General features: G+C 68.3%; 39 protein-coding genes, 1 tRNA gene and 2 pseudogenes. 21 read left to right on the plus strand and 21 right to left on the minus strand.

From position 1 onward, the window contains the following. Window positions 1-33: 33 nt before the first annotated feature. The 3 genes from FGF04_RS28890 to hutU all read right to left on the minus strand — a co-directional run bounded on the left by FGF04_RS28890 (window position 34) and on the right by hutU (window position 4,441). Complete coding sequence (locus FGF04_RS28890) at window positions 34-1,395, minus strand: formimidoylglutamate deiminase (protein ID WP_149514243.1); 1,362 nt, start codon at window positions 1,393-1,395, stop codon at window positions 34-36. Beyond that, entirely contained in the window at window positions 1,392-2,600 is a 1,209-nt protein-coding gene (locus tag FGF04_RS28895) for an allantoate amidohydrolase (protein ID WP_149514244.1), read from the minus strand. The genes FGF04_RS28890 and FGF04_RS28895 overlap by 4 nt, the downstream gene beginning before the upstream one ends. A 167-nt stretch (window positions 2,601-2,767) precedes the next feature. After that, complete coding sequence (gene hutU / locus FGF04_RS28900) at window positions 2,768-4,441, minus strand: urocanate hydratase (RefSeq protein WP_149514245.1); 1,674 nt, start codon at window positions 4,439-4,441, stop codon at window positions 2,768-2,770. Between the two features lie 115 nt (window positions 4,442-4,556). Here hutU and FGF04_RS28905 point away from each other — a divergent pair, with 115 nt between their 5' ends. The 5 genes from FGF04_RS28905 to FGF04_RS28925 all read left to right on the plus strand — a co-directional run bounded on the left by FGF04_RS28905 (window position 4,557) and on the right by FGF04_RS28925 (window position 8,602). After that, the gene (locus FGF04_RS28905; protein ID WP_149514246.1) at window positions 4,557-6,014 is read left to right on the plus strand and encodes a type III PLP-dependent enzyme domain-containing protein; all 1,458 of its coding nucleotides are present in this window, start codon (window positions 4,557-4,559) and stop codon (window positions 6,012-6,014) included. 281 nt (window positions 6,015-6,295) lie between these two features. Further along, window positions 6,296-6,694: a hypothetical protein gene (locus FGF04_RS28910; protein WP_107015662.1), complete on the plus strand. Its 399-nt coding sequence runs from the start codon at window positions 6,296-6,298 to the stop codon at window positions 6,692-6,694. A gap of 101 nt (window positions 6,695-6,795) precedes the next feature. Beyond that, complete coding sequence (locus FGF04_RS28915; protein WP_149514428.1) at window positions 6,796-7,671, plus strand: transcriptional regulator; 876 nt, start codon at window positions 6,796-6,798, stop codon at window positions 7,669-7,671. A gap of 38 nt (window positions 7,672-7,709) precedes the next feature. Then, on the plus strand, window positions 7,710-8,192 hold the full coding sequence (locus tag FGF04_RS28920; RefSeq protein ID WP_149514247.1) for a roadblock/LC7 domain-containing protein: 483 nt from the start codon (window positions 7,710-7,712) through the stop codon (window positions 8,190-8,192). A 35-nt stretch (window positions 8,193-8,227) separates the two neighbouring features. After that, entirely contained in the window at window positions 8,228-8,602 is a 375-nt protein-coding gene (locus FGF04_RS28925; protein WP_149514248.1) for a roadblock/LC7 domain-containing protein, read from the plus strand. Between the two features lie 7 nt (window positions 8,603-8,609). Here FGF04_RS28925 and FGF04_RS28930 read toward each other — a convergent pair whose 3' ends face one another. The 3 genes from FGF04_RS28930 to FGF04_RS28940 form a co-directional block, all read right to left on the minus strand. Beyond that, window positions 8,610-9,194 carry a hypothetical protein gene (locus tag FGF04_RS28930; protein WP_149514249.1) on the minus strand — a complete coding sequence of 195 codons (585 nt, stop codon included), beginning with the start codon at window positions 9,192-9,194 and terminating at the stop codon, window positions 8,610-8,612. Window positions 9,195-9,311: 117 nt separating this feature from the next. Then, a complete protein-coding gene (locus tag FGF04_RS28935) occupies window positions 9,312-10,289 on the minus strand; it encodes a MurR/RpiR family transcriptional regulator (protein WP_235882542.1) in 978 nt (325 codons plus the stop codon). Next, entirely contained in the window at window positions 10,286-11,905 is a 1,620-nt protein-coding gene (locus FGF04_RS28940; protein ID WP_149514250.1) for an aromatic amino acid ammonia-lyase, read from the minus strand. The genes FGF04_RS28935 and FGF04_RS28940 overlap by 4 nt, the downstream gene beginning before the upstream one ends. 230 nt (window positions 11,906-12,135) lie before the next feature. On the opposite strand from FGF04_RS28940, the gene FGF04_RS42135 reads away from it, so the two are divergent. From FGF04_RS42135 to FGF04_RS28965, 5 genes are read left to right on the plus strand one after another with little or no spacing between them, the layout of a single operon-like run. Next, window positions 12,136-13,242, plus strand: a complete 1,107-nt coding sequence (locus FGF04_RS42135; RefSeq protein WP_408055683.1) for a TniQ family protein — start codon at window positions 12,136-12,138, stop codon at window positions 13,240-13,242. Then, a complete protein-coding gene (locus FGF04_RS28950; protein ID WP_235882543.1) occupies window positions 13,218-13,991 on the plus strand; it encodes a TnsA-like heteromeric transposase endonuclease subunit in 774 nt (257 codons plus the stop codon). The genes FGF04_RS42135 and FGF04_RS28950 overlap by 25 nt, the downstream gene beginning before the upstream one ends. Further along, on the plus strand, window positions 13,988-16,144 hold the full coding sequence (locus FGF04_RS28955) for a DDE-type integrase/transposase/recombinase (protein WP_149514252.1): 2,157 nt from the start codon (window positions 13,988-13,990) through the stop codon (window positions 16,142-16,144). The genes FGF04_RS28950 and FGF04_RS28955 overlap by 4 nt, the downstream gene beginning before the upstream one ends. Beyond that, complete coding sequence (locus FGF04_RS28960; protein ID WP_235882544.1) at window positions 16,141-17,337, plus strand: TniB family NTP-binding protein; 1,197 nt, start codon at window positions 16,141-16,143, stop codon at window positions 17,335-17,337. The genes FGF04_RS28955 and FGF04_RS28960 overlap by 4 nt, the downstream gene beginning before the upstream one ends. Before the next feature lie 57 nt (window positions 17,338-17,394). Further along, window positions 17,395-18,489 (plus strand): TniQ family protein, encoded by a 1,095-nt coding sequence (locus tag FGF04_RS28965; protein ID WP_149514253.1) that lies wholly within the window; start codon window positions 17,395-17,397, stop codon window positions 18,487-18,489. 111 nt (window positions 18,490-18,600) lie between these two features. On the opposite strand, the gene FGF04_RS42140 is transcribed toward FGF04_RS28965, so the two are convergent. From FGF04_RS42140 to FGF04_RS28985, 4 genes are all read right to left on the minus strand, one after another. Beyond that, entirely contained in the window at window positions 18,601-19,512 is a 912-nt protein-coding gene (locus FGF04_RS42140) for a TniQ family protein (RefSeq protein ID WP_149514254.1), read from the minus strand. Between the two features lie 407 nt (window positions 19,513-19,919). Next, window positions 19,920-21,857, minus strand: a complete 1,938-nt coding sequence (locus FGF04_RS28975; protein WP_149514255.1) for an AAA family ATPase — start codon at window positions 21,855-21,857, stop codon at window positions 19,920-19,922. Further along, entirely contained in the window at window positions 21,854-22,423 is a 570-nt protein-coding gene (locus FGF04_RS28980; protein ID WP_149514256.1) for a hypothetical protein, read from the minus strand. Before FGF04_RS28980 ends, FGF04_RS28975 begins: the two co-directional genes overlap by 4 nt. Beyond that, window positions 22,420-23,802, minus strand: coding sequence for a hypothetical protein (locus FGF04_RS28985; RefSeq protein WP_149514257.1), 1,383 nt, complete (start codon window positions 23,800-23,802; stop codon window positions 22,420-22,422). Before FGF04_RS28985 ends, FGF04_RS28980 begins: the two co-directional genes overlap by 4 nt. A 352-nt stretch (window positions 23,803-24,154) precedes the next feature. Between FGF04_RS28985 and FGF04_RS28990 the strand changes: the two are divergent. Together FGF04_RS28990 and FGF04_RS28995 are read left to right on the plus strand one after the other, a co-directional pair. After that, window positions 24,155-24,540 (plus strand): annotated as a pseudogene (locus FGF04_RS28990) (transposase family protein). Between the two features lie 102 nt (window positions 24,541-24,642). Then, window positions 24,643-25,219, plus strand: a pseudogene (locus FGF04_RS28995) (helix-turn-helix domain-containing protein). On the opposite strand, the gene FGF04_RS42145 reads toward FGF04_RS28995, so the two are convergent. The 5 genes from FGF04_RS42145 to FGF04_RS42150 form a co-directional block, all read right to left on the minus strand. Next, window positions 25,214-25,957, minus strand: a complete 744-nt coding sequence (locus FGF04_RS42145) for a DUF6083 domain-containing protein (RefSeq protein WP_223146414.1) — start codon at window positions 25,955-25,957, stop codon at window positions 25,214-25,216. The pseudogene FGF04_RS28995 and the gene FGF04_RS42145 sit on opposite strands and share 6 nt — an antisense overlap. Window positions 25,958-26,116: 159 nt before the next feature. Beyond that, complete coding sequence (locus FGF04_RS29000; protein ID WP_149514258.1) at window positions 26,117-26,380, minus strand: helix-turn-helix transcriptional regulator; 264 nt, start codon at window positions 26,378-26,380, stop codon at window positions 26,117-26,119. A 1,242-nt stretch (window positions 26,381-27,622) separates the two neighbouring features. After that, window positions 27,623-29,731 carry a tetratricopeptide repeat protein gene (locus FGF04_RS29010; RefSeq protein WP_149514260.1) on the minus strand — a complete coding sequence of 703 codons (2,109 nt, stop codon included), beginning with the start codon at window positions 29,729-29,731 and terminating at the stop codon, window positions 27,623-27,625. Window positions 29,732-29,985: 254 nt separating this feature from the next. Further along, window positions 29,986-30,510: an ImmA/IrrE family metallo-endopeptidase gene (locus FGF04_RS29015; protein WP_235882545.1), complete on the minus strand. Its 525-nt coding sequence runs from the start codon at window positions 30,508-30,510 to the stop codon at window positions 29,986-29,988. Then, window positions 30,503-30,811, minus strand: coding sequence for a helix-turn-helix domain-containing protein (locus tag FGF04_RS42150; RefSeq protein WP_188114272.1), 309 nt, complete (start codon window positions 30,809-30,811; stop codon window positions 30,503-30,505). The genes FGF04_RS29015 and FGF04_RS42150 overlap by 8 nt, the downstream gene beginning before the upstream one ends. Window positions 30,812-30,896: 85 nt before the next feature. On the opposite strand from FGF04_RS42150, the gene FGF04_RS29025 reads away from it, so the two are divergent. From FGF04_RS29025 to FGF04_RS29040, 3 genes are all read left to right on the plus strand, one after another. After that, window positions 30,897-31,964, plus strand: coding sequence for a nucleotidyltransferase (locus FGF04_RS29025; protein ID WP_188114273.1), 1,068 nt, complete (start codon window positions 30,897-30,899; stop codon window positions 31,962-31,964). 471 nt (window positions 31,965-32,435) lie between these two features. Continuing rightward, window positions 32,436-32,942 carry a hypothetical protein gene (locus FGF04_RS29035; protein ID WP_149514264.1) on the plus strand — a complete coding sequence of 169 codons (507 nt, stop codon included), beginning with the start codon at window positions 32,436-32,438 and terminating at the stop codon, window positions 32,940-32,942. Window positions 32,943-33,222: 280 nt separating this feature from the next. Next, complete coding sequence (locus FGF04_RS29040; protein ID WP_188114288.1) at window positions 33,223-33,654, plus strand: hypothetical protein; 432 nt, start codon at window positions 33,223-33,225, stop codon at window positions 33,652-33,654. Between the two features lie 421 nt (window positions 33,655-34,075). On the opposite strand, the gene FGF04_RS29045 is transcribed toward FGF04_RS29040, so the two are convergent. Then, window positions 34,076-35,467, minus strand: a complete 1,392-nt coding sequence (locus FGF04_RS29045) for a cystathionine beta-synthase (RefSeq protein WP_149514266.1) — start codon at window positions 35,465-35,467, stop codon at window positions 34,076-34,078. Window positions 35,468-35,614: 147 nt separating this feature from the next. Between FGF04_RS29045 and FGF04_RS29050 the strand changes: the two genes are divergently transcribed. The 3 genes from FGF04_RS29050 to FGF04_RS29060 all read left to right on the plus strand — a co-directional run bounded on the left by FGF04_RS29050 (window position 35,615) and on the right by FGF04_RS29060 (window position 39,157). Then, complete coding sequence (locus FGF04_RS29050) at window positions 35,615-36,631, plus strand: SGNH/GDSL hydrolase family protein (RefSeq protein ID WP_188114274.1); 1,017 nt, start codon at window positions 35,615-35,617, stop codon at window positions 36,629-36,631. Between the two features lie 233 nt (window positions 36,632-36,864). Then, complete coding sequence (locus tag FGF04_RS29055) at window positions 36,865-38,085, plus strand: acetyl-CoA C-acetyltransferase (RefSeq protein WP_149514267.1); 1,221 nt, start codon at window positions 36,865-36,867, stop codon at window positions 38,083-38,085. 283 nt (window positions 38,086-38,368) lie between these two features. Further along, complete coding sequence (locus FGF04_RS29060) at window positions 38,369-39,157, plus strand: hypothetical protein (RefSeq protein ID WP_149514268.1); 789 nt, start codon at window positions 38,369-38,371, stop codon at window positions 39,155-39,157. A 51-nt stretch (window positions 39,158-39,208) separates the two neighbouring features. On the opposite strand, the gene FGF04_RS29065 is transcribed toward FGF04_RS29060, so the two are convergent. Next, window positions 39,209-39,520 carry a hypothetical protein gene (locus FGF04_RS29065; protein WP_149514269.1) on the minus strand — a complete coding sequence of 104 codons (312 nt, stop codon included), beginning with the start codon at window positions 39,518-39,520 and terminating at the stop codon, window positions 39,209-39,211. A 104-nt stretch (window positions 39,521-39,624) separates the two neighbouring features. On the opposite strand from FGF04_RS29065, the gene FGF04_RS29070 reads away from it, so the two are divergent. Beyond that, a complete protein-coding gene (locus tag FGF04_RS29070) occupies window positions 39,625-39,855 on the plus strand; it encodes a DUF4287 domain-containing protein (RefSeq protein WP_107015651.1) in 231 nt (76 codons plus the stop codon). Window positions 39,856-39,966: 111 nt separating this feature from the next. On the opposite strand, the gene FGF04_RS29075 is transcribed toward FGF04_RS29070, so the two are convergent. The 3 genes from FGF04_RS29075 to FGF04_RS29085 form a co-directional block, all read right to left on the minus strand. Continuing rightward, window positions 39,967-40,872, minus strand: a complete 906-nt coding sequence (locus tag FGF04_RS29075) for a Bax inhibitor-1/YccA family protein (protein ID WP_149514270.1) — start codon at window positions 40,870-40,872, stop codon at window positions 39,967-39,969. Window positions 40,873-41,079: 207 nt separating this feature from the next. Then, window positions 41,080-42,255, minus strand: a complete 1,176-nt coding sequence (locus FGF04_RS29080) for a 4-hydroxybenzoate 3-monooxygenase (protein ID WP_149514271.1) — start codon at window positions 42,253-42,255, stop codon at window positions 41,080-41,082. 178 nt (window positions 42,256-42,433) lie between these two features. Next, window positions 42,434-42,517, minus strand: a tRNA-Leu gene (locus FGF04_RS29085). Window positions 42,518-42,982: 465 nt separating this feature from the next. Here FGF04_RS29085 and FGF04_RS29095 point away from each other — a divergent pair. Beyond that, complete coding sequence (locus FGF04_RS29095; protein WP_149514272.1) at window positions 42,983-43,753, plus strand: ABC transporter ATP-binding protein; 771 nt, start codon at window positions 42,983-42,985, stop codon at window positions 43,751-43,753. 242 nt (window positions 43,754-43,995) lie between these two features. Further along, window positions 43,996-46,524 (plus strand): ABC transporter permease, encoded by a 2,529-nt coding sequence (locus tag FGF04_RS29100; protein WP_149514273.1) that lies wholly within the window; start codon window positions 43,996-43,998, stop codon window positions 46,522-46,524. A 92-nt stretch (window positions 46,525-46,616) separates the two neighbouring features. On the opposite strand, the gene FGF04_RS29105 is transcribed toward FGF04_RS29100, so the two are convergent. Beyond that, window positions 46,617-47,582, minus strand: a 966-nt coding sequence (locus FGF04_RS29105) for an SAM-dependent methyltransferase (protein WP_149514434.1), incomplete at its 5' end; no start/stop codon positions are given.

The raw sequence follows: 47,582 nt of genomic DNA on the forward strand, positions 1-47,582 counted from the left end.
GGGGGGCGGGAGCTGCCGTGGGGGCGGCGCGGCTCAGGCCCGCAGGGCCTCCACGGCGTCCGCGAGCGCGCGGGGCACGTCCGGGACCAGGGTGTGCGCCCCGTCCCGTACGACATGACGGCCGCCCACGACCGTGTGGCGCACGTCCGCCGCTGTCGCGGCGAATACGGCCGTCTCGGCGCCGAGCCGGGGCAGTGTCCCCGCTGTCCTGACCGAGTCGAGCGCGATCGTCGTGAAGTCCGCGAGCGCACCCGCTTCGAGCGTGCCCGCGTCGGCCCAGCCGAGGGCCGCGTGGCCGTCCGCGGAGGCGGCCCGCAGGAGCGCCGCCGCGGTCCAGTGACCCCGGGTGCGGCTGCGCAGGCGCTCGTTCAGCTCCATCGCGCGCGCCTCTTCGAGCAGGTCGACGACGGCGTGGCTGTCGGAGCCGAGGGACAGCGGCGAGCCCGCCTTCTGGAGCGCGACGGCCGGTCCGATGCCGTCGGCGAGGTCGCGTTCGGTGGTCGGGCACATGCAGGTGCCGGTCCCGGAGCGGCCGAGCAGCGCGATGTCCTCGTCGGTGAGGTGGGTGGCGTGCACGGCGGTGGTGCGCGGCCCGAGCACCCCGTGGTCGGCGAGCAGCCGGGCGGGCGTGCGGCCGTGCACGGCCAGGCAGGCGTCGTTTTCCGCCGTCTGCTCGGACAGATGTACGTGGAGCGGGGCCCGCCGCTCCTCGGCCCACCGCGCCACCGTCGCCAGCTGCCCGGCGGGCACGGCCCGTACGGAGTGGACGGCGGCCCCGATCCTCGCGTGGTCCCGGTCCTTGAGAACTGAACAGCGTGTGGCCCAGGCCTCCGCGGTGCCGTCGGAGAAGCGCAGCTGGTGCCGGTTCGGGGCCTGCCCGCCGCGCGCGTCGAGCAGGCCGGCGGCGAGGTAGGCGGTGTCGAGGAGGGTGATGCGGATGCCCGCCTCCGCGGCGGCCTCGACGAGCGCCTCGCCCATGGCGTTCGGGTCGGCGTACGGGGTGCCGCCGGGCGCGTGGTGCACGTAGTGGAACTCGCCGACGGCCGTGATGCCCGCCAGCGCCATCTCGGCGTACACCGCGCGGGCGAGGGCGTGGTACGTGTCCGGGGTGAGCCGGTCCGCGACGGAGTACATGATCTCGCGCCAGGTCCAGAAGGTGCCGGAGCCGACCTGGACGGTGCCGCGCAGGGCCCGGTGGAAGGCGTGGCTGTGGGTGTTGGCGAGGCCGGGGAGGGTCAGGCCGCGCAGGACCTCGGCGCCGGGCGGCGGGCTGTCGGCGCCCGTGCGGACGGCGGCGATGCGTCCGTCGCCTCCCACGTCGAGGGTGACGCCCGGCTCCACGTAGGAGTCGAGCCAGGCGTGCTCCAGCCAGTACGTCGTGCCTCGGGCGCTCACTTGCAGGCCAGCCCTTCCAGTACGTCGGCGAGTGCGGTCACCCCGGCCACGCAGTCGTCCTCGTCGGCGTGTTCGGCCGGTGAGTGCGACACGCCCGTGGGGTTGCGTACGAACAGCATGGCGGTCGGGACCGAGCCGGAGAGGATCCCGGCGTCGTGTCCCGCTCCGGTGCCCAGGACGGGCACGCTCAGGCCGGCGCCCGCTTCCTGTCCAAGGAGGCGGGCGATCTCGTCCCGCAGCGCGTGCTCGAACTCGACGACGGGGGTGAACGACTCGCGGACGACGTCGAGGTGGATGCCGTGGGCGTCGGCGTACTCCCGGGCGGCCTTCTCGATGCCGTGCACGACCGTGTCGAGGGTCGTCTGGTCGGCGGCGCGGGAGTCGAGCCAGCCGCGCACGAGGGAGGGGATGGCGTTGACGCCGTTCGGCTCGACCGAGATCTTGCCGAAGGTCGCCACCGCGCCCGCGAGCTGGGCCTCGCGACGGGCCGCGAGCACGGTCTCGGCGTACGACAGCATGGGGTCGCGGCGGTCCACGAGGCGGGTGGTGCCCGCGTGGTTGGCCTCGCCGCGGAAGTCGAACCGCCACCGCCCATGCGGCCAGATGGCGCTGGCGACGCCGACCCGGTCGCCGGTCAGGTCGAGGGCGCGGCCCTGCTCGACGTGCAGCTCGACGAACGCGCCGATGCGGGCCAGGCGTTCGGGATCGGGGCCGATGGCGTCCGGGTCGTGCCCGGCGGCCTCCATGGCCCGCGGGAGGGTGATGCCGTCGGCGTCGGTGAGCCGGTGCGCCCGCTCGACGGTGAGTTCCCCGGCGGCGAGCCGGGAGCCCACGCAGGCCAGCCCGAAGCGGGCGCCCTCCTCGTCGCCGAAGTTCACGACGGCGAGGGGCCTGGTGAACCGCGCGCCCCGGCCGCGCAGTTCGTCCAGCGCGGCGAAGGAGGACACCACGCCGAGGGGGCCGTCGAAGGCGCCGCCGTCGGGCACCGAGTCGAGGTGGGACCCGGTGACGACGGCGTCCCCCGCCGAGGGGTCGCCGAGCCAGGCCCACTGGTTCCCGTTCCGGTCCAGCTCCAGGGCGAGCCCGCGCGCCTCGGCCTGCTCCCGGAACCAGTCCCGGCAGTCGGCGTCGGCCCCGGTCCAGGCGAACCGCCGATACCCCCCGGACCCGGCATGCCGCCCGACGGGCTTCAGCTGCCGCCACATCTCAAGAAAGGAAGAGGTCCCTGAAGGCGGCCGGCCGTTCGAGTCCGGTCCCGGCCCACCCAGCCCGTCCGGCGTCTGAGGACGAGGCCGTTCAGGCCGATCGGGGGTCCGGGGGCGGAGCCCCTGGCCAGGTCCGGAGGCGGCGTCCCCGGAGGGCGACGACAGGCTCACTCCCCCTCCCGCATGGGAACCCGCACGCCCCGCTCGTCCGCGACCGACTCCGCGATGTCGTACCCGGCGTCGACGTGCCGGATGACGCCCATCCCGGGGTCGTTGGTCAGCACGCGCCGGATCTTCTCCCCGGCGAGCGCCGTGCCGTCGGCCACCGTCACCTGCCCGGCGTGGATGGAGCGCCCCATGCCCACGCCGCCGCCGTGGTGCAGGGAGACCCAGGACGCGCCGGAGGCCACGTTCACCATCGCGTTCAGCAGCGGCCAGTCGGCGATCGCGTCCGAGCCGTCGAGCATGGCCTCGGTCTCGCGGTACGGGGAGGCGACGGAGCCGCAGTCGAGGTGGTCGCGGCCGATGGCCAGGGGGGCCGCCAGCTCGCCCGAGGCGACCATGTCGTTGAAGCGCTCGCCCGCCCGGTCCCGCTCCCCGTAGCCGAGCCAGCAGATCCGCGCGGGCAGCCCCTGGAAGTGGACGCGTTCGCCGGCCAGCTTGATCCAGCGGTGGAGGGAGGCGTTCTGGACGGACTCGTTCTCCGGGAAGAGATCCAGGATCGCCTTGTCGGTCTTGTGGATGTCGGAGGCCTCGCCGGACAGGGCGGCCCAGCGGAAGGGGCCCCTGCCCTCGGAGAACAGCGGCCGGATGTAGGCGGGCACGAACCCGGGGAAGGCGAAGGCCCGCTCGTACCCGGCGAGTTGCGCCTCGCCCCGGATGGAGTTGCCGTAGTCGAAGACCTCGGCGCCGGCGTCCATGAAGCCGACCATGGCCTCCACGTGCCGGGCCATGGACTCACGGGCCCGGGTGGTGAAGCCGGCCGGGTCCTTGGCGGCGTACGCGGCCATGTCGTCGAAGTCGACACCGGAGGGCAGGTAGGCGAGCGGGTCGTGGGCCGAAGTCTGGTCGGTCACGATGTCGATCGGGGCGCCCTCGGCGAGCATCCGCGGGAGCAGGTCGGCGGCGTTGCCGAGCAGGCCGATCGAGAGCGGGCGGCGGGCGTCGCGGGCCTCGACGGCGAGCTGGAGGGCGTGCTCCGGGGAGTCGGCGCGCACGTCCAGGTACCGGTGCTCGATGCGGCGCTCGATGGCGCGCGGGTCGACGTCGATGCAGATCGCGACGCCGTCGTTCATCGTCACGGCGAGCGGCTGGGCGCCGCCCATGCCGCCGAGTCCGGCGGTCAGGGTGATGGTCCCGGCGAGCGTGCCGCCGAACTTCTTCGCGGCGACGGCGGAGAAGGTCTCGTAGGTGCCCTGGAGGATGCCCTGGGTGCCGATGTAGATCCACGAACCGGCGGTCATCTGGCCGTACATGGTGAGGCCGAGGGCCTCCAGGCGGCGGAACTCCTCCCAGTTGGCCCAGTCGCCGACCAGGTTGGAGTTGGCGATCAGGACGCGCGGGGCCCACTCGTGGGTCTGCATGACGCCGACCGGGCGGCCGGACTGGACGAGCATCGTCTCGTCCTGCTTGAGGGTGCGCAGCGTACGGACCATGGCGTCGAAGGAGCGCCAGTCGCGGGCCGCCTTGCCGGTGCCGCCGTAGACGACGAGCTTGTCGGGGTGCTCGGCGACCTCGGGGTCGAGGTTGTTCTGCAGCATCCGCAGGGCGGCCTCCTGCTGCCATCCCAGGGCGCTCAGTTCGGTACCTCGCGGTGCGCGGACGGGGCGTGGTCCTGACATGGTCTGCCTCCCGGCGAAGCGGCACAGTGGTTATTCACATCCTGTGCTTCTGAATAGAGCTAGTCAATACCCCCCGGAGCCGGTACGGGTGCCGTACGGATGTTTGGCTGGATACATGGCTGCATACGACACAGACACCGGGGACCGGGACATCACAGGTGGACGCGCACGCGCGGACGCCGGTGAGGACATGGGTGCGGAGGGGGCCCTGCGCCGGGACCGGGCCGTTCGCGCGGCCGTGGAGCAGGGACTGGTGGGCCCGGACACCCCCGTCGTCGCCCTCCTCGACACCGTCGGCATCCGCGCCTCCGTGGCGGCCCTGCGGGCGGCCTTCGACGCGGTGACCGCACCGGGCACGCCCGTCCTGCACGCGTTCGCGGTGAAGGCGACCCCGCTCGTGCCGGTGCTGCGGCTGCTGCACCGGGAGGGCGTCGGCACGGAGGTCGCGAGCCCGGGGGAGCTGGCCCTCGCCCGCGCGGCCGGGGTGCCGTCGGCCCGTACGGTCCTCGACTCGCCCGCGAAGACCCCCGCCGAGCTGCGGGAGGCCCTGGCGCTGGGCATCGCGCTGAACGCGGACAACCTCCAGGAGCTGGCGCGCCTGGACGCGCTGACGGGGTCGGCGCCGACCCGCTCGCCCATCGGGGTGCGGGTGAACCCGCAGGTGGGCGGGGGTTCGATCGGGGCGCTCTCCACGGCGACGGCCACCTCGAAGTTCGGGGTGGCGCTGCGGGACGAGGGCGCGCGCGAGTGGGTCGTGCGGGCCTACCTGGACCGGCCGTGGCTGACCCGGCTGCACACCCACTCCGGTTCGCAGGGGATGCCGCTGGAGCTGATGGCGCGCGGGGTGGCCGAGGCGTACGGGCTCGCGGAGGAGATCAACGCGCGGGCCGGGCGGCGGCAGGTCGACACGCTCGACATCGGCGGCGGACTGCCGGTGAACTTCGGCTCGGACGCGCACACGCCCACGTACGAGGAGTACGCGCGGCTCCTCGCGTCGACCGTGCCGGGGCTCTTCGACGGGCGGTACGGGCTGGTCACGGAGTTCGGGCGGTCGCTGCTCGCCAAGCACGGGACCGTGCTGGCGCGGGTCGAGTATGCCAAGTCGGCGGGCGGGCGGGCGATCGCGGTGACGCACGCGGGGGTGCAGGTGGCGGCCCGCACGGTGTACGCGCCGCAGTCGTGGCCGCTCAGGGTGGCCGCGTACGACGCCGGAGGGCGGCCGAAGACGGGGCCCGAGGTGGTGCAGGACGTGGCGGGGCCCGCCTGCTTCGCGGGCGACCTGCTGGCGGAGGGCCGGTCGATGCCGCTGCTCGAACAGGGCGAGTACGCGGCCGCGCTGGACACCGGCGCGTACTACTTCGCCCACCACTACGGCTACAACTCGCTGGCACGGCCCGGCATCTACGGCTTCGGCCCGGACGGTCCCGACGGTCAGGACGGCCCCGGCGGTCAGGGCGGCCCGGAGGGGTCCGGTGGGGTGCGGTTCGCGGTGGTCCGTACGGCGCAGACGTCCGAGGAGATCGTGGCGGAGTCGGGAGGGGCGCACGCCGACGCGCTGACCGGCGCGTTCTGAGACCCGTACGGACACACCGGCCGGCGCGCCCCGGGGCCCGCGCGCCGGCCGGAGCACCGACGCGCCGTCACCCCCTCCAACACCACCTCGACCACCCCGACCAGCACCATCGGAAGAACCGGAAAGACCGGAAGGCCTGACCGCCGGCGGGGCAATCGACCCACACTAGTCAGCAAGCGGCACGTTCCACTGGAAAATGCCCTATCTCTCACTCGTCGCGCACACGTTGCGTAGCTTCGGCGTCACTCAGCTGAACCACGGACGGGCGGGAGGGAAGCACCGTGCCCGGAATCGACGAGTGCCTGCTGGAGGCCATGAGACTCCCCGGAGCCCGGGGCGCCTCGGTGGTCGACTGGACCAGCGGACTGGCTCTGGGCACGGTCGGGGACTCACCGAACGGGGACCACGAGGCCACCGCGGCCGAGGCGGCGGAACTCGCCCGGCTCGCCGCCGAGCACAAGGCCTTCGCCCCCGAGGAAGGAGCCGACTGGTCCGGCGGGCAGCCGCCGGTGGAAGACCTGATCATCAGCAACAGGGACAGCTACCACGTCCTGCGTTTCGTCCGGACGACCTTCGACAGCAGTGTGTTCCTGCACCTGTGGCTGGGGCGCTCCGACGGCAACCTCGCGCTGGCCCGAATACGCCTGGGCGAGATGGCGGAACGGCTGGTGGTGGGGTGACCACGATGGAGGCGACCCCCCTGCCGGAGCTGGGAAGGCCCGACCTCGTCCCGCAGGCCCGGGAGGACCTGCGGGCAGGGGCGCCGCCCGGGCTCAGCCCCATGCTCAGCCGGCTGGCGCAGGAGCGCGCCACCGGCGTCCTGACCCGGGAGCGCGGGGTGCTGTACCTGGTCGAGGGCCAGGTGGTGCATGCCGAGAGCCCCGCGACACCGGGACTCGACGTGCTGCTCACCAGCCGCGGGGCGCTGGGGTCCGAGGGCTGGTGGGAGGCGGTCTCGCAGGCGGGGGCCGAGCGCCGGGTCGGGCGGTTCCTGGTGGACAGCGGCCGGCTGGCCGCAGGCGCCCTGGAGCTGTGCCACCTGGGGGCGCTGTACGACGCGGCGTTCTTCACGCTCGGCACCAGCAGCGGCCCGGCACGCTTCCGCTACGGGGTCGCGCACTGGATCGGCCCCGTGCGTCCGGTGAGCGTGGACGCGGTGGAGCGCGAGACGCTGCGGCGCCGTGCGCTGCTGCACCGCATCTGGCCGGACGCCGACACGGACACCGCGGAGCTGGTGCGCACCGACCGTGCCGTCGACGCGGTCCTCCCGCCGCGTCAGCGCACGGTCCTCGACCAGGTGGACGGGGTGCGGACGGTCGCGGACATCTCGCTGGTCCTCGGCCGTCCGGGATTCCACACCCTGGTCGACGTCCGCCGGCTGGCGGCCGCCGGGATCGTGACGACGCGCGCGCGAACGGTCGAGGTGCGGGAACCGCAGCCCGCCGCATCCGACCCTTCCACCACATCCACCCCTTCCACCACGTCCGCCCCTCCCACCGCACCCGACCCTTCCACCGCGGCCGTCTCCACCGCGCCCGACCCGGCCGCCACCGAGCGGGCGGCGCGGGCAGCGCAGGCCGCGGAGGCCGCGCAGGCGTCGGCGGAACCCGACGTGGCCCTGCTGCGCCGGCTCAGAGACGCACTGGAGGCCCTGTGATCCGCGCGCTCCGACAGCGTGCCGAGAGGAGACAACTGATGGCGGCCGAGGCCGAAGTCCGCGACGAACTGCACCGGCTACGGGCCCGGGTCCCCCAGCTCACCGGTGCGCTCGCGGCCAGCGTCGACGGTCTGGTGCTGGCCCAGGACACCCCGGGCGTGGAGCCGGAGGGGCTGGCCGCGCTCACCGCCGCCGCACTGGGGGTCGCCCTGCGCATGGCGGACGCGACCGACCGGGGCGACTTCCGTGAGCTGCTGCTGCGCGGCGAGCACGGCTACCTGGCGACCTACGCGGCGGGACCCTCCGCCGTGCTGACGCTGCTGGCCGGCGACCGGGCGAACGTCGGCCGGCTGCACCTCGAAGGGCGCCGCGCCGGCACCCGCATCGGCGAACTCGTCGAGGCGGCCGCCGAGGCGCAACCGGCCCCGGCGGCACGGCCCGCCCTGAAGCCGGCCGCACCCCGTACCAGAACCGCGCGCACCGCGCGCACCATCACCGAGCCGACCGGCGAAAGCCGTTGAGCACGGTTCACCGCACCGAAAGGACAGGCACGACCATGACCAACACCGAAACCGCGCTGAAAGAGGCACTGGCCTCCATCGAAGGCGCGACCGGCGCCGCTCTCGTCGACTACACCACCGGCATGGCGCTGGGCACGATCGGCGGCAGCAAGAGCTTCGACCTCACGGTCGCCGCGGCGGGCAACACCGACGTCGTGCGCGCCAAGATCCGCACCATGGAGCACCTGGGCCTCAAGGGCGAGATCGAGGACATCCTCATCACGCTGTCCGACCAGTACCACCTGATCCGGCTGATCAAGGGCCGCGGCGGCAACGGGCTCTTCCTCTACCTGGTGCTCGACGCCAAACGCGCCAACCTGGCGATGGCCCGCCACCAGCTGAAGCGGATCGAGAGCGACCTGGAGGTCTGAGAGGGGATCAGACCAGCACCCCGGCCCGGCGCCGCGCCCCACCGGGCGCGGCGTCGCCCGCGGCGATCCCGGTGGCGCGGTAGCCCTTGACCCGTGCGCCCGCCGGGACGCCCGCGCCCCGCCCGAGCCAGTCGACCCGGACCCACAGGAGCGACTCGGCGGACCGTTCGAGCCGGCCGATCCAGGCCGCCTTGAGACGCAGTCCCACCCCGGCGCCGGCCAGCAGCATCCCGCCGGCGGCGGGCACGGCGAAGGCCGAACCGAGCGCCGCGGCGAAGGCGAGCAGGATCCACCACCGGTGCCCGCGGCGCCAGTTGCGTACGGACACGGCGCGGTCCTGGAGCACGTCGTGCTTGCTCGCGCGGGCGGCGCCCCGGGCGAGCGCCGTGTAGCGCCTGCGCCGGGTCAGCAGGACGGCCGCCGCCGTGAGCAGGAAGAGCGCAGCGCCCGCCAGGACCCCGATCCGCCGCCCGGTGATCCCGGGCACCAGTACGCCGATGCCCGCCGCGACGACCCCGAGCCATCCCAGCGGTGCCGCTCCGGCCCGTACCACGACGGCCACCCGGGCCAGTCCCTGTCCTCCGCGCGCCACGATCCGCCTCCTCACCAGACGCCTGCAGTCGGCGGGCAGATTAATGGCCGAAGGTGAGACGAGCATGAGAGAACGCCGACGTTTTCCGGACGCCGTCGCTCCACGACACGGACGCCGCTATTCCACGAACAGCCCGCGGGCGGCGGCCCGCGCGTCGAACTCCTCCAGGCGCGCCTGGGCGTCGGGCAGCCCGTCGCACATCGCCTCCAGCAGGACGCGTCCCAGCAGCATCGGCGCGCAGGCCGTGTCGAAGACGAGGCCCGTCCCGACGGCGGCGGGCAGCAGCAGGTCGGACACCTTGGCGACCGGCGCGAACGCCGAGTCCGCGACGGTGACGACGGTGAGCCCGGCCTCCTTGGCGTAGGCGAGGGTGTCCACGACCTCGCGCGGGTGGCGCGGCAGCGCGAAGCACAGCAGCGTGCTCGCCCCGGCGCGCACCGCCGCGTCGATCCGGTCGTGCGCCATGGTGCCGCCCTCGTGCAGCAGCCGTACGTCGGGGTGGACCTTGGCGGCGAAGTACGCGAAGCCGTACGCCTGGGACGCGGCCGCCCGCAGCCCGAGCACCGGCAGGGGGCGCGAGGCGGCGAGGAGCCGGCCCGCCCGCTCGACGGGCCGCGGGTCCGCCAGCACGGCGGCGAGGTGGCGCAGGTTCTCGATCTCGGCCTCGACGGCCTGCTGGTACTCGTTGTACGAGGCGGTGTCCGCGGCGGGTTCGGCCGGGGCGACCTCGCGCAGGTGCTTGCGCAGCGCGGGGTAGCCGTCGAAGCCGAGGGCGACGGCGAAGCGGGTGACGGAGGGCTGGCTGACCCCGGCGAGTTCGGCGAGCTCCACGCTCGACAGGAACGGCACGTCGGCGGCCCGGCGCACCATGCTGTGGGCGATGCGCCGCTGGGTGGGGGTCAGCCGGTGCCCCTCGAAGAGCGACTGCAGCCGCCCGGCGGCGCTCTCTCCCCCACCCCTCCCGTTCCCCGTGCTCCCGTCCTCCGCCCTGCCGCTGTCCGCGCTCCCGCTGTCCGCGCCCACCGTGTCGTCCGCGTCCGTCTCCATGTCCCTGTCCATGCCCACCTTCACGCCCGTGCTCCCGTCCGCGCTCATGCCGTGCTCCCCCTCCAGATGTCCGTGAACGGGTCGAGCAGTGCGGCCGCCGCCGTCACGTCGTCCGTGAGCGGCCGGTCGGCCGCGTCCGCGTCGAGCACCGACTCGGCGATCTCCAGCGCCCTGCCGACCGGCAGCTCCGGATCGGGGCGCAGACCGCGCTGGCGCAGGGCCCGTACGGCGGCGACGAGTTCGCAGCCGACCACGAGACGGTACGCGTCGCAGGCGCGCAGGGTCTGCCGGGCGGCGAGCGAGGCGAAACTCGCCTGCTCCTCGACGCCCCGGGACAGGACGGCGTGGCCGAGGGAGGCGGGCGCGGAGAAGGCGCGCAGGTCACCGAGGGCGGCCCCGGCGGCGTACTCCAGGATCATCACGCCGGAGGAGGCGGGCTCGTGGTCGGCGAGGAAGGGGCGCAGCCGGGTGTAGGCGGGTTCGTTGAGGGTGGACAGGCGCGAGGTCGACAGCCGGGCCACCTGGGTGAGGGAGAGCCGGAAGTGGTCGAGGGCGAGCGCGAGCTGGGCCTGGTAGAAGCCACCGTGGTGGTAGGCGGCCATGTCGGCGGCGCAGATCAGCGGGTTCTCGGCGGCGGCGTTGATCTCGACGGTGAGGACCTCCTCCAGGGCGTCGGCCGCGTCGTGGGCGGGACCGTGGATCTGGGGCAGGCACCGGAAGCCGTACGGGTCCTGGATGCGGCCGAGCGGCGGGGTCGGGTGGKCGGCGGCGCCGATCAGCTGCCGCATCCGCCGGGCCACCTCGCTCGACCCGCGGTGCGGCCGGGCGGCGTGCACGGGCGCCGCGTACGCCTCGTGGGAGCCGTCGACCGCGATCAGGGACAGCGCGGCGACGACCTGGGTGGCCCCGACGAGGCCGCGCAGTTCGTGCAGGGCGAGCGCCGCCTGGCCGAGGGTGAGGGCGTTGCTGCTGATGAGCGCGAGGGCGTCGTTGTTGTCGAGCGGCTGCGGCTCGGGCGCCCGCMCGCCCGCCACAGGGCGCGTACCCGCGGGAAGACCGGCGCCCGCCGCAGGACCCGTACCCGCGGGAAGACCGGCACCCGCCGGCGGGCCGGTGTCCCCCGGGCGGCCCGTGCCGTCCCGCCACGGGTGCTCGCCCGCCAGGGCCAGTCCCACCTGCGCCAGGGCCGCGATGTCGCCGGTGCCGACCGAGCCGAACTCGTTCACGACGGGGTACGCGCCCGTCTCCAGTGCCTCGCACAGCGCCGTGACGACGGTGGGGCGCAGGCCCGCCCCGCCCGCGAGGAGCTGGTTGGCCCGTACGGCGAGCATCGCCCGCACCTCGCGCGCGGGCAGCTCCTGCCCGACGGCACCCGCGTGGCTGCGCAGCAGGCGCAGCCCGTGCTCGGCGGCGGCGTCGGTGGGCACGTCCTCGTTGCGGTTGGCGCCGACCCCGGTGGAGCGGCCGTAGACCCGGCCCGTGGCGGCGATCCGGCGGGCGGCGTCCCAGGACTCCTCGACCCGCTTCATCGCCTCGGAACCGGGCACGGGCCGGGCGGTGCCGTCGGCGAGGCGTACGACGTCGGCGACGCCCGTGCTGTAGCCGTCCAGCACCACGAGGCCCGTCGTCACCGCACCGGGCGCGAGCAGATCGCGAGACGGCATAGAGCGCGAACTCCCCTCGATCGCCCCGGCCGGCGCCCTCGCGTCGGCCGGTTATTCAGGTAGGGAGAACTCTGCATGACGATATGCAGCCAGGCAAGGGAGGCGGGTCCGGCGCAGGGGGCTGAGAGCCGACGCCGGAAATGAGAGTGTGGAGCCCAACGCGATAGTGCACTTGATAGCGTGGAGCCCTGAATGATAGTGACGCAGATCACTTCATGGAGGGAATGTCTATGCCTCCACGTCGATTGGCCCTGGTCACGGCTCCGCGATCGGGTGAGACGTTCGGGTCATGGCTGGATCGGATAGCGCGAGTCAATCAGTGTCCGCCGGCCGAGGTCGCCCAGCTGATGGGCCTTAACCTCCGGGGCGTCTCTGCGGAAGTCCGCCCTCCCGTCTTCGGAGTGCGGCCCGATGAGGCAGTCCGGCAGACCGTGCACGCGGCGACGGGTGTCTCCGGCAGCCTTGTGGACGGAATGCATCTGTCCGTTTTCGACGGTGGACCGTTGAACGTGGCTTCAGTGGTCTCAGCGGCCAAGGCACATCGACCGTCGACGGGACGGGAGTGGGTAGAGGCTTACGGCAGCCGTGCGTGTCCGTGCTGCTTACTGGTGTCGGGTGGGGTGTGGCAGCTGTGGTGGAAGCTGTCTTGCGCTGCGGTGTGTCCTGAACACCAAGTAGTGCTGGTGGATCGCTGCCCATCATGCGGGTGGGTTCTGCGCTGGGGCGGGAACCGGCCTCGAGTGGTTCCGGCCAAGTGGATCAGGCCGCCGACTTGTTGCGCAAACTCTGTTAATGGAAAGCCGTGTTCACAGTGGTTGCCCGTAGCTCGTGCAAGCCGGGCACGTAAATCGATGGTCGACACGCAGCAGCTATGGCTGGACATCGCGTATGGCCGCGCCCGCCCTACGCTGGGAGGCGTGGATGTGCCAGCAGAAGAATGGTTCGCGGCGTTCCGCGCATGCGTGATCTTGTTGCGGCTCGGGCTGCCAAGGGTATTAGGCCGTTTGCCAGGTGTGTCTGACTGGTGCAGCCGCGTACTACTGGATGAGCTCTCCGAACGTGGAGTAGACCGGAGCCGGTTCAGTTGGGGCCCCGCGTCGGCCCGTGCCGCAGCGGCGTTCCTCCTGCTGGTGGTGCCCCTGCTGGCAGCAGCTGACATGCGCGAGTTGTCGCGGCAACTGGCCCCGCTGGTACGGACGGCTGCCGACGAGGGTTCTTTGGCTGCCCGGCCGCTAGCGCGGCTTGCGGTGCCGAAGCTCTTCGCGGAAGCGGTGGAGGCTCAGGTCCCGGTTGGGTCTACGGCAAGGAGCCCGTGGAAAAAAGGGAGCATCCGTTGAGCGGCGATACGAAGTCACCGGTTCGAGAGATCGACCTGGTACGCGTGCGGTACATCGATGCTGATGGGATCGGACATCTGGTCCGGTTGGAGGAGGCCTCAGATGTGCCGTTCGAGAATGGGCGGATGGTACGGGGCATCCCCAGTTACCGAGACCAGGGGCACATGCCGGGCCAGTACTGGGTGGCGAAATGGGGCGACTTCGTCGACTACGAAAGCGTGCTGGAATCGAAGTGGCTGACGTTGTTGGACTTCGACCCGCAGGTGACCGCGTTCGTCACGCAGCCCCTGGAGTTCGACGCGATTGATGCCCGTGGAACATGGCGGCACACGCCGGATGTGTTCGCGCGTCGCGGAGACGGCAGCGTGCTGCTGCTGGATGTCAAGAACTCCGAGCAGAGGAACGAGCCGAAGGTGCGCCTGCAGGAGGAGCGCACTCATCGGACGTGTCAGCGTCTGGGTTGGGATTACGCCATGGTGTCGGAGCCGAGTGCGCAGCGCTGGGTGAACATCGATCTGTTGTCCAGCGCCCGGCGCCCCCTGCATCTGGGATCGGAACTCGTGCCGCGTTTGCTGGAACTGGCCCGCAAGCCGGTGGCAATCGGGGAATTGATGCGGTTCATGGAATTCCCAGACCTGGCTCGCGGGGTGCTGTACCACTTGATGTGGCACCGGCGGATCGTCACAGATCTGGACCGGGCGCTGCGGGAGACGACGTTGGTGAAAACTGTGTCGGAGGTACGGGCATGACCGCCAACGGGGGGATGCGGCTGCGCGACGGGACAAAGGTGTGGCTGGACGACGAGGTGCACACTGTGACTGGGGTTACGGACGGCGGAGTGCGACTGCGTTCGGAAAGTGGTGCGTTGACCGTGATCGGTGTGGGGCACCTGCTCGCGGACCCTACTTTTCGTCCCTACGATGCCGACGAGATCTCAGAAGCCGAACCCTCGGGTGGGTTAGACGCTCCGGAGCGGAAACTGTGGCCGGACGCCGCTGCTCTGTTCGACAAACTCACCGACAAGCAGTTGGAGGACCTCCAGCGGGCCCAAGAGCATCTCTTGGAGATGACCACCGGTTATCGCCACGGTGATCCGGAAGACGCACTTCCCGGAGAACCCCGGCCCGAGTACGCCTCCGCCGTGTCGCTGGCCCAGCGGGTACGGAGCAAGGCTCAGGAACTGGGCTACAGCGAACCTCAGGTCTGGCGGCGGCTGCGGCAGTGGCGGGAAGAGGGCCCCTGGGGGCTGGTGGACCGGCGCACCCATCGCCCCTCGGATCCGCTAGCGGGAGTAGACCCCCGGCTGATCGATGCAATCCTGACTCAGCACTATGTCACGGAGGAGGACGACTCGACTGGCAGCCTGAACCGGCTGCGCCGTCGGGTGGAGCGCCGCTTGGATGACGCCCACGGCTCAGGCACCGTAAAGATACCGTCACAGAAACCGTTCAATCGGTACGTCGCCGCTCTGCTGCCTGGCCGCTACACGACTGGGCAAGCCACGACGCGCCAGTCGGTCGCAAACCGACCGGACGGACACTACCAACCGATCACCGCCAGCCGTCCCGGGGAACTGGTGATGATCGACACCAGTTGGTTGGACGTACGCGCCTACGACCCGGTCGAGGACATCGTCATCTCGGTGGATCTTACGATCGCCATCGACGTGTGCACCCGCAGTCTGCTGGGGTGGCGTCTGGTGCCGAAGGGCACAAAGGGGGTGGACGCGGGCCTGGTGATCGCGGACGCGATGATGCCAGAGCCTATGCGGCCGGGCTGGCCGGAAGGACTACGGCACCAGATGCTGCGCCTACCGTGTGAGCCGTTGCTGGCTCGGGATGAGCGGTTCGCTGCGGCCGCCGCTCGTCCCGTGGTGTTTCCCGAGAGGATCGTGATCGACCACGGCAAGGCGTTCGCCTCTCAGGCCGTAAAGAACGTGTGCCGCCGCCACGGGATCGTCATCCAGGACACCCGCAAGTACAGGCCCACCGACAAGCCGCAGGTCGAAGCCGCGTTCAAGACCATCAGGAGTCAGTTCTCCGAGCACATCGCCGGCTACAAGGGCAATCATGTGGTGCATCGGGGCCGGGATGTGGACGCCATGGCCCGATGGACGATCGAGGAGCTAGAGGAGTTCTTCGCCGAGTACGTCGTCGCGGTCTACCAGCGCCGCCTGCACAAGGGGCTCGTACTACCGGGGTTTCCGGAGATCAAGCTGTCGCCGAACGACGCCTACCGGATGGCCGTGCACCGATGCGGCTACATCGCCGCCCCGCGCGACGCCAACCTGTTCCTCGAACTGCTGCCGATCCACTGGTGCGCAATCACGAACCGCCGGATCCAGAAAAACTACCTGCACTACAGCGCACCGATCCTCGGTGCCCACAACGGGACCAGGTCCCCGTACGCACAAGCCAACGGAACCTGGCCCATCCGTTACGACCCGCGTGATGTCACACAGGTCTACTTCCACGACCCCTACTCCGGCATCTGGCACACCCTGCGCTGGACCCACGCGCTGACCGGCCTGGAGCCGTTCACCGACATCACCCTGCGCCAGGTCAAACAGGAACTGCGTGAACGCGGCCGTGACCCACAGGACCAGGAAGCCGTCTTGGACGCGTTGTTGGACCTGCAGAACCGTACGGATGCCGCCGAGGCCTCCACCGCACCTTCCCGACGGGCACGGGCCCGGGACGCCGAACGTGCCAGGACTGCAGCCAGGGACAGGGCCCGCACCGAATTAGCCGACTCGGCCGCCGATGTCCCCGTCAACGAGCCCCGCCTGCGGGCTGTGCCACCGCTGCCCGTACGTGATGAGGAAGAGCTCGCGATCGACTTCGACGCCTTGCCCTCATATGAGGTATGGGGCGGCCATCCGGAGAAGGACGACGCGCCATGATGGCCCCGCCGGCGGAAGAATCCGAAAGCCTGCACCCGGGGCTGTCCGAACCTCGTACCAAGGAGGACTGGTTCGCCTACGTTTTTTACGAACCGCCGCCTCGTCCACGCCTTCCTCCGTATGAGGTCTACATGGCGATGGGAAAGGACAAGGGCAATGGCGAGCTACGCCGTTTGAACCGCGGCCGCAGTCGCTATCACAGTGCTTTGGTGCTGGCCTGGACCCCGGCCGTGCAGCACTTCGAGACGGAGATAACGGAGCTGCTCGCCGCCAATGAGATGGCGCCGCCCGGTGCCCGGCTCGGACTGCTCATCGACGGTCCGCCCACGGTTGGCAAGTCCACTCTGGTCAAGATGATCGGCCGGAAGTTCGAGCAGGATCTTCGCGAGGACTTCCCCGAACGTTTTGCCCCCGAGCGGCTGGGTGCCTACGTCCCCGTCGTCTACATTTCCCTCACAGACCAGGTCACCCCCAAACAGATCTCCATAGCGATCGCCCGCTACCTGAACGTACCGACCAGCGGCACCAAAGACACGATCGACGATCGTGTCCTGACGGCGCTCACGGCGTGCGGTACGCAGTTGATCATCTTCGACGACCTGCATTTCCTGGACTGCTCCCTCAAAGAGGGGCGGGCCTCCAACGATCACATCAAGTTCCTCGCCAACCACGCCCCATGCACGATCATCGGCACCGGCGTCGACCTAGAGGACAGTCCTCTGCTCAGTGAGGGAGGCCCCACCGGACCCGTTAAGCGGAACGCCCGTGTCAAGTCGCCGGCCAGCGGTCCCAGGACCCAAACCGCCGGCCGATTCAGCCGCCAGGAACTCAGCGCCTTTACCCTCGGCAGCAAGCCCCGCATCCTGGAGTGGGTCGGCGTCATCCGCTCTCTGGAGAAGGCGCTGGCCCTGTACCGGCACGAGGACGAGAGCCTGACTCGCAGGCACTGGCGCTACCTGCACGAGCGCACAGGGGGCAGCATCGCCGGTCTCCATGCCCTCATCCGCCGCAGTGCGGTGCGCGCCGTTCAGCAGGGAACCGAGGCCATCACGAGGGACATCATGGACTCAATCGTCCTGTCGTATGCCCATGAACGCGCCTATGCCAAGGTCGTTGAACTACAGTCCCGCGCACCGGCAAAGGACAGGAACAAGCAGAGCAAGAAACCGTCAATAGCGGAAGGAAGCACTTGAAGAAATTAGTGACACCTGACGTGGCGCCTGAGGCAGGCATAATGGCACGCTCTGCGCATGCCCACCTCACTGCGTCGCCTCGCTCTGGTGCCAGATCCGTATCCCGGCGAATCTCTACTCAGCTGGGTCGACGCACTTGCCGGGCTGAACCAGATCAGCCGTCTGCAGGCTATGCGTTTCGCGGCCTTCATACGTCCCGGTGGATCCAGTTACTACCCCAGTGAGTATTTCGTTGCTCACCTGCCGACGGAGGCAATGGCCCGTGTTCGGGTCACTACCGGTCTGTCCGCCACGCAGCTACGCCGGATGACCCTCATGCATTACACCGATGGCGTTCTGCCTCCGCCGCCCATTTCAGACCCGCGAGCTGTCGCTGCATGGTTGAAGCGCCTACATCTCGTACATCCTGTGAGTTCACGTGCGTGCCCGGCCTGCCTGGAGGAGAGTGGCGGCCGCTGGCCGCTGCGTTGGCGTCTGATCTGGTCCTTCGCCTGTGCACGCCACCGCGTTTTTCTCCTCAGCACATGCCAGGGCTGTGGCAAAGGTCTGCACCAGGTACTGCCAGATCCGAGAAGCCTCGCCATGTGTGGCCAGTACAAAGGGGACCATCCAGGAAATACCTGCCTGCGTTCCATCTGGCACATGCGTCCTCCTCAGCTGCTCGACCCACACCTTCTCGAGTGTCAGCGCCGTCTCAACGAACTCGTCGACCACCCGCACCGTCAGGGCACCCAAAGCATTCTGCGGACCCTGCGCCTGGCGCTGGAGAACATCCGTATTAACTACGACGAAGCTCCGTCGTTGCCGGACACCGACGTCATACTTCATCGGCGATGGCACAACCATGATGGTGCCCTGTGGTATGCAGACGATCCATTGCTGATGGCCGCCTTCATCAAGGTCGCGACGCTGGGTGGTCTGAGCACCTCTCAAGACAGTGCCAAACAGGCGGACATGGCCTCGTGGTCGACCGATGGCTTTCCTCAGCTGTATACCGACGGGCCGCCGGTCAACCGGTTCGGTGGAAAATGCCGGGCCATCGCGTGCCCGTCCTGGGTCCCGCCCGGGCAAGGATATGTGGCGTATGCGAAAGACGAACCGTACGTTTTATGTTCCGCTCATGTTGATCACGCCGTCGCGCCGGGTGGATGAGGCTTCGTATGCCGTTCTTCCCCGCTGCGGACAGAATCATGACGAGTCGCGGACCAACCGCGTCCGCGTTCCGTAGACACCGCGTCATCCGCAGGATCTGGAGCTTGGGCTCTACAACAGCGCGACACGGGCAGCGATGCGTACGAGGGCGGAGAGCGCAGCAGGCGAACCACTTTCCAACGTCCATGCTAGCGGCGGGTGGTGAGGCTGCCCCTGGCTCTCACGCACGGCGCGCACGACGTTACTCTCCATTTTGTCGAGCATGCCGGCCATTGTCTTCCGGCGTGCAGCCTCCTGGACAACCTCGGACATGTATTGCAGCAGGTGGCGTGACATCTCATTGTGGGAGGCGTCTGCAGGAGTAAGCAGAGTAGAGACACGTCGTTGAACGTGGACAGCCTCCTCGTCCTCTACAGGGATAGCCTGGATCTCCGACACTTGAAACCCGCATATTTTGGCGTCCGAGCGGCTCGGACCACGGCCTTTTTGCCCCAACGGCCGTGTGCAATACTCCCGTTGTCCGGGACCGGTCGCCTCATGGCGCCAATAGAGCCACCAACGGCAGCGCGGACAGCGGTCTACCAGGTACACCAGGTGATCCGCGCACAGGAAGGTCCACTTCAACCGCCAAGTGAGCAGCCACCGGCCGCCCGACGCTTGAAGGCACAGGGGACACGCCGCTGAGTGGTCGCGCCGCAGCCACGGATTGCTCACGTGCCACCTCCGCCTCGCGTCGGCGGTAAATTGCGGTAGTGCAGTGGGAGCGTAAAAAGCGAACAGCATCCGCTTCACCTGCTCCGGACGTAGTCCCGTCCGCTGGCACACTCCTTTCAGCTCTGCGGGACGTAGGTGAATTTGAGGCGTACTGAACCTCGCCGGACCCGAAAGCCCGAGTTCCCGCAGTGCAGCCACCCGTGCCAGCCGCAGGGTCACCGCAACCATGTCGACCCAACTGAGAAACGACTCCCCAGCGAACGGGGTCGGGACAACACCGATCCGCCGGACCCTGTCTTGGTCAAACACGGCCTACCATGTCCCAGTTCGGCTGAGGCTCACCGGGGTAGGACTTAAGCACAAGAGCAGGTCGGCGCGACAGACCAGGCACGTCTTGGCCCTCCATTTCTCAGTTCTTTGCTCTGATCCGACCGTTGCAGGCTGTCGCAGTTCAAGCAAAGGCATGGGCAGCATCTGGATGCCTGCCACGGACAGCGACGCGGATCACGTTGCAAGATTCCGCTGAAATCCGTCGTTTCACTCAGGCGGCAGGGATTGATCCGGGGCCTTGGCGCCTGCCCTAGAAGGATGATCAAAATATTCAGGCGGGATTAATAGCTCCATATCCATCGATTGCCCGATCGCGCTGCACGGCTGCATCTCTTCTGCGCTAAATGCAGCGAGATTTCTCCTATGATCAGCACCTTCTGGTGAGTCTACTGAGACGCGGCCCCCTGAGTGCCACCAATCGTCTTTACGTGCGATCGGCCCGGGTGTCGGATTGTTGAAACCGTCGGCGTGTCGTAGTCGAAATCGATTTCCTCATAGTGGCTGCGGTATTCGGCAGGAAGATTGTTGTCCGCGATAATGAACTGCACTTTTCCAGGGTTTGCGTCAGCCAGGGTTACAAGCCTCCTGTACAGGGCTGCCGCAAGGTCGTCATCGGGCGTATTGAGGGCCAGGCGTGGTGTATCGATGAGGAGAAAGGCAGGGTAGGGGACGTCTCGTTCTCTCATTGCCACTGCCAGCAGCGAGGTCCAGTAAGCGAGTTGAGTTGCTGTCATCATACCTCCGCCCGGCGGCATGAACTCATGGAAGATTTCTCCATTGAGGACGGGAAGGTAGTTCGTGCGATGGATTTCCGCATTCTGGACGCCAGGGATTCCGAGCGTAGTGACCGCGCTTTCGAACTCCTCGGAAATGTCATCTAGTAGTTCTTCTTTGCGTGCCGCCAGCCGCTGTGCGGCCTGGTCGATGTTCAGTTGCAGGCGCTCCTGCTGGGTCCGCAACTGCTGCACTGCGCTCTCTAGGTCGGCTACCCGGTCCCACTGACGCAGGACTGCTTCTAGCTGCTCCTGTTGGGCGCGTGCAGTGGCCAGGCGCTCTGTGGCGTCACTGTAGGCTTGAAGCCGGGGAGTGACGCGGTCACTCGTTCGAGTATCGAGTTCGACGGTAAGCTTCTTGACCAGTTCTTCTCGCTGTGTAATGGCTGCGCCAGCTAGTTCAAGCTCCTGCGTCAGCAACGCCAACTGGTCGTCCATCTCCTCCAACTGGTTGGTCAACTGGCGCACTTCATAGCCGTCAGCCTCATCAGTCACTTCGACTGGGTCCGGCTGGAGGCAGACCCGGCAGGTTTCTGCCGGGACCTCCCGGCCGGCCAGGGATTGCATACACCTGGGGCAGAAAGCGAATTCGATATCGGCGAGCCGCTCACCTGCGTCTCGCATTCTGCCGAGCCGGTCCAGGTCCGCCTGGACCCGTTGACGTTCCTGCACCGACTGCGCTCTCTGCCTCTGGAATTCCTTTACAGCGGCACGCGCATCTGCGAGGTTACGCTCGGATTCAGTCAGAAGGTCACGCATCACTTGTGTATGCCTGTCGACCACAGGGTCAATCTCGTCCCTCAGCAAGGACCGCTCATTATCGGCATACTGCTGTGTAGCAATTGCCTGCTCAAGGGCCTGTTCAGCCTCGATCCGCTGAGTGGTATCGCTGTCACGCAGGAACTGCAGAACCGTTGCCAACTGAGCGTTCTCCGTAGCGATTTCCCCTTTTAGTAGGTTGCTCTTGGACCGCATGTCGAGAAGGACGGAGTCCGTCAAGCCGAACATCAGCTCGAAGACGGCTTTACGTGTGGGTTCCACGTAGCTTTGCTGACTTCCCGCGATGTCGCGGTTGATCTCGTACTGCGGGATGTAGAGGAAGGAGAAAATATGGGCGAACGAAATCCTGGTTCCAGCTTTGACGCTCTGCCCGGAGGCGGCGGCCTTCATGTCGTCAGGGAAGCCCAGCGCGGTAAGCAGCAATGTATTGAGGCTGGGCTGAGCTTGACCGACGTAGTGGTCGGGAAGGCGTTCTTGTGCCGCAAGGTCGATCACTCGTGCCTTCTTGCGTTTGACAGAGTCGAGGCTCCGCGCAATACGCAAGCGCATGGTGCCGATAGTGACGTCGACGGTGACGTCGGTGACGTATTCCTGGGCAACAGTGGCAAGTCTCGCATCGCCTCCGAAACCAAACTTAATCAATTCGAACAAAGTAGTTTTGCCGACGCCCGTTGGTCCGGCCAGTACGGTGAGATCGGAGTTGAAGTCGTATTCAACTGTGCCTTCTGTGGTGGTGAGCGTCACTGCATTGAGGCGAAAACGAGTGGTCATCGGATCACCTGCCGGTGCGGTCGGTCCATCAGCGTAGCCAGCCGCTGGTAGATGCGTTCTTTCACGGCATTTCCTGTGAGCCCCGCCGATGCTTCGGCGACGGCGTGACATCGGTCATTGATGGGCGCCCATTCATCGCTGGTGCTCATGTCCCGCGTGAGGCGCTTACCTGCTGGGGTGGGGGCCAGGGCAACGCTGCCTTGCCGACCGCGACGGTAGGCAAGAAGACCGCGTCCGACAAGGGCTCCGATGACTGCGTAGTACTTGTCGTCCCAGGGTCCGTACTTGTATCGCGTCATAGGCGCTTCTACGTCGGTGGGATCGGCGTTGTCGGCCGGCGTGAGGTGAAGACGCGCATCTGCGGGCTGAAGATCTTCCAGCACTTGCGGTGCGAGGGCCGGGTAGCGGACGAGGAAGTCGAGCTTCGCGAGTTTGGTGAGGCCGTCGAGCTTGCTCTGATGCCCAGGGGTTGAGGCGACGGCAGTCACCAGCAGTAGAACCCGGGCTTGGTGGTAGGCCAGGTCCTCACGTAGGAGCGCTCGTTCGAGAGCGTCGTAGCGGTTCATGATGCCTGCCCTCGCTCGTCTCGCAGGCGGCTGATTTCCGTTTCGACGTCGAAGCGCTCACTGAACCACACCTTGCACTCGCTGGTGAGGTCGCAGACACCTCCGAGCAGCAGATCGCTGTCCATTCCCGCAGGAATGTCACTTTCCGGAAATTCTTCCAAGCGGCTCTGCACTTCTCCCCACAGGGCTCTTCCCTGGAGAGCCGCTGTGGACGTTGCGGTGGTGGCTTCGTCGCTGATGCGGTGCAGACGGCGTCGGAGCCGGGCTTGCTCGACACGCGCAGCCGGGTCGCCGCTGAGCCTCTGCCGCCAGTAGTCCAGGTATTCGCGGCGTAGCTCTTCGGCACGTTCGACACTATTGTCTGTGCAATGTCCGGCTGCCATCTTGACGGCTAGGCGGCTGAGTCGCGGCTTTCGGATCAGGGGGCGGAAGCCGCCAGGGTGAGCAATGGCTGTTTTGACTACGATGTCGATGTCCAGCATGGTGACGATGCGGCTGATGTCGGCGCGTTCAAGGTCGGCAATGGTGGGCAGCGATGCGCCAGGGGTGTATGCAAGAACGGCTGGCAGCTTGCCTCTGGGCACAGGACCGGCTGCTCTCATCCGGACGCGCATAAGGTCGTGGGTCGCTTGCCAGATGGCGTCCGGAGGAACATCGACGCCAAGTCGTTCAAGCAGAGGTTTCGCGTACATGTTGGCAGCGGCGTAGGGGGCGAAATCGCGCGGAAGACTGGTGTGCTCGATATCCAGCATGGACAAGAAACGGGCGGACTGTTCTTGCTCTGCCTCTGTAGGGTTGTGCGGATCAGAATTTTGCACCCATGCTGCAGGCAGACTCTTAGGCTTGCTGTGCTGACGTATAGACCTGCACAAGTCAGCGATTGGCTTACGGTGCTTCTCTGCAATGGCGAGTGGTAGCTCAGCCAAACGGAGCTGACGCAGGCCTTGTATGGCATTGGCAAGGTCACGTGCGCTATCGGCAAGTCCCGGAGTGGTCACCAGTCGGCAGGTCGGCTTTTCATCCAGGGCGTGCCATCTATTGAACAGATGGGCAACACCACCGTCGCCTGCCAATTGGTTCACCGTTGTGTAGGCGCCGTACGAGGAGTCCCGGTGCTTAGCAGAGACCAGCTCGACGGCGTCACCGACGACCAATGCCCAATCCTCGTGTCGCTCGCAGACGATACGACAGTCGTTTCCCTCAGGGAGATGACCACTGCTGTCGAGAGCTTTCTCGTACAAGGCCAGTCCGTCACCCGTCGCCATCGCCGCCTGCCAGTCGAACCGGTCAGCCGTCTGGGCACCTGCGTCATCGGGTTGCGGCACCTTCCAAAACAGCTCAACAGCAGTAGGACCTGTTACGTTCGAGTCCAATGACACCCCCTGGAATGTATGCGTAACTTTGCGTGATAGACGGCAGGACGGTCAAGAAGGAGGAACACTGCACCTGCAGGATTCGTGCCTAAGGTTTCCGAACCGTGGGCCACCGACCGACCGCCCCGTGCACATGCTGGAAGGCGTCTCAAGCGGTAGAGAGTCGACACCGTTGCTTGCGTAGCAAGGAAGCACATGCGGTAGCAGCGCCCATGATGCGCAGAAGGCATCTCGTGCCTGCGTACGAGCACGAAATGATCTTTGTCTCCGGTTGAAATAGCGGTGCCACGGGCCGTTGCCTGGCTTGGCGCCTAAGGGTTGTCCCGTAACTGCCGGTCACGGGTGAGATAATCTTGCTGTGTCTGGTGTGATCACGGCGTCGGAGCCCTCCTGGATAGGCCCGTTCACCGGCCTGAGCCCGCGCCAGTTCGGCAAGCTGATCACCGCGTTGCGGCGGGAGGGGGCGGACCCGGTGCGCAAGGGACGGCCGTGGAGCCTGCCGCTGGAGGACCGGGTCCTGCTGGTCGCCGCGTACTGGCGGACCAACCTGACGCTGCACGCGCGCTGCTGCCAGGCCAGGAGGCCGACAACGCGGACCACCGCACGGTGCGGGCCCGGGTGGAACATGTCATCGGCCGCATGAAGAACTACAAGATCCTCCGCGACTGCCGCCAACACGGCGACGGCCTCCACCACGCCGTCCAGGCCGTCGCCCACATGCACAACCTCGCCCTCGCATCATGACCAGAAGACTGTCATCACGGGTCCTGACCTGCCCAAACGCGGCCTTATGCAACACCCTCTAAAGGGTGTTGCATAAGGCCGTGAACTGGGCATCTCCGGTGTATGGCTGGGGTGCTGAGGGCTGAACGCGTGTGGGTGGAGACGTTCACGGGGCTGCGGTGGCAACAGTTCGGGCGGTTGCTGAAGGCGGTGCGGGAGCGGGGTGGCAACGGCACCCTGCAGGGCAGGCCATGGGCTGTGCCGCTGGCCGAGCGGGTCCTGATCGTGTCTGTCTACTACCGCACGAACCTGACCATGCGACAGCTCGGGCCGCTCTTCGGCGTCTCGTCCTCGACCGTGTGCCGGGTAATCCAGAAGCTGGGTCCGCTGCTCGCGGTGGAGCCCGTGGCCCGCCCGACCGATGCGGCGGACCGGTTGTGGATCGTGGACGGCACACTGATCCCGGTCCGCGACCGCAAGGTCGGAGCCTCCAGCCGCAACTACCGGTTCTCGACGGGCCCTGCTGCCGGGCGAGGAAGCGGACAACGCCGCCCACCGCAAGGTCCGTGCCCGGGTCGAGCACGTGATCGGCCGCATGAAGAACTACAAGATTCTCCGCGACTGCCGGCAACACGGCAACGGCCTCCACCACGCCGTCCAGGCCGTCGCCCACATGCACAACCTCGCCCTCGCATCATGACCAGAAGACTGTCATCACGGGCCCTGACCTGCCCAAACGCGGCCTTATGCAACAGCCTTTAGAGAGGTCGTACAGGGCCATCGTCTCGGATGGAAGGGCTAGTTGACCTTGGGAGGCTGTCGCTGGGGCCAGGGTCCAGATGCCCGCCGGACTGTCCGGAGAGATCATCCTGGAAGTGCAACGGCCGCGATTCCGTTTCTGGGCGACACACCGGATCTCGTCCACGGGACGTGCCGCGAGATAGCGGATGTACAGGATCTGGATGATGGGCCTGGCTGGTCGGCATACGTCCTGCCGCTCGACAGGCCGGTCCGAGTCTGAAGTCAAGACGAAAGCACCGGCGTCCGTTAGACGACGCGTGTTCACAGCCAACGCACGGCGCAGCTTCGCCAGTGCGGGAGCGAGCACTGAGGCGGAATCACGAGCTGGGCAGACGACGGCGTGCACTAGTCGGCACCATGCGGTGCCGTCTCCAGCGGAATGCGCTAGGCCGGAGCTGACATGCCAGCGGTGGGCAGCAGGCACCTCGGCCGACAGCAGTTCCCTCGGGTGCAGGCGGACAGGCCGGTCACGGACTCGGGGGTACCACTCGACCGGATTGCCGCACTCACGGCAACGGTCACGTTGAGCACAGCGAAGAAGCCGGGTGGGGCTGTCGGGTTCGACACACAATGACCGGCGCGGGTGGGTCTGAACAGGACTTCGGTCCCAATGCCGGCGTGCAGGTGAGGAGTGCATGCGCACGAAGGTGCCAGGCAACACGCCGCACAGGAGACGTCCAGGCCGACGACGTCCACCGAACGGCCCCACATAGGGCGACACTCATTCGAACCCTCGCTCAGGCATTCACCTCCGGCCGCCTGATCGGGTGATTCACCACTCGGATCTCACAACCCGTCAGCCGCTCGGCCGCAGGGGAGGTTCGTGCCCGCGGCAAAGAGCCCCGAAGAGTTCGTCGAGGGGAGTGCTGAGCGCGTGAGCCAGGGCATGCCACGTCTTGAGAGTGCCGATCGTGCGACCTTGCTCAATCTCGATCAGAGTCCTTCTGGCCAAGCCACTGCGGGCGGCCAGCTCGTCGTACGTCCATCCCCGCGCCGCACGCAGCCGAGCAAGCTCCAGACGCAGAGCGTCGAAGTCTGGATCGGGCGGGAAGATCGTCACCAGACCATCCGACGGTGCAGAGACCTGCCCTGTCAGTGCAGACCTCTGCCCTACTTTCGCCCATCGACAGCTCAGCAAAGGGCAGGAGTCTGCACTACCGTGTGCGCCCGATCCCAGCCCGCCGGGGAAACAACATGAGGAGCGCACGCCCCATGAGGCTCCACTTCGCCCACTCCAGAGTGCAACGCACCTGGACAGTGGAACTGCGCCCGCAGCCTGGCGGTTCGGTCCTCGTGTGCCAACACTGCGTCCATAGTGGCCGACCGGTCAGCGGCTCCTCGGCCCGGGCCGAACTCATGGCCCACTTGGCCAAACATGCCCGCGGAACTCCGCTCCCGGTCCACCTGCGGACGTGTCAGTGCCAGGAGCGGGGTTGCTGCTGGCACCGCCGCCACCGGGGATGCCACGGCCCCATCCGACTCCTACTCGCGCGCGAGCGTGGTGGACGCCTGTGGCGTCTGACTGACGCATGTGCGGCATGCGCCGCCGCCACTCCGGAAGCCGCCGTTGTCCCTGACACGATCCTGGCCGCAACGACACTGCCTACCGGTCGTACGAACGTTCGACGCAGACCACGCCGCCCCAAAGAGCCTGACAGCCAGTCCCGCGTACGAGAGATATTCAGCTACCTGGCCGCGACCCTACCGGCGAACACGGGAGCTGCTGCCCGACTGATCGCGTTGCAGTGCGCACTGCGCATGAATGATTCGGCTGAGGTGCGTTTGCCCTACGGGCTGCTGCGCAGCCTCCGCTTAGGAGCGGCATCGGATTCATGGTTGGAGCTCGCTCAGGCACGGTGGCTACGCGCACTCCCTCACACTCCACCGACCGACCGTCGCATGATGGTGGTGCAACTACTCGACAGGGGTTTGCTCTCCCAGCACCCGGCGCGCCCCGACCGGCTGCGCGCCGCCGACTGGGCACTGCGCCTCACATGCTCCATCCGCGCCGATTTCACACCTTCACCGCGTCTCGTAACCCTGTGCCTTGCGGCTCACTCTGCTCCGGGCAGCACGCATGGGACAGCCGAAGTAGAGCAACTGGCCCGAGAATGTGGGCTTTCTGTCATCACATTCATTTCCGCAATGGAATCATTAGCAATGAAGGAAGTCGTAAGTTCATGGGACACAGGGAGAAACCTCGAAGATCTGCACTGGGCGCTGGCAGCACCCTTTCAAGGTGCAGGTTTAGAGCCATGCCAGAATGATTAGACTCCAAAGTCAGGGAGACATCGTCATTTCGTCACTTCGGCAAGTTCTCCAACAGATGGGACAAAAGCTCCTTAGCCCTGCCTTCAACGGAATCGAAGTTTCGCTCCGAAGAACACACGAATTCCAGTTCAGAAATGGCACGGACTGCCAGGCCTGTTTCAATCAACCACTCTGCACGCTGCAATCGAGCTGACATCTTCTGCTCCGTCACAATGTCAGGGGCACCCAGGATCGAATCAATGTCCTGGTAGGCGCCATCCAGGTCTCCTAAATTCCACAACGTACGCGCTCGTCGAATGTGCGCGATGAAGCGTCGATTGTACGTCGTCTCTGCAAGTGCAAGTACCGCTGTGCGGTCCCGGATGGCAGAACTGGTGTCGCCGTAACTGTCAAATATGTCGGCCCGGTTGTTGAGTGCGCAAGCGCGTCGCTCGTCCGTCGCAGTGGAGCTTTCGACCACTGTGGAGAAATCGTTCTGCGCCGCGTGCTGATCCCCCAAATACATCCACGTGACGCCGCGGTTGTTCAGAATGTCTGAACGTACCGGCCAGTCCGTAGCGCAGATGGCAAGTGCGTCCGCGTATAGGCGGTTGGCACGGCGCGCGTCTCCCTCATGGAGGACGAGTGTCGCGCGCCGGAAGTGAGCAACGACGGTGAGCTCGTCCATCGTCTCGTTGGTGGTGTTCTGCCGCACGGAGGCGAGTCGGGAGAAGACCCAGTCCAGCACGGGGTGATCATTTCGCTGGAGGAGCGGGATGACGTCCACTGCCATGCGCGCGCAAGCCTCCGACGCCGACCAGTCACTTACATCGAGGAGGTCGACGAGGCAGTCGTGTTCTCTATGATCCCCTGCAGCTCGTTCCACGAACGCCCGGTATGCCCCCTGGTTCGTCTGCCACGCCATCTTGAGTAGTGCCATGACTGCAATGCGTCCGGCCCCAATAGCCGTCAGTTGGTCGAGAACATACAACTCACCCAGGATGTCGGGGCGGACGCCATCGAGGAGGTCGTCGAGGGGGACCAGGTGGAAGTCGCTGTAGACGTCAGGCAACAACCCCGCAGGGGGCGTGAGCATGCGCACCAACTGGGCGTAGTCGTCAGCCGAAAGACCCCCCAGCGCTGTTGCGATGGTTCGGACGTTGCGCATCAAACGGATTTGCGGGGAACCTGCCGCCTGCACGGCCTGACCGTCCATGCGCGCCACCAGACGCCGCAGCGCCCCGTCTCGGTCAGCGCTGATGCCGTTGCCGTCGAGCCAGTCCAGCACGGCGACAAGAACGAACAGCGGACGGCCCTCGGGGTCCATCTTCGCTGCGTGATCGGCAATGTCCTCAACGTTCGTAGACGTCAACTCGACCCCGGCCCGTTTCGCGACGGCTTCGATCAGCCTGCGGCTTTCAGATCGCGAAAGGCCTTCCAACTCGCGCGGAAGCCCATAAGAACATGCCTGGATCTGGAAGGACTCCTCCATGCGATGAACTCGTTGCAGGGAGTCCCACCATGGACCCTGCGCCCTACGCTCCAAGATCAACACGCGTACGGGAGCGCACAGGTTCCGTTGACTCAAGTGGAGGAGCGCGTCCGCTAGCCACTCTCCGCGCTGCGCCGCGTAGTCAACGACGATGAGGGTCGGCCTGGTGGGCTGGAGGCCCCCCAAGGCGGTTTGATTTCCCTCACGTAGCAATCCAGCGTGCCATTCCCCAGTGACCGTGCGGCAGAGTTCTAGAGCCAGCCGACTCTTGCCGCTGCCGGCAGAGCCTGTCCAGATCCACCATGCGAAATCCGCATCCGCCCTCAGGAAAGATTTCAGCTCTTCGATTTCACCTTCACGCCCGATCCGCCCGACAGCAGTACTGGCGAAAGTGAGCAGAGAATCGAATGAATCAAGCTGCGGGAGGGCGAGCACGAGAGCGTCACTGACATCGTCGCTGTTTTGAAGCATTTTCAATGCGCGCTGCTCAGCCTCACCCTTCCATTGGCGAAGGGTTTCCTCGGAATAGCGCGCAACGTCACTATCGATGAGCTTGCCACAGTTCTGGCATAGCCAGATTCCGTTGCTCTGAGCGGAGCGTTCGGCTGGAGTGAGAGCAGCATCGTATCGGGGCCCGCCCGGACTGGCTGCAGTGATATGAGCGGCCACACCAAGATTGACAGCTCCGCTCTCCTGGAGCTTGGGGCCTGATGTCACAGCCCGACAATCAGGATTGCTGCATCTGAAGGCCACCCTTGCAGCGAGCAAATCCTTGACTGGTTTGGTGAAGTCATCCCGCCTCTTCTTGACAGGCTCTGCACCTACGTGAACCACCCCCGCTGGAAGATATACCATCCCCTCTGTCCCGGATGGCAAGGGAAGCAGCAAAGCAAGATACCAGGCAAGGCGACTCCAGTCAGGAGTCAGCTGATGAGGCCGAGATTGATCAAGCGGAAGCCCATCGCCGAAGCACTGACCTCAAAGAGTGCGGCCAGCGCGACAGCGCAGCCGTCCGGGTCTTGTCGGACTACTGCGGGAAGTTGCTGCAATTCCGATCGGACGAGATCGGCAGGCATCAGCAGACCGGCAGCGAAGGCGTTCGCTTCGATCTCCTCGCGGTCGGTGGCCATGCTGGAGGTCTTGTCCCGGAGGTTCACCCGGACAGGTCGATCCAGCACGACTTCGCGCCCTGGATGCAAAAGCAGGTGCCCGAACTCATGACCGATCGTGAACCGCTGGCGACGAGAGGAGTGCGCGTCATTGACACCAACTACTGGAGACTGACCGTCCTGGCGTACGAGCATCCCTGAGACGTCCCCGTCCCGGAATGCACTCCGGGAGATCACGACACCCAGGTGAGCAGCCAGTCTCTCCACATTCACCGGAGCCGCGGTCTCACCCGCCTCCGCGAGGAGGCGACTGGCAGCTTGCTCTGCCCGCTTAGCCACGCCCTGCCTCCTTCTGCGCCTTGGCCAGTACGCTCTGCGCCCAACCACGCGCATCTTCCGGCAACTCGTCCAAGACGTCCGAGCGTCCACCGGGGGCCGGCAGGAGCGACTCAGGTTCCACCCGGAGCACGTCAGCGAACTCGAAGAGCATGTGCAACGCGACCCTCTGACGCCCCTTCTCAATGTTGCTGATCGATGTGCGATTCAGCCCTACGGCACTCCCCAACTCCTGCTGATTCATCCCTAGAGCAGCACGTGCCTTCCGGACTCGATCCCCGAACGCCTCATAGAACCCGTTCATCTGTTCGCATCCTCTCGCACTCACAGCCCGATTTCCAGTCTCACAAACACTGTTGCTTAAAGTGGAGTCGCTATGGTTTGCTAGATTGGAATCTGAGGGGCCTGAGTGCAGAGAGGTACCAATGGTCCGAAAAGAATCCCTTGCGCAACTCCTCGACGCAGGACGCCGCAAGATCCAGGTGACCGACGAGGAACTCGCCGAGGCCAAGCGACGCCGCCAGCTTCTGGCGGTATCCATGCGCCGGGCTTTCCCCGGCTCCACCACCTACTTCAACGGAAGCGTCGCGCACGGCGACGCCAACACTCCCCTGACCGACGTCGACCTCGGCGCCGTCCTCACAAAGAAGGACGCCGAGCCGTACGGCCCCGGCAAGAAGAGCGCTCTGCCCCTGATGGAGATCGCCCGCGATGCCATCCACAAGGACCTGGACGGCGAGTTCCCGAACCTCACCATCGAGGTCGCCGGCCGCCGCCGCGCCGTTCTCGTACGCTTCGGCGACCCGGTTACTGCAGAACAGTCCGACTTCACGGCGGACGTCATGACCGCGCTCCCGCACCCCTCGGGACGCGGGCTGTACATCCCCAACACCAAGATCGCGGCTCAGTGGGACCGCGCCGACCCGATCACCCACACGCAGATGGTGCTCCAGGCCATCGAGGACACTGAGATCGTCTTCGCACGCACCGTCCGGCTGCTGAAGCACTGGAATGGCACCCACAGCAAGCCGATGTGCTCCTGGAACATCAAGGCCCTCTGCCTCGATTGCCTCGACGAGCCCATGCCGCTGATCAACGCGCTGCAGACCTTCTTCGCCTACGCAGCGGACGAGATCGACAAGGGCCCGACGCCCGACCCGGCCAAGGTGGCCGGCCCAATCCCGCTCAACATGCCGCGAAGCGAGGTGCACAAGCGACTCTGCACCGCGCGGAAGTACATCAATCTGGCGATCGAACACGAGAAGGCCGGACGCCCGCTCAGCGCGCAGTACGCCCTGCACCAGGTCCTCCCGGAACTTGTACCGGACGTGAACGCAACGGAGGAAGAAGCACACCGCCTGGTGACGACCGTTCGCTCGGGCGGGACATCCCTCACCGGACTCGGGCTCGCCACCAAGCTGCCCGCTTCGACCCCGACCCGGGCGTGGGGAGGCTGACGCCATGCCGGTCTGGTACGGGGTCCGGCCGGCCTGGTGGGCCCCGCTCGAACGGGATGCCCGGCGGCACTTCGGTGACGCCCTCCGCCACAGGTACCGCCGCGGCTCACTGACGTACGACCTCACCGGGCTCGACGTCACTGGTGAATCCGACGCCATCGATGTCCGGATCCGCTTCTACGCAGATCCGCCCTACCCCACCTACGGCCAGAAGCCAGAGGACTTCCCGCGCGTCCACGCCAAGCCCGGAGCCTCATCGAAGCACCGGCACCTACCTGACGACGCCCTCTGCCTCTGGTACCCGCTGGACCCGGCAGAACGACGCTGGACGAGTTCCAGAGGGCTTCTGGACCTCATCGAGATTGTCCGCACACACTTGTTCCTCGAACACTACTGGCGACTCACCGGCGGTGAGTCCAGCGGTCAGTGGCTGATTGAGGACGCTCCTCACGGCATGCCGGAGAGTGGTGCGTGGCGATCATCGCGGCGGCACAAGCGACGAACCGCGGCTGGACCTGGGCTGAGACAGCCGCACTGATCGTCCCATTCGTCGCCCTCTTCGGCGCCTTCCTCACGTACGCCCTCAACCAGAGGGCTGTGCGAAAGGAGCGCCGGGCGAGGACGTTCGCCGAAGCGCTGACGGTGGTCGAGGAGTACCTGGAGATGCCGTACCGCATACGGCGCCGTCCTGAGTCCTCCTCCGCCGTACGACAACAGCTCACCGACGAGGTCAGTGGTCTCCTCGCTCGCATGGCTTTCCACCAGGCATGGCTCCAGATCGAGGCATCGGCCGTCGCGGCCCCCTACGCAACCCTTGTTGCAACGGCACGAGCCGAGGCAGGTGCGCAGATGAGTCTCGCCTGGCAACAGCCGCTGCTCGCCACTGACAGTGGAATGAACCTGGGCACTCCATATCCACGGGATCGATCAACCGCCGCCCGCGCCATCTGTATCGACATGATGCGCCGTCAGCTCTGATCGCAGAGGGCGATCACGGCGCCGATCGTTATGCCGAGGCTGCTGTCACTCGATAAGTGCTGGTCAGGCCCACTCTCATTTACAACTCCACAAGCCCAAGCTACTTCGATGCCTGTGAAAGTGATAGTGCGCAGGTCGGCACCCTTGTCAACTCTCATTTCTGGCGGCGGCTCTCAGGGGCCGCGACCCGGTCCGGGTGGGGAACGGCCCAGCGCGGACTGGGGGGCTAACCCCCGTGCCAAGCCCGTCCCGGCTCCCTACCGTGGAGCCCATGACCGGTATGGAAGCCCGCGACGCCGAACTCAAGAAGGAACTCGACGCCACCCTGCACATCCGCAAGGAGCTGGGCGAGGAGTACGAGTCCGCGCTGGTCGACTCGTTCCTGGAGAAGGTCGGGCAGCGCCTGGACGGCGCGGTCGACCGCCAGGTGCGGCGCCAGCTCGCGGAACAGCAGATGGTGGCGGCCCGCGACGCGCGCTCCCCGAAGGGGTCCTCGGACTCCTGGGGCGAACGCTTCGGATTCGGGATCGTCTCCCTCGTCCTCGCGGTCCCCCTGTCCGCGATCGGCGGCGGGGTCGCCGACCTGCCCGGCCTCCTGGTCGCCTGGGCGGGCATCGTGGGGGTCAACGTGGTCCAGGCCGCGCGCTTCTCGCCGAACCTCTTCGGCCGGAAGCGCGGACGCGACACGTCGGGCTCCGACTCGGACTGGTGAGACCTCGGCGGTGACGCCGTACCCGTAGGGGATACCCGAGGGCCCGGTACCGCCGGGTACCGGGCCCTCGGGGGAAGCTTGCGCGGGGACCGCCGCACCCCCGTTGCCGGGGGGCGGGACGACGGCGGTCCCCGCGAGGGACACGGGCCGGGTCAGGGCCGGGCTCCGCATCCTGGCGTCCATGGAGGTCCGGGAGCCGCTCCGGAGGTCCGTGACGCCGTTCTGGCGTCGGCCTGGGCGGGGAGCCGCTCCCGCCCTCGCCGACATCCACCAATGTGCCGGACGCGTGTTAAGCGGGTGCTGCGTGGACGTGACGTGCTCGTACCACTTCCACGAAGTTCAGCCGCGGCCGCCCACTTCCACGAAGTTCAGCCGCGGCCGCGCGCCCGTCCCCGGCGCGCGCGGTCCGCCGGACGCCGTCCTACTGCCGTCCGCCCTTGGCCAGGAAGGACAGCAGGTCCTGGCGGCTGACGACACCGGTCGGCTTGCCCTCGACCAGGACGATCGCCGCGTCGGCGCCGCCGAGCACGCTCATCAGGTCGCCCACCGGCTCGCCGGAGCCGACCTGCGGCAGCGGCGGGGACATGTGCTTCTCCAGCGGGTCGCCGAGCGAGGCGCGCTGCGTGAACAGCGCGTCCAGCAGCTCCCGCTCGACCACGGAGCCCACCACCTCGGCGGCCATCACGTCCGGGTGGCCGGCGCCCGGCTTCACGATGGGCATCTGCGAGACGCCGTACTCGCGCAGGACCTCGATGGCCTGGCCGACGGTCTCGTCGGGGTGCATGTGGACGAGGGACGGGATGGCCCCGTGCACCTTGTCGCTCAGCACGTCGGCGACGCGGGCGCTGGGGCCCTCGTCCTCCAGGAAGCCGTAGTCGGCCATCCACTCGTCGTTGAAGATCTTGCTGAGGTAGCCGCGGCCGCTGTCGGGCAGCAGCACGACCACCACGTCGTCCGGGCCGAGCCGCTCGGCCACCCGCAGCGCGGCCACGACGGCCATCCCGCAGGAGCCGCCGACGAGCAGGCCCTCCTCCTTGGCCAGGCGCCGGGTCATCTGGAAGGAGTCCTTGTCGGAGACCGCGACGATCTCGTCCGCGACGGTGCGGTCGTACGCGGTCGGCCAGAAGTCCTCACCGACGCCCTCGACGAGGTACGGGCGCCCGGAGCCGCCGGAGTAGACGGACCCCTCGGGGTCGGCGCCCACGACCCGGACCCGGCCCTCGCTGGCGTCCTTCAGGTAGCGCCCGGTCCCGGAGATGGTGCCGCCGGTGCCGACGCCCGTGACGAAGTGGGTGATCCGCCCCTCCGTCTGCTCCCACAGTTCAGGGCCGGTGGAGTGATAGTGCGAGGCGGGATTGTCGGGGTTGGAGTACTGGTCGGGCTTCCAGGCGCCGGGCGTCTCGCGCACCAGCCGGTCGGAGACGTTGTAGTACGAGTCGGGGTGCTCGGGGTCGACCGCCGTGGGGCAGACGACGACCTCGGCACCGTACGCGCGCAGCACGTTGATCTTGTCGGTGCTCACCTTGTCGGGGCACACGAAGATGCACTTGTAGCCCTTCGTCTGGGCCACGATGGCGAGGCCCACACCCGTGTTGCCGCTGGTCGGCTCGACGATCGTGCCGCCCGGCTGCAACGCGCCGCTCTTCTCGGCCGCCTCGATCATGCGCAGGGCGATGCGGTCCTTCACGGAGCCGCCGGGGTTGAAGTACTCGACCTTCGCGAGGACGGTCGCCTGGATGCCGGCGGTCACGCTGTTGAGCCTCACCAGCGGGGTGTTGCCGACGAGACTGATCATCGAGTCGTGGAATTGCACCGTTGTCTCCGGAGCTGCAAAAGGAATGGTCGGGGTGGTTCCGTCACCCTAAGCCCCCTACTGGGCGTGCACACCGCGTCGAGATTGGCCGACCGTCTGTACGGGGCATGGAAGTGGTGTACGGCTACAAGGAGGTGGCGGCTTCGGATGTCGAGCTTGTCGAGGGCGAGGGTGGCACGGCGGATCGCGGCCGGCGCGGCGTACGGCGGCGGCGGGATCGGGCTGCTGGGCGCGGCGACGGTCGGGCTGGTCCTGGCCGAGGTGCAGTTGGCGAAGCGGCAGGTGAGCCACGGGCACAGTCCCCACCCGCCGAGCGCGGACGGCCTGTACGGGTACGCGTACGCCGGTCCTGAGGAACCGTTGCGCCTGACGATGCTCGGTGACTCGACGGCGGCGGGGCAGGGCGTGCACCGGGCCCGCCAGACACCGGGCGCGCTGCTCGCGTCCGGGCTCGCGGCGGTGGCGGAGCGGCCGGTGCGGCTGCGGAACGTGGCGCTGCCCGGTGCCCAGTCGGACGACCTGGACCGCCAGGTCGTGCTCGCCCTGAACGACCCGGACGGGGCGCCCGAGGTCTGCGTGATCATGATCGGCGCGAACGACGTGACGCACCGGATGCCGCCGACGCGGTCGGTGCGCCACCTGTCGGCGGCGGTGCGCAGGCTGCGTACCGCCGGGGCCGAGGTGGTCGTCGGCACCTGTCCCGACCTCGGCACCATCGAGCCGGTGCAGCAGCCCCTGCGGTGGATCGCCAAGCGGGCCTCGCGGCAGCTGGCGGCGGCGCAGACGATCGGCACGGTCGAGCAGGGCGGGCGGACGGTGTCGCTCGGCGACCTGCTGGGACCCGAGTTCGCGGCGAACCCGCGGGAGCTGTTCGGACCGGACAGCTACCACCCCTCGGCGGAGGGGTACGCGACCGCGGCGATGGCCGTGCTGCCGACGGTGTGCGCGGCGCTGGGGCTGTGGCCGGCGGAGGAGGAGCGGCCGGACGTCTCCCGGCGGGAGGGGTTCCTGCCGGTGGCCCGGGCGGCCGCGGAGGCGGCGTCGGAGCCGGGTACGGAGGTGGCGGCCGCGATGCCCACCGGGCCGAGGGGGCCTTGGGCCCTCCTCAAGCGGCGCCGGCGCCGGCGCGTCCCGGCGTCGGACCCGGCCCCGACATCCGCCTGACCGTCACCGCTTCGGGGGCTCCGCCCCCGGGCCCCCGTTGCGCAGTTCCCCGCGCCCCTAGGTACCCAGGGGCGCGGGGAACTGCGCGATCAGCCCCCACCGGACCCGCAGCCGACCAAGAACCCGCGGAGCAAAAAGCAAGCGCTTGGAAAGGGCGGTCCGCGTCACACGCCCATACGGGTAACTTCCCCCACAGGTCCGCCCACACCCCCGCAACGCCCATGGAGCCGCAGATGCCCGAAGCAGTGATCGTCTCGACCGCCCGCTCCCCCATCGGCCGCGCGTTCAAGGGCTCCCTCAAGGACCTGCGGCCCGACGACCTCACCGCCACGATCATCCAGGCGGCCCTCGACAAGGTCCCGGAGCTGGACCCGAAGGACATCGAGGACCTGATGCTCGGCTGCGGCCTGCCCGGCGGCGAGCAGGGCAACAACCTCGGCCGCATCGTCGCCGTGCAGATGGGGATGGACCACCTCCCCGGCTGCACGATCACCCGCTACTGCTCCTCCTCGCTCCAGACGACCCGCATGGCCCTGCACGCCATCAAGGCCGGCGAGGGCGACGTCTTCATCTCGGCGGGCGTGGAGCTGGTCTCCCGGTTCACCAAGGGCAACAGCGACAGCCTCCCGGACACGCATAACCCGTTCTTCGCGGAGGCCGAGGCCCGCACCGCGGAGGTCGCCGCCAGCGAGGGCGCCTCCTGGCACGACCCGCGCGAGGACGGCCTCGTCCCGGACGCGTACATCGCGATGGGCCAGACCGCGGAGAACCTCGCCCGGATCAAGGGCGTCACCCGCCAGGACATGGACGAGTTCGGCGTCCGCTCGCAGAACCTCGCCGAGGGGGCCATCAAGAACGGCTTCTGGGAGCGCGAGATCACCCCGGTGACCACCCCGGACGGCACGGTCGTCAGCAAGGACGACGGCCCGCGCGCCGGCGTCACGCTGGACGGCGTGGCGGGTCTCAAGCCCGTCTTCCGCCCCGACGGCATGGTCACGGCCGGCAACTGCTGCCCGCTGAACGACGGCGCCGCCGCCCTGGTGATCATGTCCGACACGAAGGCCCGCGAGCTCGGCCTGACCCCGCTGGCCCGGATCGTGTCGACCGGCGTCACCGGCCTCTCCCCCGAGATCATGGGCCTGGGCCCGGTCGAGGCGTCGAAGCAGGCCCTCTCCCGCGCCGGTCTGACCGTCGGCGACATCGACCTCTTCGAGATCAACGAGGCGTTCGCGGCCCAGGTGATCCCCTCCTACCGCGACCTGGAGATCCCGCTGGAGAAGCTGAACGTGAACGGCGGCGCGATCGCCGTCGGCCACCCCTTCGGCATGACCGGCGCCCGCATCACCGGCACTCTGATCAACTCCCTCCAGTTCCACGACAAGCAGTTCGGCCTGGAGACGATGTGCGTGGGCGGCGGCCAGGGCATGGCGATGGTCATCGAGCGCCTGAGCTAGCCCCGAAGCACGCTCGCAGTGACCGCAGTTGAACTCAGCGTGAACGAAGCGGCCCGGAGTCCCGTCCCGAACGGGGCTCCGGGTCGTTCTGCGACCGAATCTCCCCCAGAATGTGACCTAAGTCCTTTCGACAAGGGATCCGCGCAGGTCAGGACCACCGAACAGATGGACGTCAGGGCTAAAGTCCTGTCCCTTTCGTGACGTTACGCACTGACACTCGGTTAGTCCGCCCTTCAAGCTGATGTAGGAAGTCGGGGGTCGACTTTGAACCGGGAGTACGTCAGTGAGCACCACGTTCCTCGCTCTGCTGCTCGCCACAGCCACCACCACGGCCGTGGGCGTCGCCGTTCTGCGCACCCTGCTGGCGCTGCGCCGCCAGGTGGCCGCCCTGCACACCGAGCTGACCGAGAGCCGCGCCGCCGCGCACGGCCTCGTACCGGCGGCCCGCGCCGCCGCCGACACCGACGAGATACGCGTGGCCGTCGCCGAGGCCCTCGCCGAGGAGCGGGAGCGCGAGCTGGCCGAGGCCCGCGCGTTCTGGGCCGCCCAGGAGGCACGCGACGCCGGGGACGCGCCGACCCTGCTCGGCCTGCCCGACAGCGAGCTGTTCCTGCCGCGCCAGTCGGACTTCGCCGGCCTGGAGCACCTGGAGCCGGTGACCGAGCCGCCCGCCGACGCCGACGAGTTCGCCGGGGACTCCCCCGAACTGGCCGCGGCCCGCCGGCGCCACCCCTCGCACCCGGACTTCGTCCCGGTCCAGTCCCCCGTGGTCGACGACCACGAACGCACGGTCGCCTGCCTGGAGGAACTGGCCGGCTCGCGCACGGAGTTGACGGACGTGCGGCCCGGTCCGCTCGGCACCCTGGACGTCTACGTCTTCGCCGACGGCACCACCCTGTGCATGACCCCGGGCCACCGCGAGACCGCGGAACGCCTGGCCGAGTCCCTGCGCGCCGGCCACCCGCCCGTCCTGCTCGGCGGCTCGGGCGTCTCGGGCGCGTACGCCCTGACCTTCTCCTGCGGCCAGGAGAGCGTCTACGTGCTGGCGGACCGGGTCATCGCCTCGCTGTAGGCCTGCTGCGGGCCCGCCCCGCGTCCGTCCGCACGCGGCCGGACGCCCGGATCAGACGCCCGCCCTCTTCTGCGCCTCCTCCACGAGCACCAGGGCCTCCGCCAGTTCCGCCTCGGTCCTCAGGACGAGTGCCAGGTCGTGGACGGCCACCGTGATCTGGTCCGCCGACGCGAACATGCCCGCGTCCGGCATCTCCCGGGGCACCCCCTCGGGGTCCTCGATCCGCTGGGCACGCAGTGCCAACTCCCTGGCCAGGGCCAACGCCTCGGCCGCCGCACCTCGTTGCAGCCGGCTCTGCGGCGCGGCCCGCAGCCGGTCGGCGAAGTGGTCGACGGCACGGGTCAGCGGTGTCGTATCAAGCACGTCGCGAGACTACGCGTAGCAACCGGGCTGTTGCCAACGACCGAACGCTCAGGCACGGTGGCGTGAAGGACCGGCTTACATCCCCTTTGCGTCCGGAGGCGCCGATGTCCCAAGTCTTCTCCGCGGAGACCCATCGCAACCTGCTCGCCCGCATCCCCCACTGCACCGGCCGTGAGATCTCCGACTGGCTGCGCACCGTCGACGAAGGCCCCGCTCTCCACCGCTTCGAGGAGAAGGTCAGCTGGCTCCGCGCCGAGCACGACCTCGCGTACGGCCACGCCAAGGCGATCATCCACGAGTACGACCTGAGGAGGGCGGCGCGCAACCTGCGCTGAGCGCTCCTCCGCTCCGGCACCGAAGAAGGACGAAGGGCCCCGCGAACCGTGGTTCGCGGGGCCCTTCGCACCGGACGGTCGCCGGGCCCGCGGGGGCCCGGCGCGGTGCTGCTAGTCGTTGCCGCTGAAGATGGCGACCAGCCGCAGCATTTCGAGGTAGATCCAGACGAGGCTCATGGTCAGGCCGAACGCGGCCAGCCAGGACTCGTCACGCGGCGCGCCGTAGGCGATGCCGTCCTCGATCTGCTTGAAGTCCAGCGTCAGGAAGAAGGCACCCAGGACGATCGCCAGGATGCCGACGATCGCGCCCAGCGGGCCCATGCTGCGCAGACCGCCGTCGTCGGCGACGCCGAAGACGACCAGCAGCAGGTTGACCGCCATGACCAGCACGAAGGCGATCGCGATGGCCATACCGATGCGCGCGTACCGGGCGGTGACGCGGATCCAGCCCGCCCGGTAGACGAGCAGGGTGGCGCCGGAGACGGCCAGCGTGCCGAGCACCGCCTGGAAGGGCGCGCCGGACCACCGGCTGTTGAACATCTCGCTGATCACGCCGAGGAAGACGCCCTCGAAGGCGGCGTACGCCAGGATCAGCGCGGGCGAGGCCTTGCGCTTGAAGGCCTGGACCAGTGCGAAGACCATGGCGATGAGCGCCGCGCCGATGGCCAGGCCGTAGCTGCTCGACGAGACCGGCAGCAGGGCCCAGGCGAGAACGGCACCGACGGTGACGGTCCCGAGGGTCATGGCGGTCCGCGTGACGACGTCGTCCATCGTCATGCGGCCGGCGGCGGACGGGGCCTGCGGCGGTGCGCCGTGCTGCAGGTCCTGCTGGGCGTACGGATTCTGAGCGTAAGGATTCTGCGCGTACGGGTTACCGCCCTGCGGGGCGCCCTGTGCGTAAGGGTTTCCCTGCGTCCCGACAGCGGGGCCCCCGGCCTGCGGCGCCGCGTTGAACCCCGCGTAGCCGTTGTCGCGGCTGAATCCCCGTCGCGAGAAGACCGGGTTGCTGCTCCTCATTTCACTCCTCCATGGCCACCCTGCGTGGCCTTGGCTCAAGAGTAATGGGTAGGCAAAAGAATGCATCTAGTGCCTGGGGAGGATCTTTCCCCTCTTGTGACCGGGAACACCGGTTCTCACCCCGGCATTCCCCGCACCCGTAGAACGCCGGTACGTACCGGTCCGGTTCCCCCGGCGGTGTCCTTTCACTCCAGGACGGGGCCCGCGTCACTCCAGGAGGAAGCCCGTGTAGGCCTCGGCGAGGTCCTGCTCGGCGGCGCGCGAGGAGGCGAGCCGTTCGAGCCGGGCCAGCTGGATCCGGTCCTCGAAGGGCGTCGCGCCGGGTGCGCGGTGCAGCATGGCCGTCATCTCGTACGAGAACCGCTCGGCCTGCCAGACCCGGCGCAGGCAGGTCGGCGAGTAGGCGTCGAGCAGGTCGTCGGAGCCGGTGGCGGCCTGGTGGGCCAGCGCCCGCGCGAAGGTCACCACGTCGCCGACCGCGAGGTTCAGCCCCTTGGCGCCCGTGGGCGGCACGATGTGGGCGGCGTCCCCGGCCAGGAAAAGCCGCCCGTACCGCATCGGCTCGTGCACGTGGCTGCGCATGGGCGTGACGGACTTGGCGGTGATCGGCCCCCGCTCCAGCCGCCAGTCGTCGGCCGTCTCGAACCGGCGCTCCAGCTCGTCCCAGATCTCCCCGTCGCTCCACGCCGCGGCGTCCGTCTCCGCCGGCACCTGGAGGTAGAGCCGCGAGACGACGGGCGAGCGCATGGACAGCAGGGCGAAACCGCGCTCGTGCCGGGCGTAGACGAGCTCGTCGTGCGAGGGGGGCACGTCGGCGAGGATCCCCAGCCACCCGAACGGGTACGTCCGCTCGTAGACCCGGGTGAGCTCCTCGGGGATCGCGCGGCGGGCCACGCCGTAGGAGCCGTCGCACCCGACGACGTACGCGCACTCCAGCACCTCCTCGCGCCCTTCGCGGCGGAACCGGACCCGGGGACTGTCGGTGTCTGCGCCCTCCACGGCCAGCGCCTCCGCCCCGAAGAGCAGCGGTCCGCCCTCCTTGAGCTGGAGCGCGATGAGGTCCTTGCACACCTCGGTCTGGGCGTAGACCATGACGGACCGGCCGCCGGTGAGGGCGGGGAAGTCGACCCGGTGGCGCCGGCGCGCGAACCTCAGCTCGATGCCGTCGTGGCGCAGCCCCTCCCGGTCCATGCGCTCACCGGCACCGGCCGCGCGCAGGACGTCCACGGTCCCCTGCTCCAGGATCCCGGCGCGCTGGCGCTGCTCCACGTACGCGCGGTCGCGGCTCTCCAGGACGACGGAGTCGATCCCCGCGTTGTGCAGCAGCCTCGCCAGCAGCAGGCCGGCCGGCCCGGCTCCGATGATCCCGACGGTGGTACGCATCGACACGCCCTCTGTTCGCCCAGTGAAGTTTTATTCACCATTTCGTTCACGTGAGTCTCCGGCGCACGGAACGCGCTGTCAACGGTCACGCGGTCAAGTATTCAATGAGGGGTGCACCCTTCACCGGCATACGCAGGGATACACAGGGGTACGCCGGGAAGACGTGAAGTGTCGGAGGTGCCCGGAACCGGACTTGAACCGGTACGCCCCGTCAGGGGCAGCGAGGTTTAAGCTCGCCGTGTCTGCATTCCACCATCCGGGCAGGCCATGGACTCCGCTTCGAGTGCTCCGAGCCTATCGGGACCGCTCCCCCGAACTTCGGTGGGGCGGCCCGATGTTGTCTTATTTTATTGGAGTCTGAGGGTGCATCAGCCCACGGTATGCGCCATCAGCACATGCCAAATGCCTTTCGGGGGGCGCCGGACGGCGCCCGGGGAATGACGTGATTTCACCGGCCGAACGGGCAGAACCTGACGAACCGTCGCGGATTCCGCCTCCTGACGCCTTCCGGGCCGCCCTCCGGGCCGTCTTCCGGGCCGCCTGCCGGGCCGCCCGCCGGGTCCCGTCCTCAGGGGCCGGGGTCATCCCCAGGTATGACGCGCGGCGGCGCGGTCCGACCGGAGTCTGCCCCCGGAACCGGAACAGCGGCTGACTACACGGCGCGGTGCGGCGCCGACGATGGAAGCAGTCGTCCACTCGTCGCCGTCACCCCAAGGAGCACCCTCCCGTGACCACCACTCCCCTCGCCGAACGGACCACCGCGGTGGCCGCCCGTGCCACGGAACTGTCCAAGGTCTACGGCCAGGGGGAGACCCAGGTGGTCGCCCTGGACCGGGTCTCCGTCGACTTCCGGCAGGCCGAGTTCACCGCGATCATGGGTCCCTCCGGGTCCGGCAAGTCCACGCTGATGCACTGTGTCGCGGGGCTGGACAGCTTCTCCTCCGGCTCGGTCCGCATCGGCGAGACCGAGCTCGGCTCCCTCAAGGACAAGCAGCTCACCAAGTTGCGCCGGGACAAGATCGGCTTCATCTTCCAGGCGTTCAACCTGCTGCCGACGCTGACGGCCCTGGAGAACATCACCCTTCCGATGGACATCGCGGGCCGCAAGCCGGACAAGCAGTGGCTGGACACGGTGATCGCGATGGTGGGGCTCGCCGACCGGCTCTCGCACCGGCCCTCGCAGCTGTCTGGGGGTCAGCAGCAGCGGGTCGCCGTGGCCCGGGCGCTGGCGTCCCGCCCGGACATCATCTTCGGCGACGAGCCCACCGGGAACCTGGACTCGCGGTCGGGGGCGGAGGTGCTGGGGTTCCTGCGGAACTCCGTGCGGGAGCTGGGGCAGACCGTGGTCATGGTGACCCATGACCCGGTCGCGGCGGCGTACGCGGACCGGGTGGTCTTCCTCGCGGACGGGCGGGTGGTGGACGAGGTGCATGCGCCTACGGCGGATGCGGTGCTGGACCGCATGAAGCGGTTCGACTCCAAGGGCCGCACGAGTTAGTGGGGCGCGCCCCTTCTCTGCCCTCCCTGGGCTGAGCCCGACGCCTGACCTGCGGGCCGGTGGGGGCCGTTCGCGCAGTTCCCCGCGCCCCTAAAGGGGCGAAAGCCGGGGCGCAGCCCCGCTTTCGAGGGGCGCGGGGAACTGCGCGAGCAACCCCCACCGGGCCCGCACCCGACGCAGCACGCCGGCCCCCGGCTCCTCAGGGGCGCGGGGAATCCCCACCTACCTGGACTGAGAAGACAATGTTCCGTACCGCCCTGCGCAACGTGCTCGCGCACAAGGCCAGGCTGTTGATGACCGTGCTCGCCGTGATGCTGGGCGTGGCGTTCGTCTCCGGCACCCTGGTGTTCACCAACACCATCTCGGACGCCTACCAGAAGAGTTCGGCGAAGGGCTTCGACCAGGTCGACGTCGCCGTACAGCCGGAGTACGCCGAGGACAAGGGCGACAAGCTCGGCAAGGACCCGGAGCTGACCCGCCCGCTGCTGGACAAGGCCGCGGCGGCCCCGGGCGCCGACAGCGCCATCGGCGTCGTCACCGGCTTCACCGCGATCGCCGACAAGGACGGCAAGCTGATCGGCGGCGGCTTCCAGTCGCAGGGCGGCAACTACTGGGGCGAGAAGGACCCCCGCTACCCGATCCGCACCGGCAAGGCCCCGTCCGGCAAGGACGAGGTCGCCCTCGACGTCAAAACGGCCGAGCGCGCCGGCTACGAGGTCGGCGACAAGATCCGCATCTCGGTCGACGGCCCGGTCCTCACCCCCACCGTCACCGCGATCTTCACCACCGACGACGGCAACGTCGCCGCCGGCGGCAGCCTCGCCCTCTTCGACACGGCCACCGCGCAGCGGCTCTTCCACAAGAGCGGCACGTACGACGAGATCGACGTGAAGGCCGCCCCGGGCACCAGCCAGAGCGCGCTGCAGGCGAACCTCGACAAGGTCCTGCCGAAGGACGTCGCGTCCACGACCACCGGTCAGGAGCTCGCCGACGACCAGGCCGTCCAGATCGAGGCGTCGATGAGCGGCCTCAAGACCGGCCTGCTGGTCTTCGCCGGCATCGCCCTGTTCGTCGGCACGTTCATCATCGCCAACACCTTCACCATGCTGGTCGCCCAGCGCACCAAGGAACTGGCGCTGCTGCGCGCGGTCGGCGCCTCCCGCAAGCAGGTCACCCGCTCGGTGCTCCTGGAGGCCTTCCTGGTCGGCGCGGTCGCCGCCGTCACCGGCCTGCTCGCCGGCATCGGCATCGGCGCGGGCCTGCGCGCCCTCATGGGCACCCTGGACGCCGCCGTGCCCGACGGCCCCCTGGTGATCACCCCCGGCACGGTCGTCACCTCGTTCGCCGTCGGCATCCTGATCACCATGCTCGCCGCCTGGCTGCCGGGCCGCCGCGCCGCGAAGATCCCGCCGGTCGCCGCGATGAGCAGCGTGCACGCCGCCGCGACCACCAAGTCGCTGGTGCTGCGCAACACCCTCGGCGCCCTGTTCGCCGCGGCGGGCACCGCCGTCGTCCTCTACGCCACCACCATGAACGGCAGCGACGGCCAGGCCCCGATGGGCTTCGGCGCGGTCCTGCTGATCATCGGCGTCTTCATCCTCACCCCGCTCCTGTCCCGCCCGCTGATCGCGGGCGCCGCCCCGGCCCTGCGGATCTTCGGCGTCTCGGGCAAGCTCGCCCGGCAGAACTCCGTGCGCAACCCGCGCCGCACCGCCGCCACCGCCTCCGCGCTGATGATCGGCCTGACCCTCATCACCGGCATGACGGTGATGGCGGGCAGCCTGCAGAAGTCCATCGACAAGATGGCCACGTCCGCGCTGGAGGCCGACTACGTGGTCTCCATGGCGAACTTCAACTCCCTGTCGCCCGACGTCGAGAAGAAGCTCGCCGAGGCCGACGGCGTCACCGCCACCAGCCCGATGCGCAACGCGCCCGCGCGCATCGAGGGCGAGACCGAGTACCTGACCGGTGTGAACGGCTCCACCATCGGCGGCCTGACCGACCTGAAGGTCGACAGCGGTTCGTTCGAGGTGGGCGACGCCCGGGTCGTCGTGGACGACGGGACGGCGAAGGACCACGGCTGGAAGGCCGGTTCGACGTTCACGGTCTCGTACGAGGACGACAGGAAGGAGAAGCTGACGGTCGCCGGTGTGTACGAGGGCAACGAGATGATCAGCGGCATCATGGTCGACACCGCGACCCTCGCCCCGCACGAGACGGACCCGCGCGACATGCAGGTCCTGGTGAAGACCGACGGCGGCCCGTCCGACGCGACCAAGGACGGCCTGGAGAAGGCGCTCGGTCAGAACCCCGCCGTCAAGGTCCAGGACAAGCAGGACGTCTCCAACGACATCGCGCAGATGTTCACGCTGATGCTGAACATGCTGTACGGCCTGCTGGCGATGGCCGTCATCGTGGCCGTGCTCGGGGTCATCAACACCCTGGCCATGTCCGTCTTCGAGCGGTCGCAGGAGATCGGGATGCTCCGCGCGATCGGCCTCGACCGCAAGGGCATCAAGCGGATGGTCCGCCTGGAGTCCCTGGTCATCTCGCTGTTCGGCGGTGTGCTCGGGGTCGGTCTGGGCGTGTTCTTCGGCTGGGCGGCCGGTGAGCTGCTGGCCGGGAAGATGCCGACGTACGAACTGGTGCTGCCCTGGGACCGGATGGCCGTCTTCCTGCTGCTGGCGGCCGTGGTGGGCGTCCTGGCCGCGCTGTGGCCGGCCCGGCGGGCGGCCCGTCTGAACATGCTCTCGGCGATCAAGTCCGAGTAGCGGCGCCGCCGTTCCGCAGCGAGGGACTCCGTCCCGCAGCGAGGGGCCCCGTTCCGCCGGGAACGGGGCCCCTCCTCGTGCGTCCGGTCCGCTCAGTTCCAGGTACGGGTCCGCAGCGGCAGGCCCGACGCGCCGGACTGCGGCGTCCGTACCGCCAGCACCTGGTTGACGCCGATCTGGTTGCGCTCGAAGGCGAGCGCCGAGGCGGCCATGTAGAGGCGCCAGACACGGGCCCGGCCGGGACCGGCGAGGCGGACGGCCTCCGGCCAGCGCGCCTCCAGGTCGGCCACCCAGCGGCGCAGGGTCAGCGCGTAGTGCTCGCGGATCGACTCGACGTCGCGCACCTCGAACCCGGCGCGCTCCAGCTGGGTCACGGTCTCGCCGATCGGCGCGAGCTCCCCGTCCGGGAAGACGTACGCGTCGATGAACCCGTCGAGCTCGTACGCCGACTCGTCCTGCCAGGGACGGCGCCCGATCTGGTGGTTCAGCAGCCGTCCGCCGGGCTTCAGCAGGCCGAACAGGTCCCTGGCGTACTCCAGGTAGCGCTCGCTGCCGACGTGTTCGGCCATGCCGATGGAGGAGATCGCGTCGTACGGGCCGTCGGCGACGTCGCGGTAGTCCTGGACGCGGATCTCGACCCGGTCGGTGAGCCCTTCCTGGGCGACGCGCTTGCGGGCGTACGCGGCCTGCTCCTGCGACAGCGTCACGCCGACGACGCGCACGCCGTACTCGCGGGCGGCGTGGACGGCCATCGAGCCCCAGCCGCAGCCGACGTCGAGCAGCCGCATGCCGGGCTTCAGGTCCAGCTTGCGGGCGACCAGGGAGAGCTTGTCGCGCTGGGCGTCCTCCAGGGTGCCGTCCGGGGTCTCCCAATAGGCGCACGAGTAGACCATGGAGGGGCCGAGGACGAGCTCGTAGAAGTCGTTGCCGACGTCGTAGTGGTGGCTGATCGCCCGGCGGTCGCTGCGCTTGGTGTGCAGGCGGGAGAGCCGGGAGTGTCTGCGCACCTCCTCGCGGGGCGGGGCGGGCGGCAGCGGGGGGCCCGCCAGCCGTACGAG

This window comes from Streptomyces apricus, from assembly GCF_008369065.1.
GTDB lineage: Bacteria > Actinomycetota > Actinomycetes > Streptomycetales > Streptomycetaceae > Streptomyces > Streptomyces apricus.

Excerpts from the sequence above, each read along its gene's own strand:
- FGF04_RS28895 (WP_149514244.1), bottom strand. The coding sequence starts at position 2,600 with ATGTGGCGGCAGCTGAAGCCCGTCGGGCGGCATGCCGGGTCCGGGGGG.
- hutU (WP_149514245.1), bottom strand. The coding sequence starts at position 4,441 with ATGTCAGGACCACGCCCCGTCCGCGCACCGCGAGGTACCGAACTGAGC.
- FGF04_RS28905 (WP_149514246.1), top strand. The coding sequence starts at position 4,557 with ATGGCTGCATACGACACAGACACCGGGGACCGGGACATCACAGGTGGA.
- FGF04_RS28915 (WP_149514428.1), top strand. The coding sequence starts at position 6,796 with ATGCTCAGCCGGCTGGCGCAGGAGCGCGCCACCGGCGTCCTGACCCGG.
- FGF04_RS28920 (WP_149514247.1), top strand. The coding sequence starts at position 7,710 with ATGGCGGCCGAGGCCGAAGTCCGCGACGAACTGCACCGGCTACGGGCC.
- FGF04_RS28925 (WP_149514248.1), top strand. The coding sequence starts at position 8,228 with ATGACCAACACCGAAACCGCGCTGAAAGAGGCACTGGCCTCCATCGAA.
- FGF04_RS28935 (WP_235882542.1), bottom strand. The coding sequence starts at position 10,289 with ATGAGCGCGGACGGGAGCACGGGCGTGAAGGTGGGCATGGACAGGGAC.
- FGF04_RS42135 (WP_408055683.1), top strand. The coding sequence starts at position 12,136 with ATGCCTCCACGTCGATTGGCCCTGGTCACGGCTCCGCGATCGGGTGAG.
- FGF04_RS28955 (WP_149514252.1), top strand. The coding sequence starts at position 13,988 with ATGACCGCCAACGGGGGGATGCGGCTGCGCGACGGGACAAAGGTGTGG.
- FGF04_RS28960 (WP_235882544.1), top strand. The coding sequence starts at position 16,141 with ATGATGGCCCCGCCGGCGGAAGAATCCGAAAGCCTGCACCCGGGGCTG.
- FGF04_RS28965 (WP_149514253.1), top strand. The coding sequence starts at position 17,395 with ATGCCCACCTCACTGCGTCGCCTCGCTCTGGTGCCAGATCCGTATCCC.
- FGF04_RS28975 (WP_149514255.1), bottom strand. The coding sequence starts at position 21,857 with ATGACCACTCGTTTTCGCCTCAATGCAGTGACGCTCACCACCACAGAA.
- FGF04_RS28980 (WP_149514256.1), bottom strand. The coding sequence starts at position 22,423 with ATGAACCGCTACGACGCTCTCGAACGAGCGCTCCTACGTGAGGACCTG.
- FGF04_RS42145 (WP_223146414.1), bottom strand. The coding sequence starts at position 25,957 with ATGCACTCCTCACCTGCACGCCGGCATTGGGACCGAAGTCCTGTTCAG.
- FGF04_RS42150 (WP_188114272.1), bottom strand. The coding sequence starts at position 30,811 with ATGAACGGGTTCTATGAGGCGTTCGGGGATCGAGTCCGGAAGGCACGT.
- FGF04_RS29040 (WP_188114288.1), top strand. The coding sequence starts at position 33,223 with ATGGAAGCCCGCGACGCCGAACTCAAGAAGGAACTCGACGCCACCCTG.
- FGF04_RS29050 (WP_188114274.1), top strand. The coding sequence starts at position 35,615 with ATGTCGAGCTTGTCGAGGGCGAGGGTGGCACGGCGGATCGCGGCCGGC.
- FGF04_RS29055 (WP_149514267.1), top strand. The coding sequence starts at position 36,865 with ATGCCCGAAGCAGTGATCGTCTCGACCGCCCGCTCCCCCATCGGCCGC.
- FGF04_RS29070 (WP_107015651.1), top strand. The coding sequence starts at position 39,625 with ATGTCCCAAGTCTTCTCCGCGGAGACCCATCGCAACCTGCTCGCCCGC.
- FGF04_RS29075 (WP_149514270.1), bottom strand. The coding sequence starts at position 40,872 with ATGAGGAGCAGCAACCCGGTCTTCTCGCGACGGGGATTCAGCCGCGAC.
- FGF04_RS29080 (WP_149514271.1), bottom strand. The coding sequence starts at position 42,255 with ATGCGTACCACCGTCGGGATCATCGGAGCCGGGCCGGCCGGCCTGCTG.
- FGF04_RS29100 (WP_149514273.1), top strand. The coding sequence starts at position 43,996 with ATGTTCCGTACCGCCCTGCGCAACGTGCTCGCGCACAAGGCCAGGCTG.